The organism is Burkholderia sp. BCC1998 (assembly GCF_905339875.1).
GTDB lineage: Bacteria > Pseudomonadota > Gammaproteobacteria > Burkholderiales > Burkholderiaceae > Burkholderia.
The window spans coordinates 1-56,715 of sequence record NZ_CAJPHE010000022.1 but is presented as its reverse complement, the minus strand read 5'-3'; the positions used below and the strand labels follow the sequence as shown (position 1 = coordinate 56,715).

Sequence of the window (56,715 nt, the reverse complement as noted above, 5' to 3'; positions counted from 1 at the left end):
CTGCAGACGCTGGTGGCGCGGCTGAAGGACCTATCCGCGCAGACGCCGCAGCCGGACGTGCACGTCCGTGGCGATCAGGCCACGCCGTATCAGTACATCGGCAAGGTCGTGACGGCGTGCGAGCGGGCCGGGATCGGCAAGCTTTCCTTCATTACTCAGCCCCCCGCACGGGGCGGCTAGGGAGTTCGAACGATGGGTATGAACGCAGGTTCCGGCGCGAGCAGGGACGAGCCGGACGTGATGGTGGACATCAACACCACGCCGCTGATCGACGTGATGCTGGTGCTGCTGATCATGTTGATCATCACGATCCCGATCCAGATGCATTCGGTGAAGATGAACTTGCCGGTCGGGAATCCGCCCGTCCCGCCGCATCCGCCTCAGGTGGTGCAGATCGACATCGGCGCGGACGGCTCGGTCAACTGGAACGGCGCGGCCGTGCGGGGCGGGGCGGCGCTGGACGCGAAGTTTCGCGAGGTGGCGGCCGAGGCGGACCAGGACGAGATCCGGTTGCGCCCGGACAAGGCGGCGCCTTACCGGGCGGTGGCCGAAGTGCTGGCGTCGGCCCAGCGCGAAGGGGCGACGAAGATCGGGTTGATCGGCAACGAACAGTACATGCAATGAGTCGCGCGGAAGGTTCGTCGAGCGCTCGGGTGCCGGAGCGGGGCGGCCGGGTGCCGATCGTCAGGCAAGCGACGTTTCCCGCACCGCCGTGCCGATGAAGACGAAGCGGATGAAGCGGAACAGGAAACGTAGTTTCTCACAACATCAGTACAACCAATGAAAGTGAAATCATGAGCGAAGCGCAGGCAGAGCGGGCGAACGGGCGTTCCAGGCGGATTCATCTTGGCGCGACGATCCACGGACCCGGTGGACATTACGCGGGATGGCGGCACCCCGACGCGGTGATCGACGCAAGCATCAACCCGGACTTCGCGAAGAACGTGGCCCGCCAGGCCGAGGCGGGCAAGTTCGATTTCGTATTCGTGGCGGACGGCCTGCATATCAACGCGAAGTCGATTCCGCACTTCCTGAACCGGTTCGAGCCGCTCACGCTGTTGTCGGCGCTGTCGGCCGTCACGGAACGGGTGGGGCTGGTGGGAACCCTGTCGACGTCCTACAGTGAACCGTTCACGGTTGCCCGGCAGTTCGCGAGCCTGGATCACCTGAGCCGGGGGCGATCGGGCTGGAACGTCGTGACGTCGCCGCTCGAAGGTTCCGCGCGGAATTTTTCGCGCACCGCGCATCCCGAACATGACGAACGTTACCGGATCGCCGACGAATATCTCGAGGTCACGAAGGGGCTCTGGGATTCCTGGGAGGACGACGCGTTCGTGCGCGACCGCGCGAGCGGCGTGTTCTTCGATCCGGCCAAGCTCCATACGCTCGATCACAAGGGCAAGTATTTCTCCGTCGAGGGGCCGCTGAACGTCGGGCGTACGCCGCAGGCGCGTCCCGTCCTGTTCCAGGCCGGCGCGTCGGATGCGGGCAAGCAGCTCGCGGCGAAGCATGCGGATGCGGTCTTCACGCATCACGACACGCTGGCTCAGGCGCGCGATTTCTATGCCGATCTCAAGCGCCAGGTGAGCGGGCACGGCAGGCATCCCGACGACCTGAAGATCTTCCAGGGCATCGGCGTGATCGTGGGCGCTTCTGCCGAGGACGCGGAACGGCAATACCAGGAGAGCCTGACACTGATCACGATCGAAAGCGCGCTCGACCATCTCGGCCGGTTTTTCGAGCATCACGATTTCGGCCAGTATCCGCTCGACGCGCCGTTTCCGGAAATCGGCGACCTCGGCAGCAACAGTTTCCGCAGCGGGACGGACGAGATCAAGCGCAATGCGCGCGAGCGCGGCCTGACGCTGCGCGAGGTCGCGCTCGAATCGGCTGCGCCGCGCCCGCGTTTCATCGGGACCCCGGAGCAGATCGCGGATGGCTTGCAGGAATGGTTCGAGGCCGGTGCGGCTGACGGTTTCATCGTCGGTGGCGGGACGCCTTCGGCATTCACCGATTTCGTCGAACAGGTGGTGCCGATTCTCCGACAGCGCGGGCTGTTCCGTGCCGAGTATCAGGGAGAGACCTTGCGCGACCATCTGGACGTAACCTACCCGCGCAATCGCTACGCGGCGGCATGAAACTCCCCGCGGCATGCGTGGCAGCCGGGTCGTGCGACACGGCCGTCACGCAAGGCCCGGCCACGCGCACGACGCGCTGCCGCTCATGCCGCGCGGGCGTGCCGGTTCGGCGGATACGGCAGCCCGAGATGCTCGCGCAGCGTCGCGCCTGCGTAATCGCGCCGGTACACGCCGCGCTCCTGCAGGATCGGCACGACCCGGGCAGCGAACTCGGCGAACGCGGCGGGCGTACCGCCGCGTACGATGAAGCCGTCCGTCGCACGCGCGTCGACCCACGCCTGCAACCCGTCGGCGACCTGCTCGGGCGTGCCCGCGAAACTCGGGCGCGGCGTGGCGGCCTCGAGCGCGACCTCGCGCAGCGTCAGGCCGCGTTCGGCGGCGTCGCGCTTGATCGAGTCGGTCGTGCTGCGGAACTGGTTGCTGCCGAGGTCGCCGAGGTCGGGAAACGGTGCATCGAGTGCGTACTGCGAGAAATCGTGGTGATCGAAGTAGCGGCCGAGATAGTCGAGCGCGTTGTCGATCGTCACGAGCCGCGCGGTGTCCTGGTATTGCGCTTCGGCGTCGGCGGCCGACGCCGCGACGATCACGCTGATGCCCTGGAACACCTTCAGGCTGTCGGGCGCGCGGCCGCGCGCGGCGAGCCGTCGCTGAACGTCCGCGTAGAACGCCTGCGCGAGCGGGATCGTCTCCTGGCGCGTGTAGATGGCGTCCGCGTGTTCCGCCGCGACGCCCTTGCCGTCGTCCGACGCGCCGGCCTGGAACAGGATCGGGCGACCTTGCCGCGAGCGGCCGATGTTCAGCGGCCCGGCCACCGAGAAAAACTCGCCGACATGATTCAGCGTGTGCAGCTTGGCCGGATCGAAGAACACGCCGCTTGCCTTGTCGCGCACGAATGCATCGTCTTCCCACGAATCCCAAAGCCCTTTCGTCACCGTCAGGAATTCCGACGCGATCCGGTAGCGCAGCGCGTGCTCCGGGTGCGCGCCACGCGAGAAATTCTTCGCTGAACCTTCGAGCGGCGACGTGACGACGTTCCAGCCGGCGCGGCCGTCGCTCAGATGATCGAGGCTCGAGAACTGCCGCGCGACGGTGAACGGATCGCTGTACGACGTCGACAGCGTGCCGACCAGCCCGATCCGCTCGGTGACGAGCGCGAGCGCCGACAGCAGCGTGAGCGGCTCGAAGCGGTTCAGGAAATGCGGAATCGACTTCGCGTTGATGTGCAGCCCGTCGGCGACGAACAGCAGGTCGAATTTGGCCGCCTCCGCCTGCCGCGCGAGCGTGCGGACGAAGTCGACGTTGATGCTCGCGTCGGCGACCGCATCCGGATGGCGCCACGCGGACATGTTGCCGGATGCGCCCTGGATGATGGCGCCGAGATGGATCTGGCGGGGAGTAGTGTGGATCGGTTGACTCATGGTGGCGGTTCGGTGAGGACGGGCAAGGTTCATGCGAGAGCGGCGAGCGGCGGCGCGGCATGCGCGCCGGCCAGCGGCGGCAGTGTCGGCAGCGCATCGAGCAGCGATGCGGTGTACGGGTGCGACGGCGCGCCGAACACGCGCTCGACCGGGCCGCTTTCGACCACCCGGCCGCCGCGCATCACGAGGATCCGGTCGGCGACGTGATGCACGACGCCGAGATCGTGCGAGATGAACAGCATCGCGGTGCCGTGCTCGGCCTGCAGATCGGCAAGCAGATCCAGCACCTGCGCCTGGATCGACACGTCGAGCGCGCTGACGGGCTCGTCCGCGACGAGCAGCGCCGGGTTCGACGCGAACGCGCGCGCGATCGCGACGCGCTGCCGCTGCCCGCCGGACAATTCGCGCGGGTAGCGGTCGATGCAGCCGGCGCCGAGTTGCACCTCGTCGAGCAGTTGCAGCACGCGGCGGCGGCGCGCATCGCCGCGGATACCGGCCGCGTCGAGGCTTTCGCCGACGATCTGCCCGACCGGGTAGCGCGGGTCGAACGAGCTGTACGGGTCTTGCGCGATCAGCTGCAGCCGGGCGCGCCGCGCGCGCCGTGCGGCTTCCGGCACACCGCTCCACGGCTGGCCGTCGAGCGTGACGGAGCCGCTGTCCGGCTCGACGAGCCCGAGCACGATGCGCGCGACCGTGGACTTGCCGGAACCCGATTCGCCGACGATGCCGAGCGTCTCGCCGCGCGCGAGCGTGAACGACACGCCGTCGACCGCGGCCGGCGCGGTGCGATCGCCGTAGCGTTTCGTCAGCGCGTCGACGGCCAGTACCGGTGCATGCGCATCGATGCGCTTCGGCGGCAGCGGAACGCGCGCGGCAGTCGCGAGCCGGAACCCGCGCGATGCCGCGGTGGGAATCGCCGCGAGCAATTCGCGCGTGTACGGATGCGCCGGCGCGGTCAGCACGTCGCGCGCCGGCCCCTGTTCGACGACCTGGCCGGCGCGCATCACGAGCACGCGATCGGCGAGCTCGGCGACGACCGCGAGATCGTGGCTGATCAACAGCACCGCGTCGCCGGCATCGCGGCGCGCGCGCAGCAGCGACAGGATCTGGCGCTGCACGGTCATGTCGAGCGCGGTGGTCGGCTCGTCGGCGATCAGCAGCGATGCGCCGCCCGCGATCGCGGTGCCGATCAGCACGCGCTGCCGCAAGCCGCCGGACAACTGGTGCGGATACTGCGGCAGCCGCCGCTCGGGGTCGTCGATGCCGACCGCGCGCAGCAGGTCGGCGCTGCGCGCCGCGACGTCGCGCCCGCGCGTGTCGCGCAGCGCCTCGGCCACGAGGTCGCGCACGCGCCACAGCGGATCGAGCGACACCAGCGCGTCCTGCAGCACGTAGCCGATCCGGCGCCCGCGTATCGCGCGCCAGTCGCGCTCGCGATGGCCGCGCGCATCGGCGCCGGCGATCTCGAAGCGGGCGGCGTCGAGCACCGCGTGTGGTCCGTTCAGCCCGACAAGGCTGCGTGCGGTGACCGACTTGCCGGAACCCGATTCGCCGACGAGCGCGACGCATTCGCCGGCATGCACGGCGAGCTCGAGCGGCCCGACGACGGGCCGCGTGCCGTGCGTGCCGCGAAAGCCGATCGTCAGGCCTTCGATGCGGACCAGTGGTGCGGCGCGCGTCGGCGTTGCCGGCGCAGTGGATGCAATCGTGCTCATGCGGCCTCCCGGCGTTCGAAACGGGCCTGCCAGTAGCCGCCGAGCGCATTCACGGCGATCACGGCCGCGGTGATCGCGAGGCCGGGCCACACCGCGATCCACCACGCGTTGTACAGATAGTTGCGGCCCTCGGCGAGCATCAATCCCCATTCCGCCGCGGGCGGCTGCGGCCCCATGCCGAGGAAGCTCAGTCCCGACGCGCCGATGATCGCGGTGCCCAGTCCGATCGTCGCGAGTACCGGAACCTGCGCGATCGCGTGCGGCAACACGTGCCGCCACACCAGCACCGCCGGTGCGAGGCCGAGCGTGCGCGCGTGCTCGACATAGCCGGATGCCGCGACGACGAAGGTCTGCGCACGCACCACGCGTGCGAAGCGCGGCACCGACGCGACGCCGAGCGCGAACACGAGATTGACCGCGCCGGGGCCGGTGAACGAGATCAGCATCAGCGCGAGCAGCAGGTCGGGGAAGGCGGACACGACGTCGAGCACGCGCGTGATCAGCTCGTCGAGCCAGCCGCGCGCGAGGCCGGCGAACAAACCGAGCACGGTGCCGAACACGGTCGCAACGCCGATCGCGGCCGCGCTGATCGACAGCGAGTAGCGGGCGCCGTACACGACCCGCGAGAATACATCGCGGCCGAGCTGGTCGGTGCCGAGCCAGTGCTCGGCGCTGCTGCCGAGCTGCGCGGACAGCGGATCGGCCGCCAGCGGGTCGTAGTGTGCGAGCCATCCGGGTGCGACGACGGCAACCACGTTCAGCAGCAGATAGACGGCGGCGAGCGCGAGGCCCGGGTGGCGGCGCAGCCAGCCGGCGGCGCCGGATGTCGCCGGGGCGCGCAACGCGAGATCGACGGGCGTGGACATCGAAGCCTCCGGTTCAGCGGGCTGCGCGGCGATCGCGCAGCCGGGGATCGATCAGCAGGTACAGCAGGTCGACGGCGGTGCTGAGCGCGACATAGATCGCCGCGGACAGGATCGCGATCGCGAGGATCACCGGCATGTCCTTCGACAGCACGGCGTCGACCGTCACCTTGCCGAGGCCGGGCCGGCCGAACACCTGTTCGGTGATCACCGCGCCGCTCAGCAAGCCGCCGACGAGCCAGCCGGCGAGCGTGACGGCCGGCAGCGCCGCGTGGCGCAGCGCATGGCGCACGCGCAGCGCGAGCCCGCCGACGCCCCACGAACGCACCGTGAGCGCGTACGGTTCGTCGAGCGCGCGCTCGATGCCTTGCCGCAGCACGCGGCCGATCACCGCGCCCTGGGCGAGCCCGAGCGACAGCGCGGGCAGCACGAGCGACGCGAAGCCGCGATCGCCGGCCACCGGGAACAGCTTCAACGTGAAGCTGAACACGAACAGCAGCATGATGCCGAGCCAGAACGAAGGCGTCGACGCGAGCAGCAGCTCGACGCCGGACGCGGCACGCCCGGCCCAGCGGCGGCCGGCGGTCAGCACCGCGAGGCCGACCGAGAACGCGATCGTCACGACGAGCGCCGCGCCCGTCAGCTTCAGCGTCGGCCACAGCTGGCCGAGCACGAGCGGCGCGACGTCGGTGTTCAGGATGTACGAGCGGCCGAACTCGCCGTGCAGCACGCGCCACAGGTAGTGCACGTATTGCAGCGGGAGCGGCTCGTCGAGCCCCCATTCCTGGCGGATCGCCGCTTCGATTTCCGGCGTGCTCAGCTGCTCGCCGATCAGGATGCTCACGATATCGCCCGGTGCGAGATGCACCGCCGCGAACGACAGCGTGACCGCGGCCCACAGCACGAGCGCGCCGGTCGCGAGCCGCGTCGCGACCGGCGAACGCGGCCAGCGGCGCCAGGCAGCCGGCGGTCGTGCGGCCGGCCGCGCGTCCGGGACGGGGACGGGAGCGGAAGGCGAAGGGTTCATGTGAAATCTCCTGTCGGTTCGGCGCGGTGTGCGAGGGAGCGCGGTCGACGCGCGCCCGCTTACTTCTTCACCCACACGTCGTACGGGTTCTCGGGCATCTGCGCGAACGAGCGGAAGCGCAGCCCCTGGACCGCCTTCGCGGCGGCGATCTGGTCTTCGGGCTCGTACAGCGGCACCGCGTACGCCTGCTCGTTGAGCGCGAAGTGCTGCAGCTCGCCGTACAGCTTCCTGCGTTCCGCGACGTTCTGCGTGCGCGCGGCCGCCTGCAGCCAGCGGGTCAGCTCGGGCGCCGCGGCACGGCTGTAGTTCAGCGCGCCGCCGCGATCGACGGGCAGGTAGTGGCCTTCGATGTCGATGCCGTCCGGCGGCGTGTTCGAGTTCGCGATCGAGCCGAACTTGCCGCTCTTGCGCGCTTCGACGTACGTGCCGTCGTCGACGTACTGGATCTTCAGGTCGACGCCGAGTCGCTGCCGTGCCTGCGCCTGCAGTGCCTGCAGCAGCACGTCGCGCTGGTCGCGCACCGTCGCCTGCGCCTGGATCACCGCGATCGTCAGCCGTTCGCCGTTCTTCGTGCGGTAGCCGCCGCTGTCGCGGACGTTCCAGCCGGCTTCGTCCAGCAGCTGATTCGCGAGCTTCGGATTGTTGCCGTAGGTCTTCTCGATCGACGCGTCGTAGAACGGATCGATCGGCGACGTGACGCCCCAGGCGCGCGTGCGTTCGCCGCGATAGATCGACTGCACGATGCCGCTCGTGTCGAGCCCTTCGAGCAGCGCGCGGCGCACTTTCACGTCCTGCGTGGGACCGTACGCGACATTCAGGAACAGCGAATAGGGCGTGCCGGTGTTCAGCGCGCGGCGGTAGGTGAAATCGGCGTTCTTGCGGATCAGCGCCGCGTCGTTGCCCGACACGCCTTCGATCACGTCGACCTGGCCCGACAGCAGCGCGCCGGTGCGTACCGACGATTCGGGCAGGAACCGGTAGACGACCCGGTCGAGATACGCGGGGCCCTGGTGACCCGCCGTCGGCGGCGCCCAGCGATAGTCGGGATTCTTCGCGAACTCGATTTCCTGCCCTTTCACGTAGCGGCGCAGGATGAACGGGCCGGTGCCCGCGATATCGGTGCCGCCCGACTTCAGGCTTGGCCGCTCGAACGCGTTCGGCGACAGCAGCGGCAGCCGGCCGGCGAACGTCAGGAACGGCGCATACGGCGCGTCGAGCGTGATCGCGACCGTGCGCTCGTCGGGCGTCTTCACGTCGGCGACGTGCGAGATCAGCCGCGCGAGCTGGCTGCCGGCCGAGTACGACAGTTCGCGCGCATTCAGGAAGTTGCGGGCGACGGCCTTCGCGTCGAACGGCGCGCCGTCGGTGAACTTCACGCCGTCGCGCAGCGTGAACGTGTAGGTCTTGCCGTCGGCGGAAACCTTGTAGCCGGTCGCGAGCCACGGCACGTAGCTGCCGTCCGGCTTCTGCGCGAGCAGGCTTTCGTACGCGTTGCGCAGCAGCAGCTCGACCTTGTCCTGGCCGTTCAGTTGCGGATTCAGCGTGCGCGGCTCCGTCTCGACGCCCCAGGTCAGCGTGCCGCCGGAGACGGGCGTGCCCTGTGCGAAGGCCGCGTACGGCAACGCGAGCGCGAGCAGCACTGCGGCCGAAGCGGTGCGGCGCGAAGCGCGGAGAGTGGAATCCGGAAATGCGAATGTCATGCGTGGAAGCCTTTCACGAAGGAGGTAGCAGGGGGGGGGGCGAAGCCCGGCGGACGGGGCGTCACGCGTTCGCGTGGAGCGGCGCGCCGTGCGCGTTGGTATCGTCCGCCGCCAGGTCCGGACAGAGATCCGGGATCAGGATTTTGCGCAGCCAGACGAGCGGCGTGCCGAGCGCGTTCGTCGAGCGATCGAACGGCACGTAGCCATTGCGTTCGTAGTACGGCTGCAGCCACGGATGGTTGGTCGCGGTCGCGAGACAGGTCGCGGGTGCCTTGAGCTGCGCCGCGAGGAACTGCGTCTCGACGTGCGCGAGCAGCGCGTGTCCGAATCCCCGCCGCTTGTACGCGGGGGCGACCGCGAACCAGTGCAGGAACGGATACGGCGTGCGATGGCGTTCGCCGGATACCCACGGAAACCGCACGGTCAGCGTGGCCGCGAGGGCCGGACGGCCTTCCGGTGTCGCGTGTTCGAGCACGAACGTGGTTTCGCGCGCGACGGTCTGCGCGACGCGTTCGATCGGCGAGCGCGTGATCGTGAAATGCACGCCCTGCGGCACGAGCGGCGCATACGCATCCTGCAGCAGCGCATAAAGGGCCGGCACGTCGGCGGCGCCGGCGATGCGGATCGTATCGGTCATCGCGCGATGCCCTCGAAGTCCGGTTGCCGCGCCGTCGCGCGCTCGCGCGAACCGCGCGCATCGGGCTGGTGCCGCGCCGCCGCCGCGTCGCGCTCGTCGGCCGACGCGCCGGCCAGCAGCCGCAGCGACGCAATTCGCGGTGCGGCATCGGCGAGAGGCGTGTCGACGATGAATTCGGCAACGCCGTGGCGGCGATGCAATGCATCCAGTTCGTGCAGCACGTCGTCGCGCGTGCCGTGCACGATCCGCGTTTCGCGCGGATCGATCCGGTGCGGGCCGCCGCCGGCCTGGCGGAGGTAGGCATGCGCCTGTTCGAGGCTGCCGACGTTGACGGCGGGCGTGTCGCCCACCTGCACGCGAAAGCCCTGATGTCCGTGCGCGAGTTGCGTGGCGGCGTCGCGGGTTGCCGCGACGATCGCGGAGACCGCGAGCAGCGGCGTGCGGCCGCCGGACGCGCTTCGATACGCGTCGAACGTGCGTTCGAGATCCGTTGCGGACGCATTCAGGTGCGACGCATAGACGAACGTCCAGCCGAGCCGTGCGGCGAGTTCCGCGCTTTGCACGCTCGCACCGAGCAGGAACGGTCGTGCGGGTACGGGCGGCAGCGGCGTCGCGTGCGGTGTCGTGCTGTCCGCGTCTGAGGTGTCCGATGCGTCGGGCCGTGTACCGTCGTGTCGAAGATGACGATTCAGCGCGTCGGCCAGGTCGGCGAACGACGCGCGCCGGGCCGGATCGTAGCCGGCCTGCAGCGCGCGCGTCGACAGCGGCAGGCCGCCTGGCGCCTTGCCGATACCGAGATCGACGCGGCCCGGTGCGAGCGACGCGAGCAGGTTGAAGTTCTCGGCGATCTTGTACGGACTGTAGTGCTGCAGCATCACGCCGCCCGAGCCGACGCGGATGCGCCGCGTATGCGCGAGCACGTGCGCGATCAGGATCTCCGGCGACGGGCACGCGAGCGCGGCGGTGTCGTGATGCTCGGCGAGCCAGTAGCGGTGATAGCCGGCGGTGTCGGCGAAGCGCGCGAGCGATACGCTGCGCGCCAGCGCGTCGGCGGCCGTTTCTCCCGGCGCGACCGGGCTCTTGTCGAGCACGCTCACGCGGAACGGCAACGCGGACAGAGCGGACGGAGCGGACGAATCGGAGTCGGAGCGGATGGCGTCGAACGTCATGATGAAGCGATCGGCGCGAGTCGAAGCGGCCTGATCAACGGGTTTGGCATGCCGAATTATTTTGCGCCGCCGTTCGCACGGTCAAACAATCAAGAAGAATATCGAAAGCCGAAAATATTCGTTCCGGCCGACCGGGGCGCTTGCGTTATGGTCGGTGGCTGCGCGCCCCGCGGCGCGTTCCCGGCGCATGCGGGACGGTCCGGCGCGAGCGTGCTCGCCGTCGCGATGCCGGCATGCGGCCGCCGATCAAACGGAATCACGAGGAGTGCAGATGAACGATCCACGCGAACGAAACGCGACGCGCAGCGCACGCCATCGCGCGACGAGCGGAGCCGCGTCATGAGCGGCGCACGCAGACGACTGAAGACGCTCGTCGGCGCGGCGAGCGTGCTGTACGCACCCGGCGACCCGGATGTCGCGCACGGTGTGCGACGCGCGGCGTCGCTCGCACGCAAGGCGGAGGCCGAGAAGATCACCGGCCTTTTTACCGCCGACCTGCTGCAGGCCGATGCGGCCGGCCTCGCCGGCACCACCGGCAGCCAGGAGCCGATCGTCGCGCTGGCCGCGCTGAGCCAGGCGACCTCGGCGATCGGCCTCGTCGCGACGGTATCGACCACGTATCACCATCCGTACAACCTCGCGCGGCTGATCGGTACGCTCGATCACGTGAGCGGCGGGCGGGCCGCGTGGAACGCGGTCACGTCGTCGGTCGGCGAGGAGAATTTCGGCGATGCGGCGCTGCCCGACCCCGAACGGCGTTACGCACGAGCGGCCGAATTCGTCGAAGTCGTCAACGCGCTGTTCGATGCGAACGATCCGGGCGCGACGCGGCGCGCTCAGGGCGGCGGCATTTCGGTCGACCCGCGCAAGCTCGGCGCGATCGACTACCACGGCGAGCACTTCCAGGTGCAGGGCCCGCTGAACGTGCCGCCGTCGCCGCAGCGCAGGCCGGTGCTGTTTCAGGCCGGGCAGTCGGCCGGCGGCGTAGCGCTTGGCGCGCGGTACGCGGAGGTCGTCTACACGTCTCAGCCGACGCACGACGACGCGCGCGCGTTCGTCGCCGCGCTGCATCGGCAGGCTGCCGCGTTCGGCCGCGGCGACCGGCTGCCGCTCGTGATGAACTCGTTTCATTCGGTGATCGGCGAATCCGATGCCGACGTCGCGCGACGGTTGCGCGACAAGCATGAACGCATCGATTACGAACAAGGCAGGCTGAAGCTCGCCGACATGCTCGGCGGCGTCGTCGACCTGCGCGGCCTGCCGCTCGACCAGCCGTTGCCGGCGTCGCTGCTGCCGGCCATCGACAGCGTGCATCGCCGGCGCGGGCGGGTTGCGATCTTCGTCGGCTATGCGCGCCAGCGGCTGACGCTGCGCGAGCTGATCGTCCGCGCCCAGGAGACCGGCCACTGGTTCGTCGCCGGCACGCCCGAACAGCTCGCCGACGCGATCGAGGCGCGCTATCGCGCGGGGCTCGTCGACGTGCTGTCGCTGCACGGGCTCGGCCAGCCCGATCAGGAAGACCTGCTGCTCAACGGCTTGCTGCCCGAGTTGCGGCGTCGCGACCTGCTCGATACCGACTACGTGGGCGGCGATTTCCGCGCGAACCTGGAGCTGCCGGCTTTGCAGCGCGAAACGGCGCTGGCGTGAGCGGGCGAACGGCCGAACGGTGCACCGTGCTTCGCGTTCGGCGGTGCGCCGTTGCGCCATATCGCGCGATCAGATATCCATCGAAAAAATAACCATTTGGTACACGCTTGCGCGCGCTTTACAGTCTGGCCTCCTGCCGGCTGCAACGCCGGTCGTTTCGACGTTATTTCAGAAATGCGCCACATGAATCGTTTGATGCGTTCCAGGGTCCGCCGTGCCGCGGCCGCGCTGTTCGTACTCGGCCTCGTGCCGGCTTCCCATGCAGCCCAGCCGACGTTGCGCGTCGGCATCGACGCGGAGTCGTATCCGCCGTTCTTCTCGAAGGACGCGGCCGGCAAGTGGAAAGGCTGGGAAATCGACCTGCTCGATGCCGCGTGCGGCAAACTGAACGTGCGCTGCGAGCTCACCGACATTGCATGGGACGGCCTGATCCCGGCATTGCAGAACCGCAAGATCGACGTGATCTGGTCGTCGATGACGATTACCGGCGAACGGCAGAAGGCGATCGATTTCAGCCGTGCCTATTACGAGTCGCCGACGGTGTTCGTCGGCGCGAAGAGCGACCGGCGCCGTGTCGATTGCGCGGTGCCCGCGAGCTTCAAGGGCCGCGTGATCGGTGTCGAGGCCGGCACGAACTTCTCGGCGTTCCTCGACTCCCGCTTCAAGCCGGACGCGCAGATCAAGGCCTTCGACAAGTTCGACAACGCGCTCGCGGATCTGGTGTCCGGCCGGGTCGACTACGTGCAGGAAGGCAAGGGGCTGTTTACGGCATTCCTCGCGTCGCGCGACGGCAAGGACTTCGAGGTCAAGGCGACCTGCGCGGACAATCCGGTGCTGGGCCTCGGCATCGGCGCGGGCGTGCGCCAGGGCGATGCGCTGCGCGGCAAGCTGTCGACCGCGATCGCGCAACTGCAGCAGGACGGCACGTGGGATGCGATCACCGCCCGCTATCCGAATCTGAAGGGCACGATCGAGAAGGGCCGCTGACGCGATGGCCGCGGACGATTCGCTGCTCGCGTTGCTCGCATTCGGCGACGGCGGCTATGGCCGCGTGTTCGCGGGCGCGTTCGCGCTGACGTTCGGCGTCGCGGCAGCGTCGTTCGGCACCGGCGTGCTGCTCGGCATCGCCGGCGCGCTCGGCAAGCTGTCGCGCCACGCGCCGCTCGCGTGGCTCGCGCGGCTCTACACGACGCTGGTGCGCGCGCTGCCCGAGCTGTTGTGCCTGCTGCTCGCGTTCTATGCGCTCGCGCCCGCCGTCGAGGCCGCGCTGCACCGCGGCGGCCTCGCGCCCGACGGCTTCGCGTTCCCGCCGTTCCTCGTCGCGGCGCTGTCGCTCGGGTTCATCCAGGGTGCGTATCTGACCGACATCTTCCGCGCGGCGCTCGTCAACGTGCCGGCCGGGCAGATCGAAGCCGCGCATGCGTACGGGATGACGCCGTGGCAGACGTTCGCGCGCATTCGGCTTCCGGCCGCCGCGCGGCTCGCGTTGCCGGGCACGGGTAACGTGTGGCTGAACGCGACCAAGGATGCGTCGTTCATCAGCGTGCTCGGCTCGTTCACGGATCTGCTGAAGGCGAGCCAGCTCGCGGCCGGCGCGACGCGCCACTACGTATTCTTCTATCTCGTCACGGCCGCGCTGTTCCTGTTGCTGAGCATCGCGTCGACGGGACTCTTCGCGGCGCTCGAGCGCCACGCGAACCGTGGCACGAGGCGCGCAACCGCATGATCTTCTCGCTGCCATTCCTGCTCGACACGGTGATGCCGAAGCTGCTCGCCGCGGTGCCGACGACGCTCGCGCTGACGCTCGTGTCGGGCGCGGCCAGCGTGCTGCTGGGCGTGCCGCTCGCGCTCGCCGCCGGCGCGCGCCATGCGCCGCTGCGCTGGTCCGCGCGCGGCTGGCTCATGCTGATTCGCGGCACGCCACTGCTCGTCCAGCTCTACTTGCTTTACTACGGATTCGGGCAGATCGTCCCGCGCGAATGGATGCGCGACAGCTGGGCGTCGCCGCTGCTGCGCGACGCGTTCTGGTACGCGATCGTCGCGTTGAGCGTGAACGAGAGCGCGTATGTCGCGACGATCCTGCGCGGCGCGATCGCCGGCGTGCCGGCCGGCGAGATCGAAGCCGGGCACGCATACGGCATGACGCGCGTGCAGGTGCTGCGCCGCATCGTCGGCCCGCGCGCGTGGCGGCTCGCGCTGCCCGCGCTCACCGGCGAGGCGATCCTGCTGCTGAAATCGACCGTCCTCGCGTCGACCGTGACGGTGTTCGACGTGATGGGAACGGCCAATACGCTGCGCTTCGAGACGTTGCGCGTGTACGAGCCGCTGGTCGGCGCGGCTGTCGTCTATGTCGTGCTGGTCGCGCTGCTCACCATTCCGGCCGCTCGTCTCGAGAGGCATGTCAATCGCCACTTGACGCGCACCCCCGACGCTCGCGTCCCCGTACGCCGCCGCCGCGCGTCGCCGGACGCGTGGGCGGCCCCCAACTGATTCCTGGTAACGAACCTGACGATGTCCGATCCTCGCCCCTTGCTGTTTTCCCTGTATGAACAAGCCAGCGTCGGCTGCGGCGGCGCGCCGAGCCTGTGGACCCATCCCGCCGACGAACGGCTGCGCGCGAATACGCTCCCGTTCTGGTCGAACCTCGCGCGCACGGCCGAGCAGGCCGATCTCGACATGCTGTTCTTCGCGGACGTGCTCGGCCTGTACGACGTCTATGGCGGATCGGCCGACGCAGCGGTCCAGTGGGCGGTCGAGGCGCCCGCGAACGATCCGATGATGCTGATTCCGGCGCTCGTCGCGCAGACCGAGCGGCTCGCGTTCGGCGTGACGGCGAGCACGACGTACGAACACCCGTTCGCGCTCGCGCGCCGCTTCAGCACGCTCGATCACCTGAGCAACGGCCGGATCGGCTGGAACATCGTGACGTCCTACCTGACGAGCGCGGCGCGCAACTTCGGGCTCGACCGGATGATCGGCCACGACGAACGCTACGCGCGCGCGGAGGAGTTCCTCGACGTCGTGTACAAGCTGTGGGAAGGGAGCTGGGCGGACGATGCGGTGGTCGCCGACAAGCAAGCGCCGCGCTATGCGCGCGGCGACCGCGTGCGGCCGATCGCGCACGAAGGCACGCACTACCGCGTGCAGGGGCCGCACGTCTGCGCGCCGTCGCCGCAGCGCTCGCCCGTGCTGATCCAGGCCGGCTGGTCCGGGCGCGGGCGCGAGTTCGCGGCGAAGCACGCGGAGGTGGTGTTCGTCGCGAAGTCGAATCCGCACGAGATTCGTGCGGGCCTCGACGAGATTCGCCGGCTCGCGACGGAGCGCGGCCGCGCGGCGGACGACGTGAAGTCGCTGACCGTGCTGCGGATCGTGACCGCGCGCTCGTCGAGCGACGCGAAGGAGAAATACCACACGCTGCAGCAGCACTATCACCAGCACGCGCAACTCGTCAGCTATGCGGGCGACACCGGCATCGACATCGACCGCTATGCGGACGACGAACCGCTGACGACGCACACGGAAGGGCTCACGTCCTACGTGGTGCGGCCCGACGGCAGCGGCAAGCCGCTCACCGCCGGCGACGTGCGGCGCAAGTTCGCGAGCGTCACGCGCGGCACCGACCTGATCCTCGTCGGCTCGCCCGACGAGGTCGCCGATCAGCTCGCCGAGCATGCGCGCCAGTCGACGACGAGCGGCTACATGCTCAATCCGCTGATCAGCCCGGGCACGCTCGACGATTTCGCCGAGCTGATCGTGCCGGAACTGAAAAAGCGCGGCCTGTACCGCACGACGGCGCCGGCCGGCACCTTCCGCTCGCGGCTGAGCGGCCGCGACCGCCTGCCGGACACCGCGCACGGCGCGTCGTTCCGGCAATCCGCCATCCGTATCTGACGGACGGTGACGCGCCGGTCGATACGGACGACTATCAGGGGAGGGGCGTGACGTGAACCACGACGTGCTGTTCCGGCTGCAACCGCGCCGTGCCCGACAGGGGTGGCCGGCATGACTACGACGGCGAACGAGGTTGCCGGCGCGATGCACGCAGGTCGATCGGCGTCGTCGCCCGTCCTGAGCGTCGCCGGCATCGCGAAGCGTTTCGACGCGACCGTCGCGCTGTCGGCGTTGAACCTGACGATCGACGCAGGCGAAGTGGTCGCGCTGATGGGCGCGAACGGCGCGGGCAAGTCGACCTTCGTCAAGATCCTGAGCGGCGTGCTGCGGCCGGACGGCGGCACGCTGACACTGCGCGGCCAACCGTATCGGCCGGCGTCGCCGCACGCGGCCAAGCGGCTCGGTGTCGCGACCGTGCACCAGTCGGTCGCCGACGCGGTCGTGCCGACGCTGTCGATCGCCGACAACCTGCTGCTCGACCGGCTGTGCGATCGGGCGTCGCCGTGGCGCGCGACGCCGGCCGCGCGGCGTGTCGCGGCGCGACCGCTCGCCGCGCGGGTCGGGCTCGACGTCGACCTGGCCGCGCCGCTCGCGTCGCTGTCGCTGGCGGACCAGCAACGCGTGACGCTGGCGCGCGCGCTCGGCGCTCAGCCGTCGCTGCTGATACTCGACGAGCCGACCGCCAGCCTGTCCGCCCCGGAGGCCGAGCGGCTCTTCGCGCTGCTGGACGCGCTGCGCCGCGATGGCGTGGCAATCCTGCTGGTGTCGCATCGGCTCGGCGATTTGCGCCGCATGGCCGATCGCGTGGCGATCGTCCGCGACGGCCGCATCGTCGCGGACCTGCCCGCGCCCGTCGATCTGGATGCGGCGGTGCAGACGATGATCGGGCGGCCGTTGCCGAACACGCGTGAGCCGGTGCCGGCCCGCGCCGCGCCGCGCGAATCGGACGCGGCATTCAGCATGCGGCGCATCCGGCTGACGCCGGCCAGTACGCCGTTCGACCTCGACGTGCGGCGTGGCGAGATCGTCGCGATCGCGGGCCCGGTGGGCGGCGGCAAGTCGCGCCTCGCCAATACGATCTTCGGCGCCGCGCGCGCGGTGGCCGGCGACATGACGCTCGACGGGCGGCCGTGGCGGCCGCGTTCGCCGGCGGATGCGATTCGCGCCGGCGTCTTCCTGGCCGGCGAGGACCGCTGGCGCACGTCGCTGTTTCCCGACAGCGTGCCGTTCGCATCGATCGCGGGCACGATCGGTTTTCCGTTTCTGGCGCGCTGGTTCGCGCGCGGCCCGGTGGGCAGGGCGCGCGAACGCGCGGCCGCCGCGGCGGCGATCGCGCGGTTCGGCATCCGCTGCACCGGCCCGGACGATCGCGTGGCTCACCTGTCCGGCGGCAACCAGCAGAAAGTCGTGCTCGCACGCTGGCATGCCGAACCCGCGCGGCTGTTGCTGCTCGACGAACCGTTTCAGGGCATCGATGCCGGCGCGCGGGCCGATATCGTCGATACGCTGCGGCGTCATGCGCAGGCGCGCGCGACGATCGTGTTCGTCAGCGATCTCGAGGAAGCTGCCGAGATCGCGGATCGTATCGTGCGGTTCGATCGCGCGACGCTCGATGACCCGCCTCCGACGTCCTCCACCTTGCGTGACTGCTCATGAAAACCGTGACTTCTTCCGCCGGGCACGATGCCGCGCCCGCCGAACGGCCGCGCGCCGCGGCGGCCCGCGTCCGCGACACACTCGAGCGCACGGGCATCCTGCTCGTGCTGATCCTGCTGGTGATCGGGTTTGCGCTCAGGGAGCCCGCGTTCCTGAACGTCGACAATCTGTTCAGCATCCTGCAGTCGGTGTCGATCGTCGCGTTGCTCGGCATCGGCGTGACGATCACGCTCGCGGCCGGCGGCTTCGACCTGTCGGTCGGCAGCGTGGCCGCGACCGCGCAGATGGCGGCCAGCTATGTGCTGGTCGTGTGGCACGGCGGTACGCTGGCGGCGGTGATCGCCTGCGTGACGCTCGGCGTGGCCGCCGGGCTGTTCAACGGCGTGCTGATTGCGCGCCTGCGCGTGCCCGACCAACTCGCGACGCTCGGCACCTTGTTCCTGATGGCCGGCCTGCAATTGATTCCGACCGGCGGCCGTTCGCTCGCGACCGGCTCGGTGCTGCCCGACGGCACGGACGCGACCGGCGTGTTCCCCGACGCCTTTCTCGCGCTCGGCCGGCTGCGCGTGTTCGACGTGGTGCCGCTGCCGGTGCTGCTGCTCGCAGCGGTCACGGCACTGGCCTGTGTCGCGATGGAGGCCACCCGATGGGGCCGCGTAATCTACGCGATCGGCGGCAACGAAACGGCCGCGCGGCTCGCCGGCGCGCCCGCCGCGCGCTACCGGATCGCCGCGTATGTCGTCTCGGGGGCGATCGCGTCGCTGGGCGGTGTATTGATCGCCGCGCGGGTCGGTCGCGGCGACGTGAGCGCCGGCCACTCGCTGCTGCTCGACGCGGTGGCCGCCGCGCTGATCGGTCACGCGGTATGGGGCGCGAAGCGGCCCAACGTGTTCGGTACCGTCGTCGGCGCGGTATTCGTCGGCGTGCTGCTCAACGGGCTGACGATGCTGAACGCGCCGTACTACATGCAGGATTTCATCAAGGGCGCGCTGCTCGTGCTCGCGCTGGCGTTTACGTTCGGCGTCGGGCGCCGCACGGATGCGCGAGCGTGATGCGCGTGCCGCGATGCGCCGCAGCGGCTCGCCTTGATCGGCCGGCTCACCGAACCGGAACGGTTTGTCGTCCTAAGTCATATCTATTTCCGAATCGCTCGGTTTGAGTTCGCGTGCGGCGCTGATAGATTGGGCCGATATCGTCCTATCTGGAGACAGGCCCGCCATGCGCTCGTTGCTTCGCCGGAAATCGCGCGTCGATCTGAAGATCGGTGCATGCATGCTGTGGTTCGCGACTGCGCTGGGCGTGCCCGCCGCGCAGGCCGGTCCGCTCAAGGGCGCGCCCGCGCCGTTCGACAAGGGCGGCGTGAAGATCGCACTGGTCAACTATCTGTCGACCGGCGACTTCTTCCAGGCTTACGAGGCCGGTGCGCAGAAGCAGGCGCGTGCGCTCGGCGTCGATCTGCGCATTTACGAGGGCCGGCAGGATGCGGCCGAACAGCGCGAGCAGATCCAGCAGGCGATCAGCGTCGGCGTGTCCGCGATCATCGTCAATCACGGCCTGCCGGAATCGCTGAAGGACGTCGTGCAGCGTGCGCTGGACAAAGGCATCAAGGTCGTCGCGTTCGACGTCGACCTCGGCAACCCGAAGGTGCCGCAGATCGAGCAGAACGATCGCGACCTCGCGAACCTGCTGCTCGGGCAGGCCGTCAAGGACAACGGCGACGCGTTCTCGGCCGGGTACGTCTACGTCGCCGGTTTTGCGCCGCTCGACCGGCGCGATGCCGCGTGGCGCGACTTCAAGCGCGCACACCCTAAGGTGCGGGAGAAGGCGCGCTGGGGCACCGTCGACAATCCGATCGCGCAGTCCGTCGCGAATCAGGCGGCCGCGGCGTATCGCGCGAATCCGGATATCCGTGTCGTCTTTGCGCCTTACGACGAGTTCGCGCGCGGCGCGAAGCTCGCCGCGGACGAAGCGAAGCTGGCGTCGAAGATCCGCATCTACAGTGCCGACATCTCGACGGCCGACATCGAGGCGATCCGCGCGCCGAACAGCGCGTGGGTCGCGACGGCCGCGACCAATCCCGCGGTCGTCGGCGCCGTGTCGGTGCGCGCGGCGGCACTGCTGGTGGCCGGCCAGGACCCGGGCGCGCGCATCGCGGTCAAGCCGACGCTGATCACGCGCGACGATCTCGTGAAAAACGACATTCGCACCGTGGCCGAACTCGGCGCGAAGTTTCCTGCGTTCCGCGCAAGCGACGCGGCGACCGCCGCATGGATTCCGGCGGCCGACTGATCGCCTCGGCACGCGGCGAATCGATCCGTCGCCCGCGTGCAGCCTACCCCTGACTCGACCATGACGACACTCAACGACTATCTCGCACAAAAACGCGATGCGTGGCACGCGAAGCAGCAGGCGGCCCGCAACGATCCCGATTTCAAGGCGACGCCGCTGAAGGCGACCGTGCGCGCGCTCGGTCGCAGCGGCGTGCGCGAGATCCGGATTCGCGACTTCCAGGTGATCAGCGACAGTCCGCCCGACTTCGCGGGCTACAACCTCGGGCCCGCGTCGCCGGAGCTGCAGCTTGGCGTGCTCGGCAGTTGCCTCACGCATATCGCGTTGATCCAGGCGGCCGAGCGCGGCCTGAAGATCGATTCGATCGCGGTCGAGGTGACCGGCGACCAGCATCCGCTCGCACAGCAGCCGGGGTTCGAGCATGTCCCGGTATTCCCGCACAACATCCGCTATACGCTCGACATCGTGTCGCCCGAGCCGTCCGAGGCCATCCGCGCGCTGCATCAGGCGGTCGAGGCGGTCTGCCCGATCTTCAACCTGCTGAGACTGCCGCAGGAGATCGACGGCGAATTGCGGCATACGCAGGGTTGACGCGCGGGAGCGGCGATGCGTTCATGCAGCTTCGCTGCATTCGCCTGCGGTCGACGGGCGCGCGAGAAGCTGCTGCGTGCATTGCTGCTGTAAGTGTTTTATTCGGTGCGCAGCGAGCGCATGCTGATGGAGCAGAGGCGCTACAACCTGCTGTTCCGTTGGTTCGTCGGGTTGGCGATCGAAGACGCCGTCTGGGATCACTCGGTGTTCTCGCAGAACCGGGATCGCTTGCTCGAGCACGAAGTGGTCGAAGCGTTCTTTACCGAAGTCATGAGCTTGGCGGACAAGCAACGGCTGCGGTCCAGAGATCACTTCTCGGTAGATGGCACGCTGATCCAGGCGTGGGCCAGCCACAAGAGCTTCTGGCCCAAGGACGGCCCGGACGATCCGCCGGCCGGCGGCGGCCGCAATGTCGACACCGACTGGAAGGGCAAGCGGCCCGAGCCGGCTAAGCTTGGCCGTCGCGCGGCGACGCGCCTGCTGGCCCGCTAGCCCGCAGGGCAGCCGTGACGATTTATCTGCAACTCAGCAGCCAATCGCATACGAAACCCTTTTAAATAGTGCTCCAGCCGTCAAAACGAGGCGCTTTTCAACAGCCTGGTAGGGCCACGCCTGGATAGGAGGGGGCGGGGTTGACTGCCGCGCCAGGGATTGAAGCCCGTCAGGGGCGAGACGCGGGACGCGGCTCGATGCGCAAACGCGAAAGCCCGGTCACGGCGCGTGAGCGGCGGGAGGCGCTCGGACGACTCGGCCGGCGCAGGGTTTAGCTGCCTACGGCGCAGATCGCAGGAGCGAAAGGCGGGAAACGCGCATTCATGACAGGTCCATCCGTCTGTATGGACGGAGCACCGATGGCGGATTCTGTCGAGAGACGGTCCATCGGCGGGGCGCGGGCAACGGTTGTCAACAGTTCACACCTGTGCGCACCGCCGTGCCAGTTCAATGCGAGATACAGAAGCTGGCGGCGGTCACGGGGAAGCTGTTGGGGCGTGATCCCGGCCGAGGATTTAGGGTCATCGGTGCGATGCGCCTGGAAGTCATTCTTGCTTTTTGATTTTCCTTACCATAAAGTAAGGAATCAGGAGGTGTCACTATGACAGCAGCAACTATTACTTCAAAGGGCCAGGTCACGATCCCTGTGGACGTGCGGAATCAGCTTGGCCTGGAGGCCGGGGACCGGATCGAATTCAGCTTCAACGAGGCAACAGGCCGGTACGAGGTCTATCCAGCGACGCGCTCGCTCGTGGCGCTCAAGGGCATTGTGAAGAAGCCTGCGAAACCGGTGTCGATTGACGACATGAATCAGGCCATCGCCGAGCAGGGGGCGTCAGCGCGATGATCGGACTGGATACAAACGTGCTAGTCCGCTACTTCGCGCAAGACGATGAAGTTCAGTCGAAGAAGGCGACGGCACTGATGGAGTCCCTGTCGCCCGAGCGTCCGGGATATGTTTCGCAGGTCGCATTAATCGAGGTCGTCTGGGTACTTGGGCGCTGCTACGGTGTCGAACGAGAGCAGATGAAGGACATCGTCGAATCAATGATCGGGACCAAAGAACTGGTCGTCGAAAGTGCTGACACGGTACGTAAGGCACTTCGCGTTTTCGCATCTTCAAAGGCGGATTTCGCGGACTGCCTGATCGAGCGTTCCGGGCATGTAGCCGAGTGCGAGTACACGGCTACTTTCGACGTGTCTGCCTCGAAGGTCGCGGGGATGCAGTTGATCAAGTAATCGTACCGATCACTCATACACGACGAGTAGTTCGGATGCTGCCGAGAACGCTGCCGACTTCCCGCGCTCGCCGGATCTGGGGCTCCGTCGCGGCTGCTTTTTAGTGTTCGACTGGGGTAAGGGAAGTTCGATTTTTGGGGGCGGAGCGCAAAGCCTTGCTGGAATTGCCTCGGGACACAGCCACGATCCAAACTTAAACGATTTGTGACCCCTTTCCGCCGCAAAATTTTGCACAATGGCGGCAGCGCGGCATTGCGCCGCGATTCGCCCCGGGCAGGCCGGCTTGCCGGACCTGGCCGGCCGGAACCGCCGTTCGAGACCGAAGACCGCCGCCGCCGTGCCGCCGCCGACCGCCATGGACCACCCCAAACGCATCCTGATCGTCGAAGACGACGCCGACATCGCCGACGTGCTGAGCCTGCACCTGCGCGACGAGCGCTACGAAGTCGTGCACAGCGCGGACGGCACGGAAGGGCTGCGCCTGCTCGAGCAGGGCAACTGGGACGCGCTGATCCTCGACCTGATGCTGCCGGGCGTCGACGGCCTGGAAATCTGCCGGCGCGCGCGCGCGATGGCGCGCTACACGCCGATCATCATCACCAGCGCGCGTTCGAGCGAGGTGCACCGGATCCTCGGCCTCGAACTCGGCGCCGACGATTACCTGGCGAAGCCGTTCTCGGTACTCGAACTCGTCGCGCGGGTCAAGGCGCTGCTGCGGCGCGTCGACGCGCTCGCGCGCGATTCGCGGATCGACGCCGGCACGCTCGACGTCGCCGGGCTGTTGATCGACCCGATCGCGCGGGAAGCCGCCGTCGACGGCACGCGCATCGACCTCACGCCGCGCGAGTTCGACCTGCTGTATTTCTTCGCGCGGCATCCGGGCAAGGTGTTCTCGCGGATGGACCTGCTCAATGCCGTGTGGGGCTATCAGCACGAAGGCTACGAACACACGGTGAACACCCACATCAACCGGCTGCGCGCGAAGATCGAGGCCGATCCGGCCGAGCCCGTGCGGATCCTCACCGTGTGGGGGCGCGGCTACAAGCTCGCCGCGCCGGACCAGCGGGACACGTGATGAAGCTGACCCTCACCCAGCGGCTGTCGCTCGTGTTCTCGATCCTGCTGCTCGCGTGCTCGGGTGCGTCGGCGTGGCTGCAGATCCGCGCGAACGACATGCGCGAGAAGGAAGTCGTGCAGGGCCTGTCGCGCGATCTCGCCGCGCACATCGCCGGCAGCACGCCGCTGATGGACGCGAACGGGCTGCGCCCGGACGCCGTGCGCACGCTGTTCGGCCAGTTGATGGGCGTGAACCCGAGCGTCGAGGTGTACCTGCTCGACAACGCGGGGCGCATCAAGGGCGACGACGCGCCGCCCGGCCACGTGAAGCGCGAGCGCGTCGATCTCGCGCCGGTGCAGCGCTTCATCGCGGGCGAGCCGCTGCCGATCCTCGGCGACGATCCGCGCAGCCCCGACGCGCGCAAGGTGTTCAGCGCCGCGCCGCTGCAGCGCGCAGGGCAGCCGCCGTCCGGCTATATCTACGTGGTGCTGCTCGGCGAAGCGCACGACCGGCTGGCCGCGCGCGTCGACGCCGGCAACGTGCTGCGCACGACGCTGTGGTCGATGGCGGTCGTCGCGCTGCTCGGCCTGCTCGCGGGCCTGATCGCGTTCAGCTTCATCACGCGCCCGCTGCGCCGGCTGACCGACGCGATGCGCCGCTTCGACGCGAACGCCGCGCCCGATGCGCAGCCGCCGGTGCCGCGCTCGCCGCCGGGGCGACGCGGCGACGAGATCGCGGTGCTCGAATCCGCGTTCGCGCAGATGGCCGACCGGATCGGCGACCAGTGGCGCGCACTGACGCGCCAGGACCAGCAGCGACGCGAACTGATCACGAACATCTCGCACGACCTGCGCACGCCGCTGACGTCGCTGCACGGCTATCTGGAGACGCTGTCGCTGAAGTCCGACACGCTCGCCGAACCCGAGCGCCGCCGCTACCTGTCGATCGCGCTCGCGCAGAGTTCGAAGGTCGGCCGGCTCGCGCAGGCGCTGTTCGAGCTCGCGCGGCTCGAGTCGGGCGGCGTGCAGGCCGAGCGCGAGGCGTTCTCGCTCGTCGATCTCGTGCAGGACGTATTCCAGAAGTTCGAACTCGCCGCGCAGTCGCGCGGCATCGCGCTGCATGCGCGGATCCCGCCGCGCGTGCCGGTCGTGTCGGCCGATCTCGGGATGATCGAGCGCGTGCTGACCAACCTGCTCGACAACGCATTGCGGCACACGCCGCAGCACGGCGAGGTCGAGGTCGCGCTGACGCCGCTCGACGATCGCGTGGTGGTGACCGTGTCGGATACCGGCGAAGGGATTCCGCCGGCGCGGCGCGAAGGGCTGTTCCGGCGGCCGCAGCGGCCGATCAGCGGCGGCGCGGCGACGAGCGGCGGGCTCGGCCTGCTGATCGTGCACCGGATGCTGGCGCTCAACGGCAGCGGCATCCGGCTCGTCGATCGGGACGGGCGCGGTGCGGTGTTCGAGTTTGCACTGGCGGTGGCGAATCCGGCGGCGGGTGACGCGCGGTGAAGCCGACTGAGGCCGACCCGCGCCGTTGGCGCGATTTCCGCCCGGATGCATGCGCGGAAATCGCGGCGGGCCGGCACCCGCTCGTCGGTCGTCCGTGGCTTCGGACGATGGGGCGATCAACGCGTTTCGGTCGAACGATGTCGCGATTTCAGCATCAGGATGTCACGCTGAAAGCGCTCGGTGCCGAGCGCTGCCGTGCGAGTCGCCAGCGTCAAGGCATCCTGAGCAATCGCTCGAATTCCGCCGGTATGGCCTCGAACTTGTTCACGCCGTCTGGCGGCCACGAATCGGGGCTGCAATCGCCGAGATCCACTTGGGATGGCGTCGCGGCGGGCCGGTAGCCGCGCAGGGTCAACGGCAAGTCGGTGCCGTCGCAGCGCAGGCGTGCAAGCAAGACGCCGGTACGCTTGTTCACCACCGCAGCCTCCCAGCATTCATCGGCACAGCCGCGCGACTGGTAGACGAGCTTCTCGCCTGGATGGGTCCACTTCAGTTCGAACGGCCCGGAAGTCTGCGCATGCGCGGATGCACAGACGAGCAGCCAGGCAACAGATTTGACGCCACCGAGAAGTGCCAGGCAACGGCTATGCAACGGTTTCATGATTCTCCCTGTTCAACGCGCAAGATCGGCGCGACGGCTGGCGAAAGCGCGCCTTCTTTCGGCTGAAAAAAGAACACGGTCGGTTTGCGCTGCTCCGGTGACGACTTCGCTGATCCTGGTCCACGCCACCGGCGGTGCTCGCCGTCACCCGCCACGCTTGCGCCGCACCTCGCTCGGCGTCGTGCCGGTCCAGCGCTTGAACGCGTGGCGGAACCCCACCGCGTCGCTGAAGCCGAGCGTCAGCGCGATGTCCTCGGTGCTGAGCGTGGTGGTGCTCAGGTAATCGATCGCGAGCGCCTTGCGCACGCTCGTCAGCAGTTCGCTGTACGACGAGCCTTCGGCGTCGAGCTTGCGGCGCAGCGTACGCGACGTCATGCACAGCGTATCGGCGATCGCGTCGATGTCCGGAAACTGCCCGGGCGTGCGCGTGAGTTCCTGGTAGACGCGCCGCGTGACGCCGGCCTGGCTGCGCAACTCGTCGAGCAGGCGCGCGCAGTGCGACGACACCTGCGCGGCGGTGATCGGGTTCGCGAGCTGCGGCGCGCGCGCGAGCCACGCGGCCGGGTAGCTCAACGCATGGTGCGGCTGGTCGAACGCGATCGGGCATTCGAGCGCATCGGCGAGCTGCGCCGCGTGCGCCGGCTCCGGCTGCGCGAACTGCGCGCGGGCCGGCACGCACCACGCGCCCATCACGTCCTTGATGATCGTCACGTGCAGCGCGAACTGCATGTCGATCAGGAAGCGGTACAGCGGCAGGTCCGGCCCGGGCAGCGCGGCTTCGTGCGGATCCGGGAACAGCCACGACGCGGTGTCGCCCTGTTCGACCCAGCGGATCGCGAGCATCCCGTTGGCCAGCTGGTGATATTTGACGGCGGAATCGAATGCATGCGCGAGCGATTCCGAGCACAGCATCGCGTAGCCGTACATCCCGTAGCTCGACGCATGCAGCCGGCGGCCGACGCGCACGCCGAGATCGGTGCCGTCGTAGCGGCCGATCGCGTTGCGCGCGGCGGTCAGGAACTGCAGCGGCGACGTGAGCGTGAACGGGTCGGCGACGGCGTCCGGCGCCAGGCCGGTGCCGTCGAGCACCGCGGCCGGGTCGAGGCCGAGTTCCTGCGCGACGCCGACGAGCACGGCCAGCTTGGCCGGCGAGAAGCGTTTCTCGCGCGACGCGGGGGCAAGCGGCGCGTCCGGCGGCGGGGCGGCGCCGGCGGCCGTCGGGGTCAAGAGCGCACTGCGCGGCATGGCTGGTTCTGCGTCCGATTCGATACCGTTCCGGGTTGGCGATTCTGCGCCGGAACACGCGGGCGCGCCATAGGGTTCACCCTGATGCGTACGGGCTTGCACGGTCCGGCAAGGGCAAACCGTCGCGCGAGCGCACGCCGCGGCTGGTCGCTCGCCGCGCGTCCGCGTGTCCGTTTCGATCATCTTTTCGACCGCCCGGATCATTTCCAAAGCACGGTTGGCGGGCGATAGTTCCCGCTCAGGCGACGGCCCATGCGCATCCGGTGCGCGGGCCGCCGTGCGAACGGCGCTGCCCGGTGCCGTCCCCCGAGGAGCAGGACAATGACGAAGAGACACTGGATCGGCTCGTACGGCTCGATCCCCGCCGAGATCGACCCCGATCGCTTTCCTTCCGTAACCGCGCTGCTGGACGACGCGATGCGCCGCTTCGCCGAGCGTCCCGCGTTCCGCGCGCTCGGCCGCACGCTGACCTACGCCGACGTCGACCGCCTGTCGGCCGCGCTCGCCGCGTACCTGCAGCACGTCGTCGGCGTGCGCAAGGGCGACCGCGTGGCCGTGATGCTGCCGAACGTGCTCGCGTTTCCGGTGACGACCGTCGCGCTCGCGCGGCTCGGCGCGATCCAGGTCAACGTGAACCCGTTCTATACCGCGCACGAACTCGAGCACCAGCTCAACGACGCGGGCGTCGAAGTGGCCGTGGTGTGCGGCGGCTCGATGGGGACGTTCGCCGACGTGGTCGGCAAGACGCGCATCCGGACCGTGCTGGGCGTGGGCCGCGGCGATCTCGGCGTCGTCGATGCGCCGGCCGGCGCGTGCGACGCGTTGCCGCCGGGCTCGATCCCGCTCGCGGATGCACTCGCCGCCGGCGAAGCGCTCGCATTCGAGCCGGTCGCGCTCGGCGGCGCCGATCTGCTGCTGCTGCAATACACGGGCGGCACGACCGGGCTGTCGAAGGGCGCCGCGCTGTCGCACCGCAACCTGGTCGCGAACATCGAGCAGTTCGCGGCGATCGTGTCGGGCGCACGGCAGCCGGGCGAGGAGGTCGTCGTCACGGCGATCCCGCTGTATCACATCTTCGCGCTGACGGTGAACTTCCTGTCCTACTTCGCGATCGGCGCGGAGAACTGGCTCGTCGCGAACCCGCGCGACATGGACGGCTTCATCGACGTGCTGAAGGCCGCGCGGCCGACGGTGTTCGTCGGCGTCAACACGCTGTATGCGGGGCTCGCGGGCCATCCGCGGCTGAAGGAAGTCGACTGGTCGCGGCTGAAGCTGTCGGCCGGCGGCGGCGCGGCTGTGATCGACGTGATCTCCGCGCGCTGGAAGGCCGTGACGGGCAACTTCATCCGCGAAGGGTACGGGCTGTCGGAAACGTCGCCGGTGGTCACCTTCAACCCGCAGTCGATCGACGCGTTCACCGGCACGACCGGCCTGCCGCTGCCGTCGACCGACGTGAAGCTGCTCGACGACCAGGATCGCGAGGTCGCGATCGGCGAAGCGGGCGAGATCTGCGTGCAGGGGCCGCAGGTGATGGGCGGCTACTGGCAGAAGCCGGAAGCGAATGCGGCGGCGTTCACCGCGGACGGCTACTTCCGCACCGGCGACATCGGCGTGTTCGACGCGGCCGGCTTCCTGAAGATCGTCGACCGCAAGAAGGACATGATCATCGTGTCGGGCTTCAACGTGTACCCGAACGAGGTGGAAGCGGTTGCCACCGCGCTGCCGGGCGTGGCCGAATGCGCGTGCATCGGCGTGCCGGATGCGCGCACCGGCGAGGCCGTGAAGCTGTTCGTGGTGCTCGCGCCGGACGCGGCCGTGACCGAAGCGGAGCTCGTCGCGCATTGCCGCGCGAACCTCGCGGCGTACAAGGTGCCGAAGCTGATCCGCGTGGTCGAGCGGCTGCCGAAGTCGACGGTCGGCAAGATCCTGCGCCGGGAACTCAGCCGCGCCGACTGATGGCGCCGAAACGCCGCGCGCCCGGCGGCGCGCGGGCCGGCGCGCCGAAAGCCGAGAGAGCCGAGAGAGCCCCGAAAGCCCCGAAAGCCCCGAAAGCCCCGAAAGCCCCGAAAGCCCCGAAAGCCCCGAAAGCCCCGAAAGCCCCGAAAGCCCCGAAAGCCCGGCCCGGGCCGCTCAAGTACAATGCGAGCGGTTCGACCGACGGGGACGCGATGACCGGTTCAGACTCACCTTCCGCCCGGCCCGGGCAGGCGCTGCCGTCGCCGAGCGCGACGGTGCCGATTTCGCTCGTCAACGGCTTTCTGGCGAGCGCGGGCGCGCAGCGCGACGTGGTCGAGCGTTACCTGCGCGGGGCCGGCATCCCGCTCGAGCTGCTCGGCGAGCCGCACGCGCGCGTGACGGAAGAGCAGTTCTCGACGCTGTACCGCACGCTCGCGATCGACCTCGACGACGAGATGCCCGGCATCTTCTCGCGCCCGCTGCGCGGCGGCACGCTGAAGTACCTGTGCCTGAGCCTGCTCGATGCGCGCAACCTCGAAACGGCGCTGCACCGTTTCGGCCAGTTCTTCCATATCCTGCTCGACGACTTCTTCGTCGAATCGAAGCGCGACGGCCTCGTCGCGCAGGTGCTGCTGCGGCCGAACCCGGCCGTCGGCCCGATCGGCGCGCTCGGCCAGGAGCTGATGCTCAAGCTCGTGCACGGCGTGTGTTCCTGGCTGATCGGGCAGAAGATCCCGCTGCTGCAGATCGAGTTCGCGTGCCCGCGGCCGCGCCATGCGGTCGAGCACCTGTACTTCTTCACCGGCTCCGTGCAGTTCGACTGCGAACGCACGCTGATGCGCTTCAGCGCCGACTACCTCGACGCGCCGATCCGGCAGAGCAAGCGCAACCTGCGCAAGTTCCTCGCGCGCGCGCCCGGCGACTGGATCTTCGAATCGTTCAGCGAACAGCTCGTGTGCCATCGCGTGCGGCAATACCTGTCGGCAGCGCTGCCCGACCTGCCGGTGATCGAGCAGGCGGCCGAGCATCTGCATTGTTCGGTGCGCACGCTGAGCCGCCATCTGGCCTCGGAAGGCACGACGTTCCAGGCGCTCAAGGACGAACTGCGGCGCGACATCGCGATCCAGCGGCTCACCGACACGCTCGACACGATCGCGGCGATCGGCGCCGATATCGGCTTCGACGATCCGAGCGCGTTCCATCGCGCATTCCGGCACTGGACAGGGAGTACGCCGGGGACTTACCGGCGGCGCGCGTAGCGCGGGTCGTTCAAACCCGATTTCGATCCCGCTCCCATAACCGGCATCCTTCGCGCGCTCCCATGGACGGCTCCCCGTCGTCAGGCGTCGGCGTGCGTGCGGCCCGGTCAGCGGCTCGAACTCGCCGATACGCCGGATTGCCTGCCGACCGAAGCTGTGTTGATGATTGTCGGCAGCCAAGCAAACGCGATCGTGACCAGCGTCACGCCGACGACGAGCATCGGCACCACCATCGGCCACGCGCCCAGTTGATAGCGCGGATCGGTGAAGACCGCTGCCGTCTGCCCCACGCCGAAAGCGAAGAACATCATGATGAAGCCGGACCAGGAAACCGCGCGGCCGGCCAGATGGGGCAGGCTGCTGACCGCCCCTGCCTGCCCGCAGGGCTGATGGATGCCGTGCCCGAGGCAATACACGCCATGCCCGAGGAGCAGCGGCCAGATGCTTCCGGGAAGCAGCGCACACCCCAATGCCTGAATCACCGCGCCGGTGAGGCTCAACGTTGCGCCTTGTCGCACCGTTCGCAGCATGCTCTGACGTCGCAGCAACAGGCGGCAGCCATACGTACTCAGCACATAGACGAACGTACCGCTCGCCGGTATCCAGCCATATCGCTGGGGCGACAGGCCGAGATGCCGGATGTAGATTGCGGGCGAGAGCAAGAGAAAGCAGAACATGCCGGTGTACGTCGAGGCGGCCAGCAGCGCCCATACCCTGAACGTGGCATTGCCGAATATCTCGCGCACGTCGCGGATCGAGCCGCCTATCGAGCCGCGGATCGAGCCCCGGCTCGAAGCCACTCTGGTGAAGCTTTCCTCGAAGCCGTACCAGCACATGACGAGCAGCCCGAACGCATACAGGCTCATCCCCGCGAGCACCCATCGCCATCCGGCCTGCTGCGTGACATACGCACCGAGAATCGGCGCGAGGAACGCCATCATCCCCATTCCCATGAAACCGCGCGCCATCACGTACGGGCCGTCGGCCGCCGAATACCGGTCGCGCACCGTCGCGCGCGCGCATACCAGGATCGCGGCCATCGCAAAGCCCTGCATCGCGCGAGCGGCGACCAGCATCGCCGCGCTCGACGCGAGCGCAGCCGCGAGCGCTGCCAGCGCATAGAGCGCAAGGCCGCTCAGCAGCACGGGGCGGCGGCCGTACCGGTCGGCAAGACTGCCCATCGGCAATTGCCCGATACCGAATATCAATGCGAAAACCGTCAGGCTGACGCTGGCGGACCCCAGCGTTGCGGCGATTTCAGGCAGCGCCGGCAGGTAACTGTCGGTCGCCACCGGCTGGGCCGCCAGCAGGAGCGGCAACATGAGCGCGAAGTTCAGGCGGGCAGGGCGCGTGGTGTCCGGCATGACGGTTTTCGGCACGGTATCAGGCATCGGGTGAAGACAGCGGCAAAGCAAGTGCGCTCTGCCGGCGAGGGTGCAGCAGCAAGCCGGAAATATCCGGCGGACGGGGCGCCGGACACGACGCCCCGTCGAGTGCCGGCTAGCCGCCCAGCGATCCCGGCACGTGTTCGTGCACGACGCGATGGCGCGCCATCGCAGCGACGCGCAGCCGGTCGTACTCTGCCTTGTCGACCGGTCGAGCGTTCGCTTGCCCCAGGTCGTTCATATGGACACGATGGGTCTCGCGTGCGCTCGCGGCTGCGAGCGACGCAATCACGGTGATGCCGAACGCGATCCCGCCGACGATCAGCCACACGTGGTGTGCGCCGGGCGGCGCGACTGCGGTGAACAGCGCGGGCAGCATCGCCGTGGCCGCGGTGCCGAGGTTCTGCGCGATCGCCATCGCGGAGACGCGCGTGCGGGTCGGGAAGAGTTCCGGGTAAAAGCACGGAAATACCGCGTTGTAGCCCTGGTACACGACCCCCCACATGAGCATCGACATCGCGAACGCGAGCGGCACGTTGCGGATGCTGATCGCATACAGGTAGGCGAACGCGAGCAGGCCGGCCGCCAGCGCGCCGACGATGATCGGCGGCCGGCGTCCGACCTTGTCGGACAGGTTGCCGACGAACGGAATCACGATCATCGCAACGATATTGCCCATCACCGTGATCCAGAGATAGATGTCTTTCTGGAAGCCGATGCCATACGCCGGCTGGACCGCATAGGCTGCGCCGAAGATCGTGGCGACGACCGGAATCACGTTCATCATCGACATGCAGGCCACGCGCACCATGTCGGGAAAGTGATGCCGGAAAGCGTCGGCGACGGGCGAGCCGGCTTGCGCCTGGTTGCGTACCGCTTCATCGAAGGCCGGCGACTCGTCGACCTGGCGCCGAATGATCAAACCCGCAACGATGACCAGCGCACTCAGCAGGAACGGAATGCGCCAGCCCCAGCTGTCGAATTGCGCGGACGGCATGTAGTAGGCGAGCGGCAGGAACACGGCGGCGGCCAGCACTTGTCCCGCCTGCACGCCCTGCAGCGTGAAGCTGACGAAGTATCCGCGCCGACCGAACGGCGCGTGTTCCAGGATCATCGAACTCGCGCCGGTGATCTCGCCGGCCACGGCGAAACCTTGCAGCAGGCGAAGCGTCACCAGCAAGGCCGGCGCGATCAGCCCGGCTTGCTGATAGGTCGGCAGCAGGCCGACGCCGACGGTCGAGATGCCCATCAGGAACATGCAGAACAGCAGGACGGTTTTGCGTCCGCGCGTGTCGCCGAGATGGCCGAGCACGAACGCGCCGATCGGGCGCGACACGTAGCCGACACCGTAAGTGGCCAGCGACGCGATGATGGCGGTCGTGGGGCTGCCGTGCGGAAAGAAGATCTGCGGGAAGATCAGCGCCGATGCCGTGGCGTAGATGAAGAAATCGTAGTATTCGAGCACCGAGCCGATCCAGCCGCTGATGGCGGCTTTTCTCGATTGGTGCCTGCCGCGAGGCTCGTCTCGCAAGGTCGTGGTCATCGTCGTCTCCAGATATTGATATGTGTGCCGGGCAACGCGGGTGATGCGGGGAGTCGTCACTGCCCGATGTGGCGACTCCGCTGTGTGACCTGACCGGGGCCCGTCGATCCGACGCACGGCGAACCAGCGCGGTGCGCCACGCCGCGCACCCGGGAACGGTTGCGCATGGGCGTCGGTCCCGCATCGGCGGCCGATGCGGGAATCGGCCTATGCGTCGCCGAGCGCCGAGACCGCGGCCCTCAGCGCCAGCAGATAGCTCTGGACTCCGAAACCGCAAATCTGCCCGCTGACGATTTCAGCCAGCACGGAGTGATGCCGGAACGGCTCGCGCGCATGAATGTTGGACATGTGCAGTTCGACGATCGGGCACGTGAGGATGGCGAGGGCATCGCGAATGCCGTAGCTGTAATGCGTCCATGCCCCGGCGTTGATCAGCACCGCATCCTGGCGTTCCTCGAAAGCGCGATGAATGCGCTCGCACATCGCGCCTTCGCTGTTCGTCTGGAACGATTCCACCTGTACACCCAGTTCGCTCGCCAGCCCTTGCAGCCGCGCATCGATCTGCGCGAGCGTGATCGTCCCGTACTGTGCCGGGTCGCGTTTGCCGAACATGTTGTGATTGATGCCATGCAGCATCAGGATCTTCTTCATGCGAATCTCCATCGCGTGTTCAATCAAAGGGCACGGCCAGCCGATCGATCACCGAGCTGGTCTCGGGGCGTACGCCGCGCCACCACGCGAACGCTTCGGCCGCCTGTTCGACCAGCATGCCGACGCCGTCCGCAATGCCGTGTACGCCGGCGTTTTTCGCGAGCCGGAGAAACGGCGTCAGACGCTTGCCGTAGGCAAGTTCGTAGGCCGTGCCGGCCGGACTGAACACGCTCGGCGGGACCGGCGGCAGGTCGCCGGTCAGGCTCGCCGACGTCGCGTTGACGACCAGGTCGAAACGCCCCATCCGTGCGAGGTCCGCGTAGCCGCCGGCAACGAGCGGACCGCGTCCGGCAACCTGCGCGACCAATGCGCGCGCCTTGTCGACGTCGCGATTCGCGATGACCAGTTCAGCCGGTCCGGCTTCGAGGAACGGCAACAGCGCGCCGCGTGCCGCGCCGCCCGCACCGAGCACCAGGACACGCTTGCCGGCCATCGGCAGCCTGAGGTTCGCCTCGATATCGCGAACCAGGCCGATGCCGTCGAAGTTGTCGGCCAGGATGCGGCCGCCGTCGAACTTGAGCGCGTTGGCCGCGCCCGCGAGCTGCGCCCGCTCGCTGCGTTCGTCCGACATCGCGAACGCGTCGAGCTTGAACGGCGCGGTGACGTTGATGCCCTTGCCGCCGCCGTCGAAAAACGCACGGACCGTGGCAGCGAAAGCGCCTGCCGGCTCGACGGGCCCCTCGATCGCCGTATAGCTGAGGTCCTGCCGCGTTTCCTGCGCGAAGAGGCCGTGGATCAATGGGGATTTCGTGTGCCCGATCGGATTGCCGATCACCGCGTACTGGTCGGTCATCATTGGCTCGCTTTTGAATAGAGGACGCCGTCGGCCTGCATCGCGTCGATTTCGGCCGGATCGAACCCGAGGGCGCGCGCGACTTCCGCGTTGTGCTGCCCGAGATCGGGCGCGACGTCGCGTATCGTCGTATCGCAATCGGAAAACCGGAACGGCAGGTTGGGCAGGCGCAGCGTCCCGTAGCGCGGATGCTGTTGCTCGACGACCATGCCTCGCGCCTGGATCTGCGGATCGTTCAATACCTCGTCGATGCGCTGCACCTTCGCGCACGGAACGTCGATGCCGTCGAGCAGTTCCAGTACCGACGCGACGGAACGCGCGGCCACCCACGGCTCGACCACCGACAGAATCTCCGCGCGGTGCGCGTTGCGCCCGGTGCTGTCGTGAAACCGCGTGTCGGCGCCGAACTCCGCCGGGCCGCCGTGCGTCGCGATCAGCTCGGCGAAGCGTTTCCACGCGTCGTCGACCTGCGCGGCGATCACGAGATCGCCGTCCGCGGCGCGGAATACGCCGTAGAGCGTCGAGGTCGGCATGTCGTGCCCGGTCTGCTCGGGCAGCACGCCCTGCAGCGTGTAGCACTGCACCGCGTATTCGTGCATCGATACCAGCGTGTCGTACAGCGCCATGTCGATGTGTTGCCCGCGGCCGCTCTTCACGCGCCCCAGCAGCGCGGCGTTGATGGCCGCGACCGCATGAATGCCGGTATACATGTCGCCGAGCGAGATGCGCAGCAGCGGCGGCCGCTCGCCGGGCGTGCCGACCATCTGCATGATGCCGCTCTTGGCTTCCGCGATCAGCCCGAAGCCCGCGCGATGCGCGTCGGGACCGGTATGCCCGTACGCCGAAATCGAACAGTAGACGAGGCCCGGATTGCGCGCGGACAGTTCGGCATAGCCGAGCCCGAGCTTGTCCAGCGCGCCCGGCCGATAGTTCTCGATGAACACGTCGGCCGAGTCGCACAGCCGCTGCATGAACGCCTTGCCGCGCGCGTCCTTCATGTTGACGCTCACGCCGCGCTTGCCCATGTTGAGCTGCAGGAAGTAGCCGCTTTGCTGGTCGTCGAGCACGGTCGCGTGCTGGCGTCCCGCATCGCCCGAGCCGGGGCGCTCGACCTTGATGACTTCGGCGCCGAGCGCCGCGAGACAGCGCCCGACGTACGGCCCGGCAAGGAAGTGGCTGTAGTCGACGACGCGAATGCCTTCGAGTGGGCGAGCCTGCATCACAGTGCCTCCGGGCGGCGCGGCACCATCAGGCGATGCTCGCCGCGTTGAACGACCTGACCGTCCTGATTGATCAGCTCCGACGGCAGCACGACGATGCCCCAGTCCGGGCGACTCTTGCTCGCCCGCATCGAGCCGACGCGGAACGTCACGTGCAGCACGTCGCCGACCTTGATCGGCAGCAGGAAATCCCAGCTCCAGCCGAGCGACATGCCCGGCAGAAAGCGATAGTCGCTCTGCGTCTTCAGGCCGTCGGCGATGGACAGGCCGAACAGCCCGTGCGCGACGAGGCAGCCGAAATGGCTCGCGTTCGCGTATTCCTCGTCCACGTGGACGGGCGTATGGTCGCCGGTGAGGTCGGCGTACGCGAGAATGCGCTCCTTGGTCACGGTGTAGCTCGGGCTCGTGCACGTGTCGCCCTCGCGGGCGTCGTCCCAGTATTTTTCGACGATCGTCATGGTCATGCCTCCGCGCGCGGGTTGATCGCCAGCGCCTGCGCGACGCAGGAAGCCGGCCTGGCCTGGATCAGCTCGACGGCGAGCCCGTCGGGCAGGCGAAGCCAGTTGCGCCCTTGCGGCATCTCCGTCACGCCGAAGCGTTGCGCCGCGGCCAGCGCGGCCTCCAGGTCTTCGCACATCACGCCGAGATGCGCGAGCCGGCCTTCCGGGCCATCGTGTTCCGGCGCGTGGATGAACTGCAGGCCGCCGAGCGTCCAGTACTGCCGCGGCGCGTCGAGCGTGCCGTCCACTTCGCGCAGGGTCATGCCGAGCACGTCCTCGAAGAAGCGGATGTGCCAGCGGATGTCCTTGACCCAGATCGCAACGTGTTCGAGATAGGCTTTCGTGGCATTCATGCGGTGGCCTCCAGCCGTTGGCGGTCGGCCATCGCGCGTTCCAGCCCCTTGATGCAGGCGACGAGCGTTGCATTGACCGGGGTCGGCACGCCGTAGCGCTGCCCCCAGCGCACGACCGAACCGTTGATGAAATCGATTTCGGTGATCGAGCCCTTCTCCAGGCTTTGCAGCATCGACGTCTTGAAGGACGCGGGCAGCCCCTCGGCGGCGAGCGTCCAGGCCTGCTCGGGATCGGTCATCGACAGCTTGACGCCGGCCGCCTGCGCCGCCGCGATCGCCTCGGCCACGGCCGCGAGCGACGTCGCCTTCAGCAGCGGTTCGTCGTAAAGCTGCCCGTAGGTGAGGCCGGTCAGGCCGGTCAGCGCACCCGTCGCGACGTTCACCAGCAGCTTGTCCCACATCGTGCCGACGATGTTGTCGCTGATCGTCGTGGCGAGGCCGGCGGCATCGAACGCGGCGGCGATCGCCTGCACGCGCGGCGTGATGCGGCCGTCGAGTTCGCCGATATAGGTGTATTTGCCGATCACGCCGGATTCGATGTGGCCCGCGCCGCGCAGCACGCCACCGACGTAGGTCTTGCCCGCGAGGACGCGCTCGCGGCCGACGGCGTCGATCAGGATGTCCTCGTGTCCGAGGCCGTTCTGCAGCGACAGCACGGTGGTATCCGGCCCCACCAGCGATTGGGCGCCGCGGATGGCCGCGTCGGTGTGGAACGACTTGACCAGCACCACCACCAGGTCGGCCACGCCGACATCGGCAGCCTGGGTCGTCGCGTGAACGCGCATGTGGCGGGTGCCGCCCGCGTCGTCGACGCGCAGGCCGTCACGGCGCATCGCATCGACGTGTGCCGGCGAGCGGTCGATCAGCCAGGTCTCGTGGCCGCCTTGGGTGAGGGTGGCGCCGATCGCGCAGCCGAGTGCGCCGGCGCCCAGAATTGCTATTTTCAATGGCTTCTCCTTTGTCGACCAGAGTTGGCGCTTTGGCGCCTTACTCTGGTCCCATGCAAAGCTGACGTATGGCATCACGATAGGAGTCGCCGCTCATGCCGACAATGCAATGGATACAATGTCGTCATTGCCCTGGACAATAACGCCACGATGCCTGCCGACCTGCCCGACCTGAAGCTGCTTCAGCTTTTCGATCTCCTGTACGACGTGCGCAGCGTCACGCGCGTCGCCGAGCAACTGGGCCAGAGCCAGCCGACCGTCAGCATCTGGCTCGGGCACTTGAGGGAACACCTGCACGATCCGCTCTTCATCCGGACACCCGGCGGCATGGCGCCCACTCCGCAAGCCGACGCGCTGATCGGGCCATGCCGGGAAATTCTCGAATCGCTGCGGCGCTTCACCGCATGGGAGATCGCGTTCGATCCGGCGACGGCCCAGCGACGCTTTCGCATCTGCATGACCGACGCGAGCCACATCACGCTGCTTCCGAGGCTGCTGGCCCATGTCCGGGCACAGGCGCCCGGCGTCCGGCTGGAAGCCGCGCGGATCGACGGCAATACCGAACGCGCACTCGAATCCGGCGAAGCCGATCTCGCGATCGGCTATGTGCCGTGGCTGGGTGGCGGCATTTATCAGCAGAAGCTGTACGACCAGGACTGGGTATGCCTGGCCAACCGGCATCATCCGCGGATTCGCGGCCGCCTCGGGGCAAAGCAGTATCGTTCCGAAGGACATGTCGCCATCACCGCGGGAACCGGGGCGCAACTCCTCGAACAGGCGCTGCGGCAGGCGCGCATCGAGCGGGACGTCGTGCTGGAGTTGCCGGGGTTCCTGGGTTTGGGGGCGATCGTCCAGACGACCGACCTGATCACGACGCTACCGCGTCATATCGGCCAGACACTGGCTCAGGCGAGCGATCTGGCGGTTCATGCGTGTCCGATCCCGGTCGACGGGTTTGCGGTACGGCAGCATTGGCATGCGCGATATCACCATGAGGCCGGCAACCGCTGGCTGCGCGGCGTCGTGATTCAACTGTTCGGTGCATCGCATTGACTTGCGGGTTCGGCGGTCGTGATGGCCGGCGGACTGGCCGGCGCTCGATTGGATGCGAAACGTCCGGTAAGGCGTGTTTTTCGACGTTTTGCGTCGAGGTTCGGCGCGGTTGAGATTTTTTCAGTCGCATCGAGGCGATATGATTTCTCCAGCCCCAACACCGTCGGCCGATCCATGAAGCGCGCCAGCATCGCTGCGACGCGGCCCAGCAAGCACAAGAGAGTCGTATGCCGGACACGCCAATCGTCATCGTCGAACACGCCCGCAGGCGAACCGCTCAAGTCCGGGCCGGCGACGTCCCCGCCGCCTTGCAGGGTGGTCCCAAGTGGGTGTGCAGGATCGTGCCGGATCAAGCACCGAGGTCCTGTGGAGGGCACCGATCCGCCGCAGGCACGGCTGAAACGCTCGGCCGACTGAAGCCCGCGAACGTCGCGTTGACGGACCCTGTCCCGAGCGCCGGCGGCTGGCTGGCGCGCTCGTCGACCGACGGAGCCGGCCGGTGTCGCGCGTATGCGCATCTCGGTGCGAACCGGATCCTCGAGATGGTCGGCATGCCGGGCGTCGGCCCGTGGCTCGACGAGCACGACACCTGGTGGCCCGGCGCGTACGAGTTGCCGCTGCTCGAACAGTTGTCCGCGAGCGAGTCGCCTCTGCGCGACCTGCTGGGTGCGACTGCACCCGCCCATCTGCTGATGAGCCTGACCGAAGTCGACGGCACCGCACTCGTGACCGAATCGGACGATGGCATCGAGCGTCCGTTCCGAATTCCCGCGGGTGTGGATACGATCCATTTCGCGCCCGTATGTATCTGCGGGCCGGCGGCGCAGTGGCGCGAAACGCTCGTCACCGCGTTCGACCGTGTCCGGCATCTGGTCGGGCTCAGGTCGGCCCGCCCTTTCTATCTTTGACGCAAGCCCCCGTTCTCCGGCAGACCACGCGATGACCGACGCACTCGACTCCTTCGACCGCAAGATCCTGAATATCGTCCAGCGCGATTGCAGCGCGACCGCGGACGCCATTGCCGAACGGATCGGCCTGTCCACGTCGGCCGTGCAAAAGCGGCTGAAGCGCATGCGCACCGAAAAGATCATTTCGGCGGAAATCGCGGTGGTCGATCGTGCGGCGGTCGGCCGGCCGATGACGTTCATCGCGGCAATCGAGATCGAACGCGAAAACTACGAGACGGTCGCGAGGTTCCGCGAGTGGTCGAAGGCGCATGACGAGATCCAGCAGATCTACTACGTGACCGGCTCCGCCGACCTGATCGCGATTATCACCGCACGCGACGTTGAGGCGTACGACCGGCTGTCCGCGCGGATCATGCAGAGCAATCCGATGATCCGCCGGATCAACACGAATGTCGTGCTGAGCGCGGTCAAGGTCGGGCTGTTCGTGCCGGTCGACAAGGACGGCGACGACGAACCGCCGGCCGCCTGACGGACTGGTTTCGCGCGGGACGGGCGATCCGTCCGTCCCGCATGACGAATCGCAACGGGTGGTGGCTTGAATCGGGCGAAACGCATAATTTGAAAATCGATTCGCATAACTAACCTGTGTCGTGTGGTCAATGAACAGGAGATGATCGAGATGGAACTCAAACTGGCACTGGTCGGTTTCGGCGGAGTCAATCAGGGACTGGTCGAACTGCTCAAGAAGAAGCGCGCGATGCTGGGTGCGGCGGGACTCGACGTATCGGTGACGATGGTCGCCGACCTGCGGCTCGGGATCGCGACGAATCCTCGCGGTATCGCGCTGGACGTGCTCGACGAAACCGCCCGGCGGGGCGTCGATGCCGAAGCGCTGCGTCGCGATCCCGGCACGCTGGTGTCGCCGGACGTCGGCCTCGGCGCGGTGCTGAAGGCCATCGCGTCGGAACACGTGGACGTCGTCATCGAGGCGACCTTCACCGATCCGACCACCGGTGAGCCCGCGCTGTCGCATTGCCGTACCGCGCTCGAATGCGGCAAGCACGTGATCACGACCAACAAGGGGCCGATCGCGCTCGCGCAGCCGGCACTGGCGCGGATCGCCGCGCAATCGGGTGCGTGTGTGATGTACGAGGGCACGGTGATGAGCGGCACGCCGGTGCTGCGGCAGCTCGCGACCTCGCTGCGCGGCTGCGACATCCGCGGCTTCGCCGGCATCCTGAACGGCACGTCGAACTACGTGCTCGGCGAGGTCGAGGCCGGCGCGAGCTTCGATGCGGCGATCCGCGATGCGCAGCAGCGCGGCTATGCGGAGGCGAACCCGGCGGCCGACGTCAACGGTTCGGACGTACAGCTGAAGGTCGTCATTCTGGCGAACGCACTGTGGAATGCCGGCCTCGAGCGCGCCGACGTGACATGCCGCGGCATCGTGGAATTGACCGAGCACGACGTGCGCGCGGCGGTGGCGGAGCGCATGTCCTGGCGGTTGATCGGATCCGCCACCCGCCATCCGGCCGGCACCGTTACCGCGAGCGTCGAGCCGCGCAAGCTGCCGGCCGGCCATCCGCTGCTGGCCGCGAGCGGCGTGACGAACGCGATCACGTTCGACACCGACGTGCTCGGTGGCGTGACGATCAGCGGGCCGGGTGCCGGGCGCGAGGAAACGGCGTTCGCGATCCTCTCCGACCTGATCGAACTGGCGGACCGGATTGGCGCGGCCTCGCACGAGGTGGCGGCATGAGCGCGCGCGATGCGGTGATGAGCGACTGCACGGGAGCCGGCGTGGCCGATGTGCGGTCGCCGTATGACGGCTCGATCGTCGGCCAGGTTCGTCTGTCGCGAGCCGATGCGGCGCCGCTCCTCGTCGAGCGCGCGCTCGACGGCGCGCGCGCGGCCGCAACCATGTCGCGCAGCCAGCGGGCCGACGTCCTGTTTCGCGCAGCCTCGCGCGTGGAGGCACAAGCGGAGACATTCGCACGCACGATCGCGCTGGAGGCGGGCAAGCCGCTGCGGCAGGCCCGCAAGGAAGTCGCGCGCTGCGTAAACACGCTGCGCCTGTCGGGCGAGGAGGCGAAACGACTCAACGGCGAGACGATCCCGTTCGACGGGTATCCCGGCTCGGAGGATCGCAGCGGTTACTACACGCTGGAGCCGCTGGGCGTGATTCTCGCGATCACGCCCTTCAACGACCCGCTGAACCTCGTCGCACACAAGCTCGGGCCGGCGCTCGCGACCGGCAATGCGGTCATCCTGAAGCCCTCGTTGCTCGCGCCGCTGTCCGCACAGGCGCTCGTCGAGGTCCTGTGGGAAGCCGGTGCGCCGCGCGCCGCGCTGCAGATCGCGCACGGCGGCGCGGATCTCGCGTCCGCGCTGGTGCGCGACCGGCGGATCCGGATGGTGACCTTTACCGGAGGCCCGCAGACCGGCGAGGCCATCACGCGCGATGCGGGACTCAAGAAGATCGCGATGGACCTGGGCGGCAATGCGCCGGTGATCGTCATGGCCGACTGCGACCTGAAGGATGCCGCCGAATCGTGCGTGTCGGGCGCGTTCTGGGCGGCGGGACAGAACTGCATCGGCACGCAGCGGATCTTCGTCGCCGAGGCCGCGTACGAGCCGTTCGTGCGGTATTTCGTTGAACTGACCGGCAGGATGGTCGTCGGCGATCCGCTGGACGATGCGACCGACATGGGGCCGATGATCGGCGAGGAACAGGCGATCCGCATCGAGCGCTGGGTCGACGAAGCCGTGTCGGGCGGTGCGACGGTGCTGACCGGCCATCGGCGACGCGGGGCGCTGTATGAACCGACGGTGCTCGCGGATGTGCCGCACGACGCGCGTGTCTGGACCGACGAGGTATTCGCGCCGGTCGTGACGATCGAGAAATTCACCGACCTGCAGCAGGCGCTCGACGCGGCCAACGCGGCGGAGAGCTGCCTGCATGCAGGCGTGTTCACCAACCGCCTGGAGGTGGCGCTCGGTGCGGCCGAGCGTCTGCAGGCGGGCGGCGTGATGATCAACGACTCGTCCGATTACCGCTTCGACGGCATGCCGTTCGGCGGATTCAAGCATGGGTCGCTGGGCCGCGAAGGCGTTCGGTTCGCGATGACGGACATGACGCAGCCGAAGGTGGTCTGCTTCAGGCGCAACCGGCGGCTGTCGGGCTGATGCGCGAGCGCGGGCCCCTCGCGGGCCGGCGCGGCGCGAACCGCAGCGGTATGAGCAACGTATCGAGGAAGGAGTCGAGGATGCCAGCAGCAATTCCTGCATGCAAACCGGCGGCGGACGCGCTGGTGGTCGAGGATATTCACAAGTCGTTCGGCGGTGTCGAGGTGCTCAAGGGCATCTCGTTGACCGCGAAGAATCACGAGGTCGTGTCGATCCTCGGCAGCAGCGGGTCGGGGAAAAGTACCTTCCTCAGGTGCATCAACCTGCTGGAAATGCCCGACCGTGGCCGGATCTGCGTGAACGGCGAAACGCTCGCGCTGAAACAGGCGGGCCGCGACGGCGCGCTCGTCGCGGCCGACGCGCGGCAGGTGATGCGCGTGCGCCGCAGGCTCGCGATGGTGTTCCAGCAGTTCAATCTGTGGGCGCACATGACCGTGCTGCAGAACGTGATGTTCGTGCCGGTGCGCGTGCTCGGCGTGCCGAAGCGCGACGCCCGCGACAAGGCGATCGCGATGCTCGAACGGGTCGGGCTCGCCGGCAAGTGCGAACACTATCCGAACCAGCTGTCGGGCGGCCAGCAGCAGCGCGTCGCGATTGCGCGTGCGCTCGCGACCGACCCCGACGTGATGCTGTTCGACGAGCCGACGTCGGCGCTCGATCCGGAACTCGTCGGCGAAGTGTTGAAAGTGATGCGCTCGCTGGCCGACGAGGGACGCACGATGCTCGTCGTCACGCACGAGATGGGGTTCGCGCGCGAAGTCGCGAACCGCGTCGTGTTCGTCCATCAGGGACGAATCGAGGAAGACGGCAGTCCTGACGAAGTGTTCGCGAGCCAGAAATCGCCGCGGTTCCAGAAGTTTCTGTCCAGCATCATTTGATGCGGATTCAATGCCAACCGGAGAGGAAACCATGAAAAAGCTGCTTCAGTCGCTGTGCGTGGGCGCGGCATTGCTCGGATCGGTCGCGCAGGCCGAGCAGGTCGTGCGGGTCGGCACGCTCGCCGATTACGCGCCGTTCGAATACAAGGATGCCTCCGGCAAGCTGCAGGGCATGGAGATCGACATCGGCAAGAAGATGTGCGACACGATGAAGGTCAAGTGCCAGTGGGTGACGATGGATTTCGACGCGCTGATTCCGGCACTCAAGGCGAAGCAGATCGACGCGGTGCTCGCGCAAATGTCGAAGACGCCGGAGCGCGAGCAGTCGGTGGACTTCACGCGCATCGTCACGACGGCGCCCGTGCAGCTCGTCGCGAAGCAGGGCTCCGGCATCACGGACAACGCCGCCACGCTGCGCGGCAAGACGATCGGCGTTCAGACGGCCTCGACGCACGAATCCTATCTGCGCCGCCGCCTGCCGGCGAGCAAGTCGGGGATCGACGTGAAGGTCTATCAGACGCTCGACGAGGCCTGGCTCGATCTCGAGGCCGGGCGCGTCGATGCGGTATTCGCCGACAACACGGTCGCGTACGACTGGCTGACGAAGGCCGGCAGGAAGGCAGGCTTCGGCTTCGTCGGCAAGCCGATCGCCGATGCGGAGATCTTCGGCGACGGTACGGCGATCGCGGTGCGCAAGGGCGACGTGCCGTTGAAGGCGCTGCTCGACAAGGGCATCGCGCAGGTGCAGGCGGACGGCACGTTCGCCGCGGCCAACAAGCGCTATTTCCCGTTCAGCATCGCGCCGCAATAACCGCGCAGCGGGACCGCGCGGGCGCCGGACGGCGGCCCGCGCGATTCCGGTCTTACACGGAGCGACATTACGATGGATATCCTGGTGAACTACGGCGCGCAGATCGCGGCTGGCGCGCTCGTCACGCTGGAGCTGGCGGTCGCCGCGCTGTGCGTCGGCATGCTGCTCGGCATCGCCGGTGCGTCGGCAAAACTGTCGAGCCTCGGGTGGCTCAGGCATGCGACCTATGCGCTGACCAATTTCCTGCGCGGCATTCCCGAGTTCCTGATCCTGTTGATCTGCTACTTCGGGCTGTCGCATTTTCTCAACGCGCAATTCGATGGCGCCGTTGTCATCAGCCCGTTCTCCGCCGGCGTGATCGCGCTCGCCGTGGTGTTCGGCGCGTACTCGTCGGAGATGTTCCGCGGCGCGTTCAGCGCGGTGCCGGCCGGACAGATCGAGGCCGCGCGCGCGTACGGGATGACACGCCTGCAGACGCTGTGGTACGTGCGGCTGCCGCAGGCGTGGCGCATCTGCCTGCCGAGCCTGAACAACATGTGGCAGAACCTGCTGAAGGACACGTCGCTGGTGTCGATCGTCGGGCTCGAGGACATGTTGCGCAAGGCCAACATCGCCGCGCAGTTCACCAAGCAGCCGTTCGTCTTCTACGTGGCGGTCGGAGTCGTCTATTTCGGCTTTCTCGCCGCATCAAACCCCGTGTTCGCGTGGCTCGAGCGCATTGCGGGCCGCGGTTACGCAGCACGCACCTGAGGAGGGCCATCTGATGAACGACTTTGTTTCCCTCATCGCGCAGTCCGGCCCGGACGTCGCGCGCGGCATCTGGATCACGCTCGAGCTGCTGGTGCTGTCATGCACCCTGGCGTTCGCGCTCGCGGTGCCGCTGGCGGTCGCGCGCACGTCGGCGTGCCGCTGGCTGTCGACACCGAGCCGGCTGTTCATGTCGGTGTTTCGCGGCACGCCGCTGCTGGTGCAGATTTTCGTGCTGTATTACGGGCTCGCGCAGTTCTCGATCGTGCGTGCATCGCCTCTGTGGCTGCTGGTCGGCGGATCGTTCTCGTGTGCGTTGTGCGCGCTGACGCTCAATCTCGCGGCCTACATGGCCGAAGACATCCGCGGCGGGATCGCCGGCGTCCCCGCCGGCGAGAAGGAGGCCGCGCTCGCGTTCGGGATGAGCCGCTTCATGCTCACCTGGTTCGTGATCGTGCCGCGCGCGATCGGCATCGTCGCACCGACGCTCGGCAACGAGATCGTGCTGCAGCTGAAGTCGACCGCGCTTGCCAGCACGATCACCGTGCTCGACCTGACCGGTGTCGCGCGACGCATCTCCATCGAAACCTATACGACCGACGCGCTGATGCTGGCCGGCATCGTCTACGTCGGTATCACGGCGGTGCTTTCGACCGTGCTCAAGCGCGTCGAAGGTCTGCTGAATCGCCATCTGGGCAGCGTGCGTGCCTGACGGGCGCCGCATGAACGCGACACAACGAACGATCCGAGGACGACATGGGATACAAGCTTGAAACGCTGGCGCTCGCCGCGGACCGCGACGTGACCGACGAGAAGTCGGTCGCGCCGGCGATCCACTATTCGGCGGTGTTCAAGGCAGCCGGCAGCGAGGAATTCGCGGAGATGTCGAGCGTGCCGCAGCATCCGCGCAACTACACGCGCTACGGCAATCCGGTTCACGAGCGCGTGAAGGCGGTCATGGCGGAGCTCGAGGGCACCGAGACCGCGCTCGTCACGGCATCCGGCATGGGCGCGATCGCGACCGCGATCCTCAGTGTCGTGAAGGCCGGCGATCACGTCGTCGGCCAGACGCGTCATTACATGAGCACCACGAAGCTGCTCGACGACATGCTGCGCCGGTTCGGCGTCGAGGTGACGTTCGTCGACCAGACCGACGTGGCCGCGTTCGATCGCGCGATCCGGCCGAACACACGGCTGATCGTGCTCGAGTCGCCGGTCAATCCGCTGCTGCTCGTGACCGACATCGCCGCGGTGACCGAGATCGCCAGAGCCCGCGGCATCCTCACGCTCGCGGACAACACGTTCGCGTCGCCGATCAACCAGCAGCCGCACCGGCTCGGTGTCGACATCGTCGTGCACAGCGCGACCAAGTATCTGGGCGGCCATCACGACCTGACGGGCGGCGTGATCTGCACGAGCCGCGTGCTCGCCGAGCAGATCTGGCATACGCACATCACGCTCGGGTCGGTGCTGTCGCCGATGGACGCGTGGCTGCTGCTGCGCGGGCTGCGCACGCTGCCGATGCGCGTCGAGCGGATCAATGCGAACGCCCAGGCGCTCGCCGAATTCCTCGAAGCGCACGCGAAGATCGAGCGCGTGTTCTATCCGGGCCTGCGCAGCCATCCGCAGCATGGGCTCGCGTGCCGGCAGATGCGCGGTTTCGGCGGCGTGGTCGCGTTCGGCGTGCGGGGAAGCTACGGCGAAGCGCAGCGCTTCGTCGAGGCGCTGCGCCTGCCGCTGAATGCAGGCAATCTCGGCGGCGTCGATTCGCTCGCGATCCATACGGCATCGATGTGGGCGGGCACGATGTCGGCGGAGCAGATGCGCGCTGCCGACATCCCGCTCAATTTCATCCGCTATTCGGTCGGCATCGAGCACATCGACGACCTGAAAGGCGATATCGCGCAAGCATTGGAGCAGATCTGACACGGACCCGCGCGCACGCTCGGTCGACGCCCCACGCGCGTCGCACCGACCTTTGAATCGATGCGGGCACGAGCTGCGCGGATTGCAACGACGGAGCACGGACTATGCAAGACATCACGGTACTCGACGGCGGCATGGGGCGCGAACTGGCGCGCATGGGGGCGCCGTTCAGGCAGCCGGAATGGTCGGCACTCGCGCTGATGGAAGCGCCGCATTACGTCAGCCTTGCGCACGACGCGTTCATCGCGGCGGGCGCCGACGTGATCACCGCGAACAGCTATGCGGTCGTGCCGTTCCATATCGGCGAAGCGCGGTTCCGTCGCGACGGTGTCGCGCTCGCGGCACTTGCCGGGCAACTCGCGCGGCAAGCGGCGGACCGCGCAGCGCGGCCCGTGCGCGTCGCGGGATCGCTTCCGCCGACCGGCGGTTCCTACCGGCCCGACCTGTTCGACGCGGCGCGCGCGGATGCGATCCTGGCGACGCTCGTCGACGGGCTCGATCCCTACGTCGACCTGTGGCTGGCCGAGACGCAGAGCCTGACCGACGAGATCGGCGCGGTCCGGCGTGCGCTCGGTGCGAATCCGAAGCCGCTCTGGGTCTCGTTCACGCTGCGCGACGACGTCGACGCAGGCGCCACGCCGGTACTGCGATCGGGACAGACGCTCGACGAAGCGATCGACGCCGCCGTGTCCGCGCGCGCGACCGCGCTGCTGTTCAACTGCAGCCAGCCGGAGGTGATGGGTGCGGCGATCGAGACGGTGCAGCGCACGCTCGCGAACACCGGAACGTCGCTCGCGATCGGCGCCTATGCGAACGCGTTTCCGCCTCAGCGCGCCGATGCGCGCGCGAACGAGGAACTCGACGGCCTGCGCGGCGACGTCGATCCGCCCGGCTATGCAGGATGGGCGGAGCAGTGGCTTGGCCTGGGCGCGCGGATCGTCGGCGGGTGTTGCGGCATCGGCCCCGGCCACATCGCGGCATTGCGCGACGCGGTCGATGCGCGCGGCGCCGCGCACACCGGGTTCGGCCAATGAAGATCGACGGCCTGGACCAGAAGATCATCGACGCATTGTGTGCCGATGCGCGGATACCGCTCGCGGTATTGGCCGACCGGATCGGTCTGTCCAGGCAGGCGGTCCGCAACCGGATCGACCGGCTCGAAGCGCTGAACATCATCGCAGGCTATACGGTGCGGCTCGCATTGCCCGACGATGTCGTGCCGGTGCGCGCCGTGATGCTCGTGTATCGCCGGGACCGGATGCGCGGCGCGGACGTGCTCGCCGCGCTCGAGCGGATCGCCGAGGTGCGCGATTGCGCGGTCCTCAGCGGCGAAGTCGATTTGCTGGTGCAGATCGAGGCGGCCACGCACGAGCGCATCAGCGACATCTGGGCAACGATCAGCGCGCTGGACGGCGTGCAGAACATGACGACCAGTTTCGTGCTCGACTCCGTCGTCCACAAGCGCTGACTGAACCGGCGCAACGGGAAAAGGGCAGGCGGGGGAGGCTGCGCGTCGTCCGGTTCGGCGTCCGCGACGGCGTATCGAAGCCACGCGGCGCTGGAGCGGCTTGCTGCCGCTCCGCGCGCGTGGCCGTACTCAGGCTTTCAGTGCGCCGAAGATTTCATTGAGCATCGACTTCGCATCGCCGAACAACATGCGGTTGTTGTCCTTGTAGAACAGCGGATTGTCGACGCCCGCATAGCCGGACGCCATGCTGCGCTTCATCACGATCGACGTCTTCGCCTTCCACACTTCCAGCACCGGCATGCCGGCGATCGGGCTCGACGGGTCGTCCTGCGCGGCCGGGTTCACGATGTCGTTCGCGCCGATCACCATCGACACGTCGGCTTCGGGGAAGTCGCCGTTGATCTCGTCCATCTCCAGCACGATGTCGTACGGCACCTTCGCTTCGGCCAGCAGCACGTTCATGTGCCCCGGCATGCGGCCCGCGACCGGGTGGATCGCGAAACGCACGTCGACGCCCTTCTCGCGCAGCAGCTTCGTCAGCTCGAACACCGTGTGCTGGGCTTGCGCCACGGCCATCCCGTAGCCGGGCACGATGATCACGCGCTTCGCTTCGCGCAGCAGTTCGGCCGTCTCCGCCGCGCTCACCGCGACCGCTTCGCCGGCCGGCAGCGCGGCGCCGCCGCCGGCTGCCGCCGGTGCGCCCGCGCCGCTGCCGAAGCCGCCCGCGATCACGCTGATGAAGTTGCGGTTCATCGCGCGGCACATGATGTACGACAGGATCGCACCCGACGAGCCCACCAGCGCGCCGATCACGATCAGCAGGTCGTTGCCGAGCATGAAGCCGGTGGCGGCTGCCGCCCACCCCGAGTAGCTGTTGAGCATCGACACCACGACCGGCATGTCCGCGCCGCCGATCGCCATCACCATGTGCACGCCGAACAGCAGCGAGATCACGGTCATCACGACGAGCGGCAGCATGCCGTCCTGGATGCTTTCCGCATGCAGGAACGCGCGGCCGTAGTAGACCACGATCAGCAGCGCGGCCAGGTTCAGCCAGTGCCGTGCCGGCAGCAGCAGCGGCTTGCCGCCGATCTTGCCCGACAGCTTTCCGAACGCGATGATCGAGCCCGCGAAGGTGACGGCACCGATCAGGATGCCGACATAAATTTCCACTTCGTGGATCGCCTTCTCGGCGCCGGTGAACTGCAGCGACGTGTCGATGTAGCTCGCGAAGCCGACGAGGCAGGCCGCGAGACCGACCAGGCTGTGCATCAGCGCGACCAGTTCCGGCATCTGCGTCATCTGCACCTTCTTCGCCGCGTACAGGCCGACCGCGCCGCCGACGACGAGCGCGGCGATCACGTACGGAATGCCCGCGGCCGACACGCGCGGCCCGGCCACGGTGGCCAGCACGGCGATCAGCATGCCGATCATGCCGAGCAGGTTGCCGCGGCGCGCGGTTTCGGGGTTCGCGAGGCCGCCGAGGCTCAGGATGAACAGGATCGCGGCGCCGATATAGGAGACGGTAGTCAGGTTGGAAGTCATTATTGTCGTCCCCTTATTTGCGGAACATCGCCAGCATGCGGCGCGTGACCGCGAAGCCGCCGAACATGTTGACGGCCGTGAGCGTGAGCGCGCCGACCGCGAGACCGAGGATCAGCCCGGACGGACGATCGCCGGCGTTGGCCAGCTCACCGAGGGGCGGTGCGACCTGCACGAGCGCGCCGATCGCGATGATCGACGAGATCGCGTTGGTCACGCTCATCAGCGGCGTGTGCAGCGACGGCGTGACGTTCCAGATCACCATGTAGCCGACGAAGCACGCGAGCACGAACACCGTGAAGTGCGACAGGAAGCTCGCCGGCGCGAACTGGCCGACCAGCAGGAACGCCAGCGCGCCGATCGCGAACACGATCGCGAGCGCCTTGGCCGACATCGGCTCGCCGCTGTGGCCATGACCTTTCGACTTCGCCGGCGCCGCGACTGCCGCGGGTGCGGCCGCTGCAGGCTTGGGCGCGACGGCCGCCTGCTTGATCGGCGGCGGCGGCCACGTGACGTTGCCTTCCTTGATGACGGTGAGGCCGCGGATCGCGTCGTCGTCGAAGTCGACGTTGATCGTGCCGTCCTTGGCCTTGCACAGCTCCTCGATCACGCGCAGCAGGTTGGTCGCATAGAGCGTCGACGACTGCCGCGACAGGCGCGACGCGAGATCGGTATAGCCGACGATGGTCACGCCGTGGCGCACCACGGCTTCGCCGGGCACCGTGAGTTCGCAGTTGCCGCCCTGTTCGGCGGCCATGTCGACGATCACGCTGCCGGGCTTCATCGACTGCACCATCTCGGCGGTGATGAGCTTCGGCGCCGGCTTGCCGGGGATCAGCGCGGTCGTGATGATGATGTCGGCGTCCTTGGCCTGCTGCGCATACATCGCGCGCTGCGCCTGCTGGAAGCCCTCGCTCATCACCTTCGCGTAGCCGCCGCCGCCCGAGCCTTCCTCTTCGTAGTCGACCTTGACGAACTCGCCGCCCAGCGACTTGACCTGATCGGCCACTTCCGCACGCGTGTCGTTCGCGCGCACGATCGCACCGAGGCTCGCGGCCGTGCCGATCGCGGCCAGACCGGCCACCCCTGCGCCGGCGATGAACACCTTCGCCGGCGGGATCTTGCCGGCCGCCGTGACCTGGCCGTTCAGGAAGCGGCCGAACGCATGCGCGGCCTCGATCACCGCGCGATAGCCGCTGATGCCGGCCATCGACGTGAGCGCGTCCATCTTCTGCGCGCGCGACAGCGTGCGCGGCAGCGAGTCGATCGCCAGCACGGTGGCGCGCTTCGCGGCCAGCTGCTGCATCAGCTCGGGATTCTGCGCGGGCCACACGAAGCCGATCAGCGTGCCGCCTTCGCGCATCAGCGCGACTTCGTCCGCGCTCGGCGGGCGCACCTTGAACACGATGTCGCTGCCGGACCAGAGCTCGGCCGCCGTGGCGGCGATGCTCGCGCCGGCCGCGCGATACGTGTCGTCGTCAAAGTTCGCGCCGGCACCGGCGCCGCTTTGGACGGCCACCGAAAACCCCAGCTTGATCAGTTTCTCGACCACCTCGGGAACGGTCGCAACGCGCCGTTCGCCGGTGGCTGTCTCCAGAGGAACCCCAATCTGTAATGTCATAGTGTGAAAGATGGGTGATGGCCATCGCGAAGCGCTCGGGCCGGTGCGTCAAGGTAACAGAATCATGTGTGTGTTTAGTGGCTCGCGCGACGGTTCGCATTAAAAATGGAACGACCGTTCGCTGGGCGCGAATAGAGTATGCCCGATAACAACGGCGCCATCGAGGACACAAAATCGTCGAACGCGTCTTCTGCCGTGATGTTGCGTTTTATCCACGCGCGGGCGACGTCGCGTCGGCCGAATGGAGGTTGACGATGCGGTCGGAGCGCGACTTCCGCCGTGCGGCGCGGCTGCGTGAGCCGGCCGTCGCGCGGCGGGACTGCATGGGCTTCCCATAACCGGCTTCTTGCTCGGGTTCCCATGGCCGGCTCCCATTGATGATTCCGACCGGCCGGTAGGTCAATGGCCGGCCGCTTGTCGCAGGCGAATCCGTCGGCACCCCGCGTCGATCGTCGGATCAATTCAGCAGACACCATATCGCGAGGAACGGCGCGTTGCCGGACCGCATCGCATGCAGCGCGCCGGGCGGATTGTGGATGCCGCCGCCGATCCCGGGATCGAACCATGCGCCGTTTTGCTGCCGGAATTCGCCGGCGGTCATGAGCACGTACGCTTCCTCCGGTGCGTGACCATGATCCGGATATCTGACGCCGGGCATCATCAACGAGAAGCCGAGCTGAATGTCGTCGCGGCTTTCGGCGCCGCCGGGCCCGCAGATCATCCCGTTTACGTGCCCATCGATGTAGTTCGGGCTGCCGTCCTTGCCCGACGTGCGACGCGACCAGCCGATCTCGGGTTCGAGCGCCTTGATCAGCCGTGCGACGGTGGCGAACGTCGGGTCGACGCGTGCGACCGACTCGAGCGCCGGATCGAGCCATTCGCAGGCGGGGTAGCGCACCGCGAGCCGCGCGCCGTTATCCGACGGGGTCTGCAGCCGCGCGAATACTTGCGGCGCGAATGCACGCGCGGCGGGCGGAAGCTTGTCCGACTGAAACAGGTCGCCGGCGACCCGGATGAAATCCGCGATGTGCTTCGGGCGTTCACTCATCCTGGTCTTTGCTCCGGTGCTCGTTTGGCATGATGAGATGGAAGTCTACGGAGAAACGTGCCGACCCGGACAGCGAAAAAGGGCGGCCGATTTGGTGCTGGCCGCCATGCGCGTGCCGCGGTTGCCGTCCGGCCAGCGGCACGCGCCGCAATCGACGGCACATCACGCTGCCGCCTTCGGACTGCCGGGGCCGCAGCAGATTCATATTGAAATGGACCTGTGCGTATGCGAATTCGTACAGCTTGCGCTGTTCGTCCGACGGACGGCCGTCGCCGACGAGCCAGGTGCGGGAGATGTCCGAGCAGTAACCGTGCGGCCCGACCAAGTCGGTGTCGAACGCGAGCAGGTCGCCCGCCTGCAGCACCCGCGACGAACACCGATCCGGACACGTGCGAACAAGGCCCGTGAGCGTGCCGTGCGCGTCGTCTGCCGCCGGACTAGAGCTCCAGCACGAGGTCCGACGTCGGGCGGCTGCAGCAGAGCAGCCGGAAACCCTTCTGCACTTCCCGGTCGCGAATCCCGCCGTTGTGCCGCATGTCGACCGTGCCGTCGAGCACCTTCGTCTTGCACGTGCCGCAGATGCCCTGGCTGCAGGACGACGGAATCGCGACACCGGCCTTCCTCGCTGCCGACAGCACGGTGTCGGCGGCGTTCATCGTGAACGTCTTCGACGAGTGCGCCAACCTGACCGTGAACGTTTCCGACGACGATTCGGCAGCGGGGGCGGCCAGTGTCGGCGCGACGCCGGCGCCGATGTCGAAGCTTTCCTGGTGATAGCGTGCGGGATCGTGTCCGCCGCTGCGCAGGACGTCGCGCACGGCATTCATGTAGCCCGCCGGGCCGCAGGTGAACGCTTCGCGCTCGGCGTAGTCGGGCACCTGTTCGGCAAGCAACGGCAGGCTGAGCCGGCCGATCGGTCCCGGCCAGTGCGCTTCATCGCCGGCACCTTCACAGACGAAGTACGTGCGAAGGCGCGGCGACAGCGCCTCGAGCCGCTGCAGCTCCTTGCGGAACACGATATCGGCGGGCGTTCTCGCGCTGTGGACGAACACGATATCCAGGTCGAGCCCGAGATCGATGCTCGCACGCGTCATCGACATCAGCGGCGTCACGCCCGAGCCGGCGGACAGGTACAGCAATCTGGCGGCGGGTGCCGCCGTCGGCGTGAAGCTGCCCGACGGGCCGTAAGCCGGTAGCTGGCTGCCGGGCTTCATGTTGTCGTGCAGCCAGTTCGACATGATGCCGCCGGGCACGCGCTTGACCGTGATGGACACCAGATAGGGACGCGTCGGCGGCGACGAGATCGTGTAGCAGCGCTCGACCGGCTGGCCGTCGACGTTCGCCGACACCGTCATGAACTGGCCGGGTTCGAAGCGAACGGGCGAGCCGTCGCCTACACGAAACTCGAAGCTCCTGACGTCATGCGTCTCGTCGACGACGCGGCAGCACGTCAGCATCTGCTGTTCGCCGCTCGCCCAGGTTCTTCCGGTGCTGTCCCAGGTGCCGGGATCGGAGAGTCGGTCGTATGCTTCGGGTGCGGGATCGAACATGCTGTCGACGGAGTTCATGGCATCGCTTCCTTGGGGCGCGTCGCACGTTCGGCGTGCGCGCAGTCGTTCGCGAAAGCCGGGCCTCGATGACGGGCGTGTATCGCGCCTCGTTACGATGGTTCGCTCCGTACCCGGATTGCCTTCGCTGTGCGCCGAGTATTGGCGAGCCCTGAAACAGCGTCAATGCGCTTTATTTTCCGGGCGGCATTACGTCAGGTTATGCGTGACGTGTGTCCATACGAACAGCGGCCCGGCCGTCAACGACGAGGCCGTTGCCGATGAATCCCTTGCATGCGATGTTGACCGGATAGAGGGTTAACCCCTGATTCTCTGCCGGCACGCCGATCGCGCGTCGCGTGTGCTGCAAACGGCACCCGAACCCCCGCCCGGACGCCCGTTTCCGCCATCGCCCCGCGCATCGTGTGGCCGGTTTTGTCACCATGTGGGCCGGATATGACAATGGAAAACCGCCGGCACGGCATTACGATGGGCCACGACGTCGCCTGGCGCTGGCCGGTTTTGCCGCAGCCGCCCGGGCCGCGCGCCTCATTCACCGCCTGATTTGGAACATCGACCATGAGCTATAACGCCCCTGTCAAGGACATGCTGTTCGTGCTGAAGGAACTCGCGGGCATCGACGCCGTTGCGCAGTTGCCGGGTTTCGAGGACGCCGGCTACGACACGGCGCAGGCCGTGCTCGACGAATCCGCGAAATTCTGCGACGAGGTGCTGGCGCCGCTGAACGTCGAGGGCGACCGCAACCCGAGCAGCTGGAAGGATGGCGTCGTGACCGCGACGCCGGGCTTCGGCGCCGCATTCCGCCAGTTCGTCGAAGGCGGCTGGCAAGGTCTGCAGCATCCGGCCGAATACGACGGCCAGGGGCTGCCGAAGCTGATCGCGACGCCGTGCATCGAGATGCTGAACGCGGCGAACCTGTCGTTCGCGCTGTGCCCGCTGCTCACCGACGGCGCGATCGAGGCGCTGCTGACGGCCGGCACCGACGAACAGAAGCAGCGCTACGTGCCGAAGCTGATCTCGGGCGAATGGACCGGCACGATGAACCTGACCGAGCCGCAGGCCGGTTCGGACCTGGCGCTGGTGCGCTCGCGCGCCGAGCCGCAGGGCGACGGCACGTACAAGGTGTTCGGCACGAAGATCTTCATCACGTGGGGCGAACACGACATGGCGGACAACATCGTCCACCTGGTGCTCGCGCGCACGCCGAACGCGCCGGAAGGCGTGAAGGGCATTTCGCTGTTCATCGTGCCGAAGTTCCTGGTCAACGACGACGGCTCGCTCGGCGCGCGCAACGACGTGCACTGCGTGTCGATCGAGCACAAGCTCGGGATCAAGGCGAGCCCGACCGCGGTGCTGCAGTACGGCGACAACGGCGGCGCCATCGGCTATCTGGTCGGCGAGGAGAATCGCGGCCTCGAATACATGTTCATCATGATGAACGCCGCGCGCTTCGGTGTCGGGATGCAGGGGATCGGCGTGGCCGACCGTGCCTACCGGAAGGCCGCGGAATTCGCGAAGGAGCGCGTGCAGAGCCGCCCGGTCGACGGGTCGGCCAAGCAGTCGGTGACGATCATCCATCACCCGGACGTGCGCCGCATGCTCGGCACGATGCGCGCGCTGACCGAGGGCGCGCGGGCGCTCGCGTACGTCGCGGCCGCGCACAGCGACATTGCCCACCGCCATTCGGACGAGGCGACGCGCACGCGTCATCAGGCAATCTACGAATATCTGGTGCCGGTCGTGAAGGGCTGGAGCACGGAGATGGTGAACGACGTGGCGAGCCTCGGCGTGCAGGTGCACGGCGGGATGGGCTTCATCGAGGAAACCGGCGCCGCACAGTACTACCGCGACGCGCGGATCCTGGCGATCTACGAAGGCACGACCGCCATCCAGGCGAACGACCTGGTCGGCCGCAAGACGATGCGCGACGGCGGCGCGGTGGCGAAGGCGCTGATCGCGGAGATCGGCGACACCGTCGCGGCGCTCGGCAAGGTCGACGGCGCGGCGGCCGCGTCGATGAAGGCGCAGCTGGAGAAGGGTGCGCGCGCGCTGTCGACGGTGGTGGACTACGTGGTCGCGAACGTGAAGCAGGACCCGAACGCGGTGTTCGCGGGCAGCGTGCCGTACCTGAAGCTGGCGGGCGTCGTGCTGTGCGGATGGCAGATGGCGCGCGCGCTGCTGGCGGCGCACGCGAACCGCGCGAGCGACACGGCGTTCTTCGATGCGAAGATCGCGATCGCACAATGCTATGCGGAACACGTCCTCGTGCAGGCAGGCGGGCTCGAAGCGTCGATCGTCGGCGCGAAGGGCAACGAGAGCGTGCTCGCGTTGACGGAAGACCAGTTCTGACCGTAACGGTCGGGGCGCAGGAGGAGACAGGATTTTGACCACACAGGACTTGCTCGC

53 protein-coding genes and 2 pseudogenes (1 of these 55 only partly in view) are annotated in these 56,715 nt (G+C 68.0%); 32 read left to right on the top strand and 23 right to left on the bottom strand.

Annotated elements, in window-relative coordinates; translation table 11 throughout:
• From U5A56_RS29605 to U5A56_RS29595, 3 genes are all read left to right on the top strand, one after another.
• A protein-coding gene (locus U5A56_RS29605) for a biopolymer transporter ExbD (RefSeq protein WP_321803063.1) crosses the window boundary here: on the top strand, positions 1–180 show its final stretch. The gene continues 243 nt to the left of window position 1, outside the view; only the last 180 of its 423 coding nucleotides appear in the window; its start codon lies off the left edge, out of view; its stop codon occupies positions 178–180.
• A 12-nt stretch (positions 181–192) separates the two neighbouring features.
• On the top strand, positions 193–624 hold the full coding sequence (locus tag U5A56_RS29600) for an ExbD/TolR family protein (protein ID WP_059541747.1): 432 nt from the start codon (positions 193–195) through the stop codon (positions 622–624).
• Between the two features lie 170 nt (positions 625–794).
• Positions 795–2,138, top strand: a complete 1,344-nt coding sequence (locus U5A56_RS29595; protein ID WP_321925964.1) for an LLM class flavin-dependent oxidoreductase — start codon at positions 795–797, stop codon at positions 2,136–2,138.
• Positions 2,139–2,221: 83 nt separating this feature from the next.
• On the opposite strand, the gene U5A56_RS29590 is transcribed toward U5A56_RS29595, so the two are convergent.
• From U5A56_RS29590 to U5A56_RS29560, 7 genes are all read right to left on the bottom strand, one after another.
• Positions 2,222–3,556 (bottom strand): LLM class flavin-dependent oxidoreductase, encoded by a 1,335-nt coding sequence (locus U5A56_RS29590; RefSeq protein ID WP_321925962.1) that lies wholly within the window; start codon positions 3,554–3,556, stop codon positions 2,222–2,224.
• A gap of 29 nt (positions 3,557–3,585) precedes the next feature.
• On the bottom strand, positions 3,586–5,271 hold the full coding sequence (locus U5A56_RS29585; protein WP_321925960.1) for an ABC transporter ATP-binding protein: 1,686 nt from the start codon (positions 5,269–5,271) through the stop codon (positions 3,586–3,588).
• Positions 5,268–6,137 carry an ABC transporter permease gene (locus U5A56_RS29580; protein WP_321925958.1) on the bottom strand — a complete coding sequence of 290 codons (870 nt, stop codon included), beginning with the start codon at positions 6,135–6,137 and terminating at the stop codon, positions 5,268–5,270. Before U5A56_RS29580 ends, U5A56_RS29585 begins: the two co-directional genes overlap by 4 nt.
• Before the next feature lie 13 nt (positions 6,138–6,150).
• Complete coding sequence (locus U5A56_RS29575) at positions 6,151–7,161, bottom strand: ABC transporter permease (RefSeq protein WP_321925956.1); 1,011 nt, start codon at positions 7,159–7,161, stop codon at positions 6,151–6,153.
• 59 nt (positions 7,162–7,220) lie between these two features.
• Positions 7,221–8,861, bottom strand: a complete 1,641-nt coding sequence (locus tag U5A56_RS29570) for an ABC transporter substrate-binding protein (RefSeq protein WP_044848618.1) — start codon at positions 8,859–8,861, stop codon at positions 7,221–7,223.
• A gap of 61 nt (positions 8,862–8,922) precedes the next feature.
• Positions 8,923–9,498 carry a GNAT family N-acetyltransferase gene (locus U5A56_RS29565; RefSeq protein ID WP_321925953.1) on the bottom strand — a complete coding sequence of 192 codons (576 nt, stop codon included), beginning with the start codon at positions 9,496–9,498 and terminating at the stop codon, positions 8,923–8,925.
• Positions 9,495–10,667 (bottom strand): MsnO8 family LLM class oxidoreductase, encoded by a 1,173-nt coding sequence (locus U5A56_RS29560; RefSeq protein WP_321925951.1) that lies wholly within the window; start codon positions 10,665–10,667, stop codon positions 9,495–9,497. The genes U5A56_RS29565 and U5A56_RS29560 overlap by 4 nt, the downstream gene beginning before the upstream one ends.
• 339 nt (positions 10,668–11,006) lie before the next feature.
• Between U5A56_RS29560 and U5A56_RS29555 the strand changes: the two genes are divergently transcribed.
• The 14 genes and pseudogenes from U5A56_RS29555 to U5A56_RS29490 all read left to right on the top strand — a co-directional run bounded on the left by U5A56_RS29555 (position 11,007) and on the right by U5A56_RS29490 (position 25,040).
• Positions 11,007–12,314, top strand: coding sequence for an NtaA/DmoA family FMN-dependent monooxygenase (locus U5A56_RS29555; RefSeq protein WP_044848616.1), 1,308 nt, complete (start codon positions 11,007–11,009; stop codon positions 12,312–12,314).
• A 183-nt stretch (positions 12,315–12,497) separates the two neighbouring features.
• Positions 12,498–13,301, top strand: coding sequence for a transporter substrate-binding domain-containing protein (locus U5A56_RS29550; protein WP_059496937.1), 804 nt, complete (start codon positions 12,498–12,500; stop codon positions 13,299–13,301).
• Between the two features lie 4 nt (positions 13,302–13,305).
• On the top strand, positions 13,306–14,040 hold the full coding sequence (locus U5A56_RS29545; RefSeq protein WP_044848615.1) for an ABC transporter permease: 735 nt from the start codon (positions 13,306–13,308) through the stop codon (positions 14,038–14,040).
• Entirely contained in the window at positions 14,037–14,804 is a 768-nt protein-coding gene (locus U5A56_RS29540) for an ABC transporter permease subunit (protein WP_044848614.1), read from the top strand. The genes U5A56_RS29545 and U5A56_RS29540 overlap by 4 nt, the downstream gene beginning before the upstream one ends.
• A 21-nt stretch (positions 14,805–14,825) precedes the next feature.
• Positions 14,826–16,205, top strand: a complete 1,380-nt coding sequence (locus U5A56_RS29535) for an LLM class flavin-dependent oxidoreductase (RefSeq protein WP_124522770.1) — start codon at positions 14,826–14,828, stop codon at positions 16,203–16,205.
• A gap of 111 nt (positions 16,206–16,316) precedes the next feature.
• A complete protein-coding gene (locus U5A56_RS29530; RefSeq protein ID WP_321925947.1) occupies positions 16,317–17,861 on the top strand; it encodes a sugar ABC transporter ATP-binding protein in 1,545 nt (514 codons plus the stop codon).
• Complete coding sequence (locus U5A56_RS29525) at positions 17,858–18,913, top strand: ABC transporter permease (RefSeq protein ID WP_321925945.1); 1,056 nt, start codon at positions 17,858–17,860, stop codon at positions 18,911–18,913. Before U5A56_RS29530 ends, U5A56_RS29525 begins: the two co-directional genes overlap by 4 nt.
• A 166-nt stretch (positions 18,914–19,079) precedes the next feature.
• Entirely contained in the window at positions 19,080–20,150 is a 1,071-nt protein-coding gene (locus U5A56_RS29520; protein WP_044848611.1) for a substrate-binding domain-containing protein, read from the top strand.
• A 60-nt stretch (positions 20,151–20,210) separates the two neighbouring features.
• Entirely contained in the window at positions 20,211–20,741 is a 531-nt protein-coding gene (locus U5A56_RS29515) for an OsmC family protein (protein ID WP_321925944.1), read from the top strand.
• A 57-nt stretch (positions 20,742–20,798) separates the two neighbouring features.
• A pseudogene (locus tag U5A56_RS29510) lies at positions 20,799–21,179 on the top strand (transposase); the annotation flags it as partial.
• Positions 21,180–21,834: 655 nt separating this feature from the next.
• A complete protein-coding gene (locus U5A56_RS29505) occupies positions 21,835–22,080 on the top strand; it encodes an AbrB/MazE/SpoVT family DNA-binding domain-containing protein (protein ID WP_044848609.1) in 246 nt (81 codons plus the stop codon).
• Positions 22,077–22,472 carry a PIN domain-containing protein gene (locus tag U5A56_RS29500; RefSeq protein ID WP_044847222.1) on the top strand — a complete coding sequence of 132 codons (396 nt, stop codon included), beginning with the start codon at positions 22,077–22,079 and terminating at the stop codon, positions 22,470–22,472. The genes U5A56_RS29505 and U5A56_RS29500 overlap by 4 nt, the downstream gene beginning before the upstream one ends.
• A gap of 355 nt (positions 22,473–22,827) precedes the next feature.
• Positions 22,828–23,547 (top strand): response regulator transcription factor, encoded by a 720-nt coding sequence (locus U5A56_RS29495; RefSeq protein ID WP_321925943.1) that lies wholly within the window; start codon positions 22,828–22,830, stop codon positions 23,545–23,547.
• The gene (locus U5A56_RS29490) at positions 23,547–25,040 is read left to right on the top strand and encodes a HAMP domain-containing sensor histidine kinase (protein ID WP_321925941.1); all 1,494 of its coding nucleotides are present in this window, start codon (positions 23,547–23,549) and stop codon (positions 25,038–25,040) included. Before U5A56_RS29495 ends, U5A56_RS29490 begins: the two co-directional genes overlap by 1 nt.
• A 211-nt stretch (positions 25,041–25,251) precedes the next feature.
• On the opposite strand, the gene U5A56_RS29485 is transcribed toward U5A56_RS29490, so the two are convergent.
• Both U5A56_RS29485 and U5A56_RS29480 read right to left on the bottom strand, forming a co-directional pair.
• Entirely contained in the window at positions 25,252–25,641 is a 390-nt protein-coding gene (locus tag U5A56_RS29485) for a hypothetical protein (protein ID WP_124522777.1), read from the bottom strand.
• A 144-nt stretch (positions 25,642–25,785) separates the two neighbouring features.
• Positions 25,786–26,886, bottom strand: a complete 1,101-nt coding sequence (locus tag U5A56_RS29480) for an AraC family transcriptional regulator (RefSeq protein WP_321925939.1) — start codon at positions 26,884–26,886, stop codon at positions 25,786–25,788.
• A gap of 321 nt (positions 26,887–27,207) precedes the next feature.
• Between U5A56_RS29480 and U5A56_RS29475 the strand changes: the two genes are divergently transcribed.
• Complete coding sequence (locus U5A56_RS29475; protein ID WP_321925938.1) at positions 27,208–28,842, top strand: AMP-binding protein; 1,635 nt, start codon at positions 27,208–27,210, stop codon at positions 28,840–28,842.
• Positions 28,728–30,101: an AraC family transcriptional regulator gene (locus tag U5A56_RS29470; RefSeq protein ID WP_415749238.1), complete on the top strand. Its 1,374-nt coding sequence runs from the start codon at positions 28,728–28,730 to the stop codon at positions 30,099–30,101. Before U5A56_RS29475 ends, U5A56_RS29470 begins: the two co-directional genes overlap by 115 nt.
• Before the next feature lie 107 nt (positions 30,102–30,208).
• Here the strand turns inward: U5A56_RS29470 and U5A56_RS29465 are convergent, their stop codons facing one another.
• The 8 genes from U5A56_RS29465 to U5A56_RS29430 all read right to left on the bottom strand — a co-directional run bounded on the left by U5A56_RS29465 (position 30,209) and on the right by U5A56_RS29430 (position 37,553).
• Positions 30,209–31,465 carry an MFS transporter gene (locus U5A56_RS29465; RefSeq protein ID WP_321925934.1) on the bottom strand — a complete coding sequence of 419 codons (1,257 nt, stop codon included), beginning with the start codon at positions 31,463–31,465 and terminating at the stop codon, positions 30,209–30,211.
• A 136-nt stretch (positions 31,466–31,601) separates the two neighbouring features.
• A complete protein-coding gene (locus U5A56_RS29460; RefSeq protein ID WP_321925932.1) occupies positions 31,602–33,029 on the bottom strand; it encodes an MFS transporter in 1,428 nt (475 codons plus the stop codon).
• 207 nt (positions 33,030–33,236) lie between these two features.
• Complete coding sequence (gene aroQ / locus U5A56_RS29455) at positions 33,237–33,680, bottom strand: type II 3-dehydroquinate dehydratase (RefSeq protein WP_044848489.1); 444 nt, start codon at positions 33,678–33,680, stop codon at positions 33,237–33,239.
• A gap of 19 nt (positions 33,681–33,699) precedes the next feature.
• Positions 33,700–34,533 carry a shikimate dehydrogenase gene (aroE, locus tag U5A56_RS29450; RefSeq protein WP_124523946.1) on the bottom strand — a complete coding sequence of 278 codons (834 nt, stop codon included), beginning with the start codon at positions 34,531–34,533 and terminating at the stop codon, positions 33,700–33,702.
• Positions 34,533–35,753 (bottom strand): CaiB/BaiF CoA transferase family protein, encoded by a 1,221-nt coding sequence (locus U5A56_RS29445; RefSeq protein ID WP_044848447.1) that lies wholly within the window; start codon positions 35,751–35,753, stop codon positions 34,533–34,535. The genes aroE and U5A56_RS29445 overlap by 1 nt, the downstream gene beginning before the upstream one ends.
• On the bottom strand, positions 35,753–36,211 hold the full coding sequence (locus U5A56_RS29440) for a MaoC family dehydratase (RefSeq protein WP_044848448.1): 459 nt from the start codon (positions 36,209–36,211) through the stop codon (positions 35,753–35,755). The genes U5A56_RS29445 and U5A56_RS29440 overlap by 1 nt, the downstream gene beginning before the upstream one ends.
• Before the next feature lie 2 nt (positions 36,212–36,213).
• On the bottom strand, positions 36,214–36,606 hold the full coding sequence (locus U5A56_RS29435; RefSeq protein ID WP_044848449.1) for a VOC family protein: 393 nt from the start codon (positions 36,604–36,606) through the stop codon (positions 36,214–36,216).
• A complete protein-coding gene (locus U5A56_RS29430) occupies positions 36,603–37,553 on the bottom strand; it encodes a 2-dehydropantoate 2-reductase (protein ID WP_321925928.1) in 951 nt (316 codons plus the stop codon). The genes U5A56_RS29435 and U5A56_RS29430 overlap by 4 nt, the downstream gene beginning before the upstream one ends.
• A gap of 132 nt (positions 37,554–37,685) precedes the next feature.
• On the opposite strand from U5A56_RS29430, the gene U5A56_RS29425 reads away from it, so the two are divergent.
• Positions 37,686–38,606, top strand: a complete 921-nt coding sequence (locus tag U5A56_RS29425; protein ID WP_044848491.1) for a LysR family transcriptional regulator — start codon at positions 37,686–37,688, stop codon at positions 38,604–38,606.
• Here U5A56_RS29425 and U5A56_RS29420 read toward each other — a convergent pair.
• Entirely contained in the window at positions 38,582–38,959 is a 378-nt protein-coding gene (locus tag U5A56_RS29420; protein ID WP_321925926.1) for a hypothetical protein, read from the bottom strand. The genes U5A56_RS29425 and U5A56_RS29420 overlap by 25 nt on opposite strands.
• Before the next feature lie 81 nt (positions 38,960–39,040).
• Here U5A56_RS29420 and U5A56_RS29415 point away from each other — a divergent pair, with 81 nt between their 5' ends.
• The 11 genes from U5A56_RS29415 to U5A56_RS29365 all read left to right on the top strand — a co-directional run bounded on the left by U5A56_RS29415 (position 39,041) and on the right by U5A56_RS29365 (position 48,530).
• Positions 39,041–39,514, top strand: coding sequence for a hypothetical protein (locus U5A56_RS29415; RefSeq protein WP_321925925.1), 474 nt, complete (start codon positions 39,041–39,043; stop codon positions 39,512–39,514).
• Positions 39,465–40,043, top strand: coding sequence for an Lrp/AsnC family transcriptional regulator (locus tag U5A56_RS29410; RefSeq protein WP_235879217.1), 579 nt, complete (start codon positions 39,465–39,467; stop codon positions 40,041–40,043). The genes U5A56_RS29415 and U5A56_RS29410 overlap by 50 nt, the downstream gene beginning before the upstream one ends.
• 150 nt (positions 40,044–40,193) lie before the next feature.
• The gene (locus U5A56_RS29405) at positions 40,194–41,273 is read left to right on the top strand and encodes a homoserine dehydrogenase (protein WP_321925923.1); all 1,080 of its coding nucleotides are present in this window, start codon (positions 40,194–40,196) and stop codon (positions 41,271–41,273) included.
• Positions 41,270–42,700: an aldehyde dehydrogenase family protein gene (locus U5A56_RS29400; protein WP_321925921.1), complete on the top strand. Its 1,431-nt coding sequence runs from the start codon at positions 41,270–41,272 to the stop codon at positions 42,698–42,700. Before U5A56_RS29405 ends, U5A56_RS29400 begins: the two co-directional genes overlap by 4 nt.
• A gap of 80 nt (positions 42,701–42,780) precedes the next feature.
• Positions 42,781–43,578 carry an ABC transporter ATP-binding protein gene (locus U5A56_RS29395; protein WP_044848454.1) on the top strand — a complete coding sequence of 266 codons (798 nt, stop codon included), beginning with the start codon at positions 42,781–42,783 and terminating at the stop codon, positions 43,576–43,578.
• A gap of 31 nt (positions 43,579–43,609) precedes the next feature.
• Entirely contained in the window at positions 43,610–44,389 is a 780-nt protein-coding gene (locus tag U5A56_RS29390) for a transporter substrate-binding domain-containing protein (RefSeq protein WP_321925919.1), read from the top strand.
• Between the two features lie 72 nt (positions 44,390–44,461).
• On the top strand, positions 44,462–45,139 hold the full coding sequence (locus U5A56_RS29385; protein ID WP_124572153.1) for an ABC transporter permease: 678 nt from the start codon (positions 44,462–44,464) through the stop codon (positions 45,137–45,139).
• A 13-nt stretch (positions 45,140–45,152) separates the two neighbouring features.
• Entirely contained in the window at positions 45,153–45,848 is a 696-nt protein-coding gene (locus tag U5A56_RS29380) for an ABC transporter permease subunit (protein WP_321925918.1), read from the top strand.
• A gap of 44 nt (positions 45,849–45,892) precedes the next feature.
• Positions 45,893–47,062, top strand: coding sequence for an aminotransferase class I/II-fold pyridoxal phosphate-dependent enzyme (locus tag U5A56_RS29375; RefSeq protein WP_321925916.1), 1,170 nt, complete (start codon positions 45,893–45,895; stop codon positions 47,060–47,062).
• Positions 47,063–47,166: 104 nt separating this feature from the next.
• Positions 47,167–48,096, top strand: a complete 930-nt coding sequence (locus tag U5A56_RS29370; RefSeq protein ID WP_321925915.1) for a homocysteine S-methyltransferase family protein — start codon at positions 47,167–47,169, stop codon at positions 48,094–48,096.
• Complete coding sequence (locus U5A56_RS29365; protein ID WP_044848460.1) at positions 48,093–48,530, top strand: Lrp/AsnC family transcriptional regulator; 438 nt, start codon at positions 48,093–48,095, stop codon at positions 48,528–48,530. Before U5A56_RS29370 ends, U5A56_RS29365 begins: the two co-directional genes overlap by 4 nt.
• Before the next feature lie 129 nt (positions 48,531–48,659).
• Here U5A56_RS29365 and pntB read toward each other — a convergent pair whose 3' ends face one another.
• The 5 genes and pseudogenes from pntB to U5A56_RS29340 form a co-directional block, all read right to left on the bottom strand.
• Complete coding sequence (gene pntB, locus U5A56_RS29360) at positions 48,660–50,075, bottom strand: Re/Si-specific NAD(P)(+) transhydrogenase subunit beta (protein ID WP_321925913.1); 1,416 nt, start codon at positions 50,073–50,075, stop codon at positions 48,660–48,662.
• 13 nt (positions 50,076–50,088) lie between these two features.
• On the bottom strand, positions 50,089–51,693 hold the full coding sequence (locus U5A56_RS29355) for a Re/Si-specific NAD(P)(+) transhydrogenase subunit alpha (protein ID WP_321804162.1): 1,605 nt from the start codon (positions 51,691–51,693) through the stop codon (positions 50,089–50,091).
• A 457-nt stretch (positions 51,694–52,150) separates the two neighbouring features.
• Positions 52,151–52,741, bottom strand: coding sequence for a dimethylsulfoniopropionate lyase (locus tag U5A56_RS29350; RefSeq protein ID WP_321925911.1), 591 nt, complete (start codon positions 52,739–52,741; stop codon positions 52,151–52,153).
• Positions 52,734–53,168 (bottom strand): annotated as a pseudogene (locus tag U5A56_RS29345) (M24 family metallopeptidase); the annotation flags it as partial. The pseudogene U5A56_RS29345 and the gene U5A56_RS29350, both read right to left, overlap by 8 nt.
• A gap of 10 nt (positions 53,169–53,178) precedes the next feature.
• Entirely contained in the window at positions 53,179–54,309 is a 1,131-nt protein-coding gene (locus U5A56_RS29340; RefSeq protein WP_321925909.1) for a hybrid-cluster NAD(P)-dependent oxidoreductase, read from the bottom strand.
• A 558-nt stretch (positions 54,310–54,867) separates the two neighbouring features.
• On the opposite strand from U5A56_RS29340, the gene U5A56_RS29335 reads away from it, so the two are divergent.
• Complete coding sequence (locus U5A56_RS29335; protein WP_321925907.1) at positions 54,868–56,658, top strand: acyl-CoA dehydrogenase; 1,791 nt, start codon at positions 54,868–54,870, stop codon at positions 56,656–56,658.
• Positions 56,659–56,715 lie beyond the last annotated feature (57 nt).

Bases quoted from the DNA above. Each gene is read 5' to 3' on its own strand.
- U5A56_RS29465 (WP_321925934.1), bottom strand. From the start codon at position 31,465: ATGCCGGACACCACGCGCCCTGCCCGCCTGAACTTCGCGCTCATGTTG.
- U5A56_RS29375 (WP_321925916.1), top strand. From the start codon at position 45,893: ATGGGATACAAGCTTGAAACGCTGGCGCTCGCCGCGGACCGCGACGTG.
- U5A56_RS29530 (WP_321925947.1), top strand. From the start codon at position 16,317: ATGACTACGACGGCGAACGAGGTTGCCGGCGCGATGCACGCAGGTCGA.
- U5A56_RS29560 (WP_321925951.1), bottom strand. From the start codon at position 10,667: ATGACGTTCGACGCCATCCGCTCCGACTCCGATTCGTCCGCTCCGTCC.
- U5A56_RS29535 (WP_124522770.1), top strand. From the start codon at position 14,826: ATGTCCGATCCTCGCCCCTTGCTGTTTTCCCTGTATGAACAAGCCAGC.
- U5A56_RS29545 (WP_044848615.1), top strand. From the start codon at position 13,306: ATGGCCGCGGACGATTCGCTGCTCGCGTTGCTCGCATTCGGCGACGGC.
- U5A56_RS29370 (WP_321925915.1), top strand. From the start codon at position 47,167: ATGCAAGACATCACGGTACTCGACGGCGGCATGGGGCGCGAACTGGCG.
- U5A56_RS29585 (WP_321925960.1), bottom strand. From the start codon at position 5,271: ATGAGCACGATTGCATCCACTGCGCCGGCAACGCCGACGCGCGCCGCA.
- U5A56_RS29575 (WP_321925956.1), bottom strand. From the start codon at position 7,161: ATGAACCCTTCGCCTTCCGCTCCCGTCCCCGTCCCGGACGCGCGGCCG.
- U5A56_RS29520 (WP_044848611.1), top strand. From the start codon at position 19,080: ATGCGCTCGTTGCTTCGCCGGAAATCGCGCGTCGATCTGAAGATCGGT.
- U5A56_RS29600 (WP_059541747.1), top strand. From the start codon at position 193: ATGGGTATGAACGCAGGTTCCGGCGCGAGCAGGGACGAGCCGGACGTG.
- U5A56_RS29380 (WP_321925918.1), top strand. From the start codon at position 45,153: ATGAACGACTTTGTTTCCCTCATCGCGCAGTCCGGCCCGGACGTCGCG.
- U5A56_RS29395 (WP_044848454.1), top strand. From the start codon at position 42,781: ATGCCAGCAGCAATTCCTGCATGCAAACCGGCGGCGGACGCGCTGGTG.
- U5A56_RS29540 (WP_044848614.1), top strand. From the start codon at position 14,037: ATGATCTTCTCGCTGCCATTCCTGCTCGACACGGTGATGCCGAAGCTG.
- U5A56_RS29580 (WP_321925958.1), bottom strand. From the start codon at position 6,137: ATGTCCACGCCCGTCGATCTCGCGTTGCGCGCCCCGGCGACATCCGGC.
- U5A56_RS29335 (WP_321925907.1), top strand. From the start codon at position 54,868: ATGAGCTATAACGCCCCTGTCAAGGACATGCTGTTCGTGCTGAAGGAA.
- U5A56_RS29595 (WP_321925964.1), top strand. From the start codon at position 795: ATGAGCGAAGCGCAGGCAGAGCGGGCGAACGGGCGTTCCAGGCGGATT.
- U5A56_RS29445 (WP_044848447.1), bottom strand. From the start codon at position 35,753: ATGCAGGCTCGCCCACTCGAAGGCATTCGCGTCGTCGACTACAGCCAC.
- U5A56_RS29550 (WP_059496937.1), top strand. From the start codon at position 12,498: ATGAATCGTTTGATGCGTTCCAGGGTCCGCCGTGCCGCGGCCGCGCTG.
- U5A56_RS29525 (WP_321925945.1), top strand. From the start codon at position 17,858: ATGAAAACCGTGACTTCTTCCGCCGGGCACGATGCCGCGCCCGCCGAA.
- U5A56_RS29350 (WP_321925911.1), bottom strand. From the start codon at position 52,741: ATGAGTGAACGCCCGAAGCACATCGCGGATTTCATCCGGGTCGCCGGC.
- U5A56_RS29490 (WP_321925941.1), top strand. From the start codon at position 23,547: ATGAAGCTGACCCTCACCCAGCGGCTGTCGCTCGTGTTCTCGATCCTG.
- aroE (WP_124523946.1), bottom strand. From the start codon at position 34,533: ATGACCGACCAGTACGCGGTGATCGGCAATCCGATCGGGCACACGAAA.
- U5A56_RS29590 (WP_321925962.1), bottom strand. From the start codon at position 3,556: ATGAGTCAACCGATCCACACTACTCCCCGCCAGATCCATCTCGGCGCC.
- U5A56_RS29405 (WP_321925923.1), top strand. From the start codon at position 40,194: ATGGAACTCAAACTGGCACTGGTCGGTTTCGGCGGAGTCAATCAGGGA.
- pntB (WP_321925913.1), bottom strand. From the start codon at position 50,075: ATGACTTCCAACCTGACTACCGTCTCCTATATCGGCGCCGCGATCCTG.
- U5A56_RS29340 (WP_321925909.1), bottom strand. From the start codon at position 54,309: ATGAACTCCGTCGACAGCATGTTCGATCCCGCACCCGAAGCATACGAC.
- U5A56_RS29485 (WP_124522777.1), bottom strand. From the start codon at position 25,641: ATGAAACCGTTGCATAGCCGTTGCCTGGCACTTCTCGGTGGCGTCAAA.
- U5A56_RS29400 (WP_321925921.1), top strand. From the start codon at position 41,270: ATGAGCGCGCGCGATGCGGTGATGAGCGACTGCACGGGAGCCGGCGTG.
- U5A56_RS29480 (WP_321925939.1), bottom strand. From the start codon at position 26,886: ATGCCGCGCAGTGCGCTCTTGACCCCGACGGCCGCCGGCGCCGCCCCG.
- U5A56_RS29475 (WP_321925938.1), top strand. From the start codon at position 27,208: ATGACGAAGAGACACTGGATCGGCTCGTACGGCTCGATCCCCGCCGAG.
- U5A56_RS29440 (WP_044848448.1), bottom strand. From the start codon at position 36,211: ATGACGATCGTCGAAAAATACTGGGACGACGCCCGCGAGGGCGACACG.
- U5A56_RS29555 (WP_044848616.1), top strand. From the start codon at position 11,007: ATGAGCGGCGCACGCAGACGACTGAAGACGCTCGTCGGCGCGGCGAGC.
- U5A56_RS29365 (WP_044848460.1), top strand. From the start codon at position 48,093: ATGAAGATCGACGGCCTGGACCAGAAGATCATCGACGCATTGTGTGCC.
- U5A56_RS29565 (WP_321925953.1), bottom strand. From the start codon at position 9,498: ATGACCGATACGATCCGCATCGCCGGCGCCGCCGACGTGCCGGCCCTT.
- U5A56_RS29460 (WP_321925932.1), bottom strand. From the start codon at position 33,029: ATGACCACGACCTTGCGAGACGAGCCTCGCGGCAGGCACCAATCGAGA.
- U5A56_RS29435 (WP_044848449.1), bottom strand. From the start codon at position 36,606: ATGAATGCCACGAAAGCCTATCTCGAACACGTTGCGATCTGGGTCAAG.
- U5A56_RS29505 (WP_044848609.1), top strand. From the start codon at position 21,835: ATGACAGCAGCAACTATTACTTCAAAGGGCCAGGTCACGATCCCTGTG.
- U5A56_RS29390 (WP_321925919.1), top strand. From the start codon at position 43,610: ATGAAAAAGCTGCTTCAGTCGCTGTGCGTGGGCGCGGCATTGCTCGGA.
- U5A56_RS29570 (WP_044848618.1), bottom strand. From the start codon at position 8,861: ATGACATTCGCATTTCCGGATTCCACTCTCCGCGCTTCGCGCCGCACC.
- aroQ (WP_044848489.1), bottom strand. From the start codon at position 33,680: ATGAAGAAGATCCTGATGCTGCATGGCATCAATCACAACATGTTCGGC.
- U5A56_RS29500 (WP_044847222.1), top strand. From the start codon at position 22,077: ATGATCGGACTGGATACAAACGTGCTAGTCCGCTACTTCGCGCAAGAC.
- U5A56_RS29495 (WP_321925943.1), top strand. From the start codon at position 22,828: ATGGACCACCCCAAACGCATCCTGATCGTCGAAGACGACGCCGACATC.
- U5A56_RS29385 (WP_124572153.1), top strand. From the start codon at position 44,462: ATGGATATCCTGGTGAACTACGGCGCGCAGATCGCGGCTGGCGCGCTC.
- U5A56_RS29355 (WP_321804162.1), bottom strand. From the start codon at position 51,693: ATGACATTACAGATTGGGGTTCCTCTGGAGACAGCCACCGGCGAACGG.
- U5A56_RS29515 (WP_321925944.1), top strand. From the start codon at position 20,211: ATGACGACACTCAACGACTATCTCGCACAAAAACGCGATGCGTGGCAC.